A 57,671-nucleotide genomic window follows, 5' to 3' on the forward strand; every position below is an offset into this window, starting at 1 on the left:
CCGCCCCGACGACGACACCGCCTCATCGATCCACCACCGCGCGCCGGCCACCCCCGCCTCCTGCAGCGCTTTCTCCACCCATCCCAGCGCCCTCTCCGTCTCGTCCAGCACTGCGTAGCTCCCCCGCACCCCTGCCAGATCCCGCAGCGCTCCATCGGCGCCCAGCAACAGCGGTCCGCCGCGTTGCGCCACCTCCAGCGTGATCAACAGATTCAGCCCGTCGATCTCCACCCACGCTCCCCGCATCGCCTCCAGCTTCACGCACCGCGCCCGCCGCGCTGCGCGTTGCTCTTCCGAGCACCCAGCCCGCGTCAGCGCCATTCGCTGCCGCGCATCGAACTGGTGGTGATTCCCCACCATGGTCACCACCATCCCCAACGGATATCCCCGCCCCAGGAGCCAGTTCACCTCCTCCAGCCCGGCGCGAAGCCGCACCAGCGCCTCCCCGCCGAAACGCTCACCATCCCCGGCGTGCGCCCCGCGTCCACCCACCGCGCTCAAGGCTCCACCTCCCCCTTCGGAAGCGAGCCCGCAGTCACCCGGACGAACATCCACCAGGCCATCACGTTCCCCCGATCATGCAACCGAACCTGCCTCCCCGGGAGGGACCACGTATCCTCCCACCCCTCTCCGGCTCCTCTCCCCGCTGATATCCTTGCGTCCATGAAACGCCCCCTCTTGCTCTTATTCCTCGTGGCTCTCCCCCTCGTCGGCGCCTTGCTCCAGGCCTGCGGCGACTCTGGATCGGCAGGCGAAGCTGGCAACGGTGGCGCTGGCGCGGGCGACGGCTACCCGTGCAGCACCTTCGGACCGCATGATCTCGAACGCTGTTCCATCGAGGGGATCTCGTGCTCGTACGCGGACACCGCGTGCATGTACTCCTGGACCTGCGAATCCGGCGCGTGGAAGACCTCCGATCAGTGCCACACCTCGGGCGGCAACGGCGGTGACGGTGGCAGCGCTGGCGGAAGCGGCGGCGCTGCCGGGGCCAACGGCGCTGGAGGCAACGGCGGCACTGCGGGAAACGGTGGCTGAACCCCTACGACCAACCCGCGCGAACCCGAACTCCTGACGAGCTGCGCTCCACGATCCAGAGCGCCGCGAACCACCGCGACAGCCTTCCTTTTCACGCGCGCAGCCCTCTGCACGCCCGAACTCCTGCACGCGCCCGAACTCCTGCACGCGCTCGAATTTTTCGCGCGCTCACCCCTCATCACGCGCGCTCAAAGCCCGCCCCCAGCACCTCCTCCGCCCCCTTCCGATCCCCCTTCCGGCTCACCGCCGCCCTCCCCACATCACCCCAATCTCCCCCTCGCCCTGGCCTCCCACAATCCTGACATAGAGCTGTCATCCCCCCTCGCTACCCTCTCTCTCGAACGCACCGACAACCTCCCTCCACCTCCCGAGGATCCCCATGGAAACCACCCAGCCCGCTCACGCCGCGCCCCAGCCCCGGACCACACCCCGCACACACCGCGGGAGCTGTCACTGCGGCAACCTCACCTTCGAGGTCGACCTCGATCTCTCCGAGGGGGCCACCCGCTGCAACTGCTCCATCTGCACCAAGCTCGCGAGCTTGAGCGCCATCGTCAAACCCGACGCGTTTCGACTCGTCCTCGGCAAGGAACGCCTGTCCATCTATGAGTGGGGGGCCAAGGTTTCCCGTCGGTACTTCTGTAGCCGCTGTGGGATTCACGCTTTTGCGCGGGGCCACCTCGCGGAGCTCGGCGGGGACTACGTGGGGGTGAACCTCAACTGTCTCGATGATGCCGAGCTGAGCCGGCTCGAGACCACCTACTGGGATGGTCGACACAACAACTGGCAAGCCGGCGCGCGCTCCACTCCCTGGCCCATCCACCCCGCTGGCGTCTGAGCATCACCCACCACGACGGCCTGCCTCACGATTCCGCCACGCCGAGCTGGCCGCGAGCGGACGTCAACCGCTCGCTCTCTTCGACGAACGACCGCACGACCCGAGAAAGGACGATGGGCATCCCATGGACCACGACGACACGACACGCGACGCTGCCGCCACGAACGCCACCAGGACGCTGCACGGGAGCTGCCACTGCGGGCTCGTGAGATTCGAGGTCGACCATGACCCCACCGCTGAAGCGACCGGGTGCAACTGCGTCAACTGTACGAAGGTTGGCGTGGCGGGCCTCATCGTGAATCCCGCCGCCTTCCGGCTCGTGCAAGGCGAAGATGCGCTGGGCATGTACACCTGGGGCGCCAGCGGGATGCGGCGCTACTTCTGCAACCACTGCGGTGTGCATGGCTTCGTGCGTGGGAACGTCGCGGAGCTTGGTGGCGAGTATGTTTCGGTGAGTCTGCACAGCATCGACGGGGTCGAGATCACCGAGGTGAAGGTGGCTCACTGGGATGGCCGCCACGACAACTGGCAAGCCGGTCCGCGTGAGACTCCCTGGCCCATCCTCGATGCCGAGATCGCGGTACCCGTGGAAGTCTGAGCGGCTGAGTTCACCCTGCATGGCGCAGGCGAGGTGCTGCGCCAGCAAACGCGCGTCGTCGACCTCGGCAGCCGCGGACGTCTGAGCCGCTGAGCCGCCCCTGCGTGATGCAGGCGAGGTGCTGCGTCCGCAGACGCGCGCGTCGTCGCCCGAAGCTTTCCCCAAGGGCCGCAACAGCGGTCTCTCGCTCTGTACCAGTCGACTTGCGCGCTGCTGAGCGCAGCCCATCGGAAGCGGGCGCGAGGGCTCGTACAGCAGGCTCTCCGCGCTGCACTCGTGGAGCCGCGCGCCGCTGAGCGCTGCTGCATGGAAGCGGGCGCGAGAGCTCGTTCTGTTGGCGCGGGGGCGCTGCGTCGTGAGGGGCACTGCGTCGGAGGCGGGCACTGCGTCGGAGGTGGCAGCGTTTACGCTCTGCCGGCGACGTCAGGGGGGTCGTGCTTTGGGGCGGGTCCTCGTGCTGGGTGACGAGGGGGCGTCGGGGCGGTGCGGGCTTCAGGAGATCAGGGGTGATCTGAGGCTTCGTTCGGTGGGGATCTCCTGGAAGCGGGGGCGCTGGTGGAGGGTCTGCTGGACGAGGGGGAGCTGGTGGAGGGGGCGCTGGAAGCGGGGGCGGTGGGGGGCGGGGCTGCGGTGGTGTCGGGGGTGGGCTTCGGGGGGACGGGTTTTCTGGGGGGGTTGTCGAGGAGGCGGAGGGTGAAGGCGTCGGCGATGACGGGGGTGCCAAGGGCGCGGCCGGCGTGGCGGGCGGCTCGGCGGGCCTGGCGGGCAAGGGTGACGATGATGCCGTCGAGGAGGTTGAGGTGCTCGGTCTCTTCGAGGGAGCTGAGGTTCTCGGAGCGGTGTTCGAGGGAGGTGGTGAGGGTGGTGAGGGTGACCGCAAGGGCGGTGACGATGGCGGGGCCGCCTCGGTAGAGGGCTGCGGTGGTGATGTCAGGGGTCTGGAAGGTGGCGAGGAGGAGGGCGAGGTGGGCGTGGAGCTGGAGGGCGAGGCCTCGGGTGCGTGGGAGGCGGGAGGTCTGCTGGAGGGTGGTGGTGGCGAGGCGTTCGAGGTCCTCGGGGGCGCCGTCGGCGCGAAGGGCGGTGGTGACGGCGAGGAGGATGGTGCGGGCTGCGGCGCGGTGGTGCTTGGCCTGGTGGATGGCGTCGGCGTAGGCGCGGCGGTCTCGGCGGAGCTGGTTGGTCCGGGCGGTGCGGGTGACTTCACCGGCGATGAGGGCGTCGCGGGCCTGTTCGAGGAGGAGGGCGTCGGTCTGGCTGAAGCCGTAGTCGATGAGCTGAGGGGCGTGCTTGGCGAGGGCGAGCAAGGTGGCGCCAGCCTGGGCGACGGTGTCGTGGGAGCTGTAGTGGGTGCCGACGCGGATGTACTTGGCGCGGGCGTGGGGCGAGAGGGTGGCGGGGTCGAAGGTCATGGGTCGTCTCCTGAGGGGTGTTCACGGGGTGGGACGGCTGCCGCCGGAGATGTGAAGGGCTCCGGGGCGTTCCGGTAGACGCGCAGGTGCGTGGGGTTATTCGCAGGGGGAGACGATTTTTTTACGCACTGCGGGGAGAGGGAGAACGCTGCGGGAGAGCGGGGGGATGGAGGTGGGAGGGGGTGGCACCTCGGAGGTGTTCCGTGGAGGTGCAGGAGCGTGCTGGGAGGGAGGTGCGCGGGCGCGGGTTCAGGTGTCGCTGCGCGGGCGCGGGGTTCAGGTGTCGCCGTGCAGGAGCAAGCCCTGGCGCCGAAGTTCGGAGGCGATGAAGGGGGCGCGGTGCTCCAGGTAGACGAGATCGATGCCGCCCTCGCCCGGGCCGAGGTGGTAGCTGGTCACGTATTCTTCGCGCTGTTTTCGGCAGTCACGAAGGTTCAACAGGGACAGGGTGGCGTCGATCTTTGGGTGCTGCGCGTTCGGTGCGCCGTGGCGTCGCTGGACGTCGAGGGTCGCGAAGTCGAGTTCGAACCAGCCGTCCTGCACCTCGAATGGGTCCACGACATCCAGCACGCCCTTGGCGGTGTTCACGCACGCGGCGCTGAGGCGGTAGTTCGACCATTCGTAGGCGAGTTTCCGGTTCTTCGACTTCGCGACGAAGTGGTCGACCGTCGGGCTGCCCGTGGCTCGCTCGATGTACATGGCGAGGTAGGCGCAGCGCTGGCCGTAGAGGGCCATCATGTCGTCGAGCGCGCTCTTGCCGTCGGTCTTGCGAGGTTCGATCCAGAGGAGAGGGAGCTTCGTCGGAGGGATGTCCTCTTCGCGGGCATAGGTGGTTGACGGTTTGCGGCCTCCTTTGCCCTTCACCGGCTTGCCCAGGAGGCGCGTGATTGCTTCCTGGCCTCGCTGGCGGACGTGTTCCTCGAAGCTGGGTGGCTCAGGGGCCAGGGCAACTCGGATCACGTCGTCTTCCTTCGGCTCGACGTTGCCTTGCGGCTCGATGCTGCCTTGCGGCTTGGCATGGCCTTACGGCTCGATGCTGTCTTGGTGCTTGGCGATGCCTTGCGGCTCGATGCTGTCTTGGTGCTCGCCGGTGCCTTGCGGCTCGATGCTGTCTTGGTGCTTGCCGGTGCCGGTGCGGCTTGGCGGTCGCGGAAGTAGCCCCAGCGGACCCAGAACGGGTCGATGTCGGGCAGGCCGGCGTCGCGCAGGGCTTGGTCCGCAGCGGCGATGGCGGTGGCGGAAGCTGTGCCTTGGTGCATCAGCGTCCGAGCTTGTTTCACGGCTCGCTCACCTTCGATGGAGCGGGGCTCCTTCAGATCGAAGGCTTCGCTGGTGAGCCAGTTGCCGATCTCGCCGTGACGAACGTAGGTCCGCGAGGTGAGCTTGACGGACGGGGGCCGGGTCGCTTTGTCGAGATCGAGGTCGAACCAGGCGTCCTTCTCGGCGTGGAAGAGGGGCTCGACGGAGGCCAGGACGAGGGGGGAATGGGTCGCGGTGATGAGCTGGACGCGTGAGCCGTGCTGGCCGGTGAGGATGTCCATCACCGGCAAGAGCGCTGGGACGATGCTTCGCTGCCACCGGGCATGCAGGTGGGCTTCGATCTCGTCGATGAGGAAGATGATTTCTCTGGCGGGGGGCTCGCCGCGGACCTTGGCAGCGGCGAGGTGTTCGTCCCACGTCCAGATGAGCAGGTAGGCGAGTGCGACGATCCGGCGCATGCCGGCCGAGGCGTAGATGATGGGGACATCGTCGCCGTAAGGCATGCGCAGCGGCGTTCCCGGAGAGGGCAGCGGCGTTCCCGGAGAGGGCAGCGGCGTTCCTGGAGAGCGCAGAGACGCTCCCGGAAAGAGGCAGAGACGTTCCCGGAGAGGGCGGCGGCGTTCCTGGAGAGCGCAGAGACGCTCCCGGAAAGAGGCAGAGACGTTCCTGGAGAGCGCAGAGACGCTCCCGGAAAGAGGCAGAGACGTTCCCGGAGAGGGCAGCGGCGTTCCCGGAGAGGGCAGCGGCGTCCCCGGAGAGGGCAGCGGCGTTCCCGGAGAGAGGCAGAGACGTTCCCGGAGAGGGCAGCGGCGTTCCCGGAGAGGGCGGCGGCGTTCCTGGAGAGCGCAGAGACGCTCCCGGAGAGAGGCAGAAACGCTCCCGGAGAGGGCAGCGGCGTTCCCGGAGAGGACGGCTGCGTTCCAGGAGAGGACAGCGACGCGCCCGGAGAGGGCGGCGGCGTTCCGGGAGAGAGGTGGGGCGTTGCCGGAAAGCGCAAAGATGTTGCTGAGATGCGCGGGAGGAAGGGGGGGGAGGTCCGAAGGTGGGTGGGGGACTTCGAGGGGGTTACCTTTTCGGAGCGGCGCTGTGCGTTTGGTCCTCCTGCTCGGTACGGGGAGAGAGAAGGAGGATCGGGGGCCTGGAGGCGGGGTCAGGGGCTGTGCTGTGGTGATGCGTACGCTTCCGCGGGAGGGTCAGGTGGGGGGTAGGCACGACGGTATTGGATGGTCTGGAGGAGGGGGGCGTGGGTGAAAGGGATGGTCGGGGTGCGAACAGGTGGGCGTCCTGAGCGCATGCCCCCTTGACCCCTACCCCCGCCCGCACCGATGCTGCCGGCCTGACGTAAGTCCGCCCCCCACGCATTCCAGATCTCCGTGACACAAGCGGCAGGAGCGCCCGTGGCGACGACAGCGAATCCGATCGACATCTCGAACCTCACGCGCCTCGCCGAGAGCGGGTCGCCCCACCTCTCGGAGTCGCTGCAGCAGTTCCTGCAGCAGCCGGATCCTCAGCCGACCCGGGTACGCGAGGGCGCGCTCACGGTGGAGGCGTTCCTGCGGCTCCTCTCGATCGCGCAGGGACAGGGGACGCCAGCGCGTCGCCGTGAGCGCGCGATGGAGGCGTGGCAGCGCTTCTTGCCGCAGACGGAGCCCGAGCCGCCGCCGCGTTTCCAGCTCGCCGATCTCCTCCAGCGCCTCTACGAGGAAGGCGCCGAGCCGGTGCGCGCGGAGCTGATGGACGCTTTCCGCACCGCGCCGCTCGTTTACGGCGCGTGGGGCGGGATGAAGCGCATCTACAAGCTCGCGGAAGCCCGGCTCGATGCGCAGATGTTCGGCGTCCTCGCCTACCGCTTCGACGTCGAGCTGTCGCGCTACGGGCGCCGCGAGGTCTCGCGCGCGACGCTGATCTACCTGCGCCGGAGGGCGTGGCGGTTCTTGCGGGAGCTCGGGCGCCAGGTGCCGGAGCTGTACCCCCAGTTCGCCGTCGAGGTGCTGCGCCACTTCGACGCAGGCACCAAGGTGAGCAGCCTGTGGATCGCGAACCACATCTGGGGTCACGGGACGAAGAGGTACGACCGGAGGGGGTTCCACGGTCAGCTCCCCCCCGCCGACATCGTGAAGCATCGCGCCTACCCGGATGCGTGGGCGCGCTCCCCAGACGCGCTCATGCTCCTGCTCGAGGTCTGCAAGGCGGACTCCGCAGCGCGCTTCGCCATCGAATGCCTCCGCAAGGACCACCCCGATCACCTCCGGAATGTGACCCCGGAGTGGCTCGGGCGCCTGGCGCACCGCCCTCTCGCGAGCGCGCACGACTTCCTCGCCGAGACCCTGCTCGGATCGCCGGAGCTGCACCAGGGCAAGCTCCGCGGCCTGGGGCTGCACGACGCGGTGCTGGCGCTGCTCGACTCCCCCAGCCAGAAGGCGCGGACCTACGCGATCGAGTACGCGCGGGCGCACGCGCAGGATCTCGGGGCGGAGCGGCTGGTCACGCTCCTGGAGTCGATCTTCAAGGAGACGCGGGCGTTCGCGGCGGCGGTGATCACGGGGCGTGACGCGCGGCAGCTCGGCGTTGCGTTCGTGGGGCGGCTCCTGGCTTTCCCCGAGATGAAGGCGTGGGCGACGAAGGCGCTCAATGAGTCGTTCGATCGGTCGGAGCTGCCAGAGGCGTTCCTCATCGACATGCTCTTCGGTGAGGTGTCGCAGCAGGAGTGGGCGCGCGGGTACCTGAAGAACCGGTACGAGGCGGCGGAGCTGGGAACGGCGTTCTGGATCCGGGTGCTCGACGATCCGCGCGCGAAGGAGCATCGGGCGGCTCGAGACAATGCGCTGTCGCTGCTCGGGAAGTACCCGGCGTCGGCGATCGGGGCTGCGTGGTTGCTCGATGCGCTCGCGCGAAACGAGCTTCAGTCCACCGTCGCTTCCTGGCTCGCGCGCGCCGATGCCCTCCCCGGGCTCGATGTGGAGCGGGTGAAGGGGCTGGTGTTCAGCCGTAACACGCGCTCGGCTGCGCTGGAGGTGCTGGGGAATCCGAAGCTCGTCAAGCCCCGCGACATGGGGCTCCCCTGGCTCCTGGCGCTGGCGCGCCGCGCCGATCCGGCCTTGCACGAGTTCGCGCGCCGCTACCTGCTGGAGCACATGAAGCCCGGCGACTTCTCCGAGTCCGGAGACCGCGCGGCCGGCATCGAGCGCCTCTTCGGCCTGGCGCTCGGGGACAAGGAGCCGGAGCCGATGCGCACCTTCGGGCAGACGTACCTGCGGTGCCATCACCCGGTGCTCGGTCCGGAGCAGCCGGAGGCGAAGGCGATGTCGCTGAAGCCGGCGCTCTCGCGGGAGGCGTACACGGCCGAGCGGGTGTGGCCCGCGCTGTTCGATCACCGGGAAGACGTGCGGCGCTTCGCGGCGACGGTGACGCGGGTGGAGCTGCGGCGCTGGGGCTACCAGAAGCGGGTGTACGCGCTGGCCGAGAGCGACGCGCGCGAGGTGCGCTCCATCGCGTACGACGCGCTGCGGAAGATCGGGGAGCGGGACGCGGATGCGGCGCTGACGCTCCTGGCCGACGAGCTGGAAGCGGCGCCGATCTTCGCGCTTCTGGAGAGCTTGAAGCGGGGGGCACGCGAGCTGGGCATGGAACTCATCCTCCGGCACTACCAGCGGCTCGGTGGCGCGGAGCGGTTGGGGTGGTTGATGCAGAGTGCGGACCGCGATGTGCGGATGTTCGCGGTGCGGATCCTCTGGGAGAAGCATCGGCCGCGTCATCTGCCGTCGGGGTGGAAGCCGCGCGGGGCGCGTGAGGAAGCGGCGCTGCCGGCAGACTTCGATGGGGGGCGGTTCGCGGATCTGGAGGCGCTGCGGGCGTTCCTCCGGTACGTGATGTTCGGTCTGCCGGGGGGGCGTCAGGCGGAAGGGCGGGATGGGGCGCTGTCGAAGCGGAAGATCCCGGCCAGTGTGGCGAAGCGGAATGTGGTCGAGGTGGTGCGCGATCTGGCCGTGGAGGATGCTGCGTTCGCGGCGCTGGTGGTGCCGCTCCTGTCCGAGCTGACGGGGTCGATCGCGAAGGGTGAGTGGCAGGCGTGCCTCGCGGCGCTGATGCACCTGCGCAAGGCCCATCCTGGGCTTGTCATCGAGGGGATCCGCGGATGAGCCATAACATCGAGCATTTCGAGAAGGTCCGGGCCCTCGCGGCGACGTCGCGCATCCTGGCGGTGGGCGGTGTCCGCGCCGTGCCGCGGGGGGCGACGTCGAGCGGGAGCCAGATCACGCTGTACGACGACGTCTCGAACAAGCGGCTGCGCGCGATCGAGGTGCCGGCGCACGTGTTCGGGCTGGCGATCGTTCCTTCGGCGACGGAGGGGGGGGAGCTGCTGGCGGCGGCGCGCGGCGATGGGCGCGTGGGGCTCTATACGCTGGAGGGGGCGGAGAAGCAGGTGCTCCAGGCGCATACCGGCGCCGTGCGCGCGGTGGCGGCAGCGCCGAGCGGGGAGCGGGTGGCGAGCGTCGGTGACGATGGGGCGCTGCGGCTCTGGAAGGTCGGCGAGAAGAAGGCCGTCGGGGAGTGGTCGCTGTCGGCGGCGCCTCTGCGGGCGGTGGCGTTCGATCCTGGCGGGGAGCTGGTCGCCGCTGCGGGCGATGATGGTGTGGTGCGCGTGGTGACGCTCGCCTCGGGCGCGGTGCGCGAGATGTCCGGGCACAAGGGCGCCGTCTTCGCGCTCGCGTTCACGCCGCGGGATGGTCGGGTGGCGTCGGCGGGCGAGGATGGCGTCGTCCGCATCTGGTACCTCGTGGGCGAGGTCGAGAGCGAGACGCGCGGTGAGGGGGGGACGGGGCACACGGGCGCGGTGCACGCGCTGCTGTTCTTGCCGCCGATCGATGCGCTGGTGGACGGCAAGGAGATCAGCGATCGGTTCCTGTCCTCGGGCGAGGATGGGAAGGTGAAGGTGTGGCGGCTCGAAGATCGCCGCAAGCCGCGCACGATCGAGACGAGCGCGGCTCCGCTTCACGCGATCGCGTTCGCAGCGAGCGGCAAGCAAGGCACCGGGATGCTGTTCCACGGTGGGGATCGCCGGACGGTGTGGCGGCAAGCCGTGGACACCACGGGGATGCCCGTGGAGCGGACTTTCCAGCTCACGGACGGGTTCCACGCGCTGGAGGCGGAGCTCGCCGGGCAGAAGGCGGCGAAGCTCTCCGGTCTGAAGAAGGCCGCCGTGCTGGAGGAGCCGGAGGCGGTGGAGCTGGTGCTCCGGTCGGTCCGGAACGACAAGGACGCCGAGGTCCGGGCGTACGCGGCAGCGAAGGTCGCCGAGCACGGGCGGCGCGAGGGGCGCCCGGCGCTGCGGGAGGCGCTCGACGATCAGCACGCGCTGGTGCGGCAGGCGGCGTACGAGGCGCTGCTCTCGCTCGACAAGGAGAGCCCCTTGTCGGCGCTGCGGCTGGCGCTGGCGTCGAAGGCGGCGGATGTGCGGTCGAGGGCGCTGACCGCCCTGCCCGCGCTGAAGGAGTCGTCGCCGCTGGTCCCGGGGCTGATCGCGGACAAGCTCTCCGATCACGATGCGACGGTGCGGCTGACGGCGCTGTCGGAGCTGATGAAGCTGTGGCCAGGGCAGCCCGAGCCGCTGCGGACGGCGTTCGAGCGGGGGCCGGCGGATCTGCGGGCCGAGGTGCTGCTGCAAGCGATCACGCTGGGCTGGCTGTCGACGCCGGTGCTCTCGCCGATCGTGGCGCGGGCACTCGACGACGAGGACGCGGAGGTCCGGCGGCTGGCGTTCGCGGCGAAGGTGATCGAGCGGCGGGCGCTGTCGCATGTGCTCGAAGCGAGGGACGAGGACTTCGCGCGGAGCGTGAAGGACATCGCGCGGCGGCTGGCGCAGGTGCGGCTGGGGCTGGCGAAGGGGGCTGGCGACGCGGCGGCGAGCGGTGGTCCGAAGGGCGGAAAAGACGCCAAGGGGAAGGACGGCAAGGGGGCCGGGAATCAGGTGAGCGAGGCGGCGATCGCCGAGGCGCGGGCGGCGATCCCGGGCGTCGGTGAGGCGGGCGCGGAGCCGTCGGAGGCCGACTTGGAGCCGCTGCTCACCGCGATGGCGTGCCGCACGCCGGACACCGCGGTGCGTGGCGCGCGGGGGCTGGCGCAGCTCGGTGATACGCGGGCGCTGGGGGCACTGCTCCAGCTGTCGCGGGAGCAGGATGCGGGGCTGCGGCGTCAGGCGGCGACGGCGCTGTCGGCGCTGACCGATGGGCGGGCGGCGAAGCGGCTGGTCTGGATGCTCGACGATCCGGATGCGGCGGTGCGCGCGGCAGCGCTGGACGCGTATGGACGCATCGCGCCGGTGGGAGAGCGGCCGCTGGCCGTCGCCGAGGTGGCGCTGCGCTCTTCGCACCAGGACATCCGCGTGCGCGGGCTGGACTGGCTGGTGAAGCTGCCCGCCGAGGGGCAGCGACCTGCGGAAGCGGAGTCGTTGCTGGCCGACGCGATCGAAGATGAAGCGGCGAAGGTCCGTGGCGAGGCGTTCCGCACGCTGTGGGCCTGGCACACGAAGGCGCCCGAGGGCGCCCTCGATCGCGCGCTCGCGGCGCGGTTCCCCGACCTGCGGCTGCGCGCGGTGGAGGAGCTGAAGGCGGCAGGTGAGAAGGCGTGGGCGCTGCCGCGGCTGGAGAAGACGATCGCCGATCGGGATGCGACGGTGGCGACGGCGGCGTACGAGGCCGTCGTGAAGCTGCGCGGGGTGGAGACCCCCGAGCCGCACCTGGCAGCGATGGCGTCGGAGCACGCGACGCTGCGCACGAAGGGGGCGGAAGGGGCGCGCGTCGCCTCGGCCGGGGCGCTGCGGAGTGCGCTGATGAAGCAGCTCGAAGACGGCGAGCCGGCGCCGCGTCATGCGGCGATCGATGCGCTGAATCGGGTGTTCCCTTCGGAGAACGGTCCGATCGCGACGGGGCTCCAGTCGAGCTTCCTCGACCTGCGGGTGCGGGCGGCGGAGCTGTGCGCGGCGCGGGGGGAGGAGCGGCTCATCGATCCGATGCGCGCGCTGCTCGCAGACAAGGAGCTGCTGAAGGTCCCCAATCCGGCGTTGGTGGCTGCGTTCCAGGCGCTGCGAGGGCGGGCGGCGAGCTCGCTGGCGACGCTGGGGGCGCCGCGGCTGCTGCGGTACTTCGCGACGGAGCTGCTGAAGGACGACGACGCCGGGGTGCGCGAGCAGGCGGCGCGCGGTCTCGCCATGGCGGCGCGGCCGGGCGACGAGGGCTACCTGCTCGATGCGCTGGGGCACAAGGACATCGCGGTGCGCTCGTGGGCGGCCGATGGGCTGTCGCGCCTGGGGGATCCGCGCGCCCTGCCGGTGCTGATCGGGACGCTTCGGCACGATCACGCGCCGATCCGGGTGGCGACGATCATGTCGTTCGCTGCGCTGGGGCCCGAGGGCTACGGTGGGATGCTCCAGGGGCTGGAGGATCCTTCCCGCGAGGTGCAGGAGCTGGTCTTCGCGATCGTGATGGCGCGGGACCTGCGCGCCTTCCGCCGAGGGGAAGCGCCGGAGTTGCTGACGAGCGCGCTGTCGTCGCAGCGGAGCGATGTGCGGTTCGCGGCGGCGCGCGCCCTGGAGCTGCGGGTGGAGCCGGAAGGCTACCTGGGGCACCTGATCGAGCTGTTGACCCCGCCGAAGCCGACGGGGAAGGCCGACGCGAGCGAGAAGGCCAGCACCGAGGAGAAGAGCGAGGGCGGCGAGAAGGCCGGCAAGGGGCCGAAGGGCTGGCCGTCGGAGCAAGAGCGGGCGCGGATCCTGGTCGGCCTCGCCGAGGCGCTCGCCGGCGACAGCCCCGAGCAGCGCTACGCCGCGGCGCAGGTGCTGCGGTTGCGCTCGAAGGCCGCGGAGTTCTTCCGCGAGGCGAAGAAGGTCGGTCAGATCCGCGCGGCCGGTGCGGCGTTCGTCGCCGATACGACCCCGCGCGGCGCCGAGGAGACGGACGGTACGCCGCCGAAGGGCTGGCTGCGCCGCCTGTTCGCGCGTGACGAGGTGGCACGGCCTGCGGAGTCGCCGGCGCCCGAGGGCGTGCGCGCGAAGGTCGGCGGCATCGTGCGCAATCTGTTCGGTCGCGGTGAGGCGCCGAAGGCCGCCGTGGCGAGCGAGGCCGGCGTGGTGCCCGAGGCCGAGCAGAAGCGGCTCCGCTGGCTCGCGTTCGGCGCCTACCTGGGCCTCTTGCGCCAGGTGTCCCCGGGCGACGACGAGGGGCACCGCGTGCGGCGGGACGCGATCGACCGGATCGTGGACCTCTGCGCCAAGGGCTTCGTGAGCGAGACCGCGGCCATTCCGCCGCTCGTGCGCGCCCTCGAAGATCCCCACCACCTCGTGCGGCGCGCCGCGCTCGCCGGGCTGCGGGCGCTGTTCCCGGCGGGGTCGGACGAGCCGCTGTCGCTGGCCCTCGGCTCCACGTCGGCCGACGTGGCGCGCGCCGTGCTCGACGAGCTCGCGCAGCGCGGCGAGGTCGCGCGGCCCCGGATCGTGGCGGCGCTGAACGCCCCCGTGTCCGAGGTGCGTCGGTACGCCTTCGAGATCCTGGAGCGGATGAGCCCCAAGGGGAGCCTGGAGCCGCTGCTCGCGGCGCTGGGCAGCGAGCACGCAGACCTGCGGCTCGGTGTGCTGGATCGCCTGGCGAACGCGAGCGACGCGCGCATCGTGCCCGCCCTCTACAAGGCGATGGAGAGCGAGCACGACGATCTGCGCCTGAAGGCGGCCGAGCTGACGGCCCGCCGGCAGGACGACAAGGCCGTGGACGTGCTGGCCGCTTTCCTGCGCTCGGATCAAGCGAGCGCGGTGACGCGGGCGCGCGACGCGCTCTCGGCGCTCGGTACCGCGGCGGCGGTGCGCGCCGTCGCCGCCTGGCTGGAAGAGCAGTCGGAGCCGGCGACGCGCGCAGCGGGCATCCGTGCCCTCGGTGCGATGCGCAATCCGGCTTCGCTTCAGCCGCTCGTCGGTCGCTTCGAAGACGACGCGGCGGAGGTGCGGAACGCCGCGTTCCAGGCGCTGCTCGATCTCGTCGGAGAGCCCTGGGGCGTGGACCCGCGTCACACCCGCAAGGACGACCGCAAGCCCAAGGTCCCGACGGCCGAGGCGATCGCGAACGCCCTCACCTTCCTGCGCGCAGCGGCGCAAGCGAAGGACCCGGAGCTGCGGCTCGCGGCCGCGAAGAAGCTCGCCGTCGGTGACGCGCCGGAGGCGAACGAGCTGCTGGTGCCCCTGATCGCCGATCGGGACGCGGCGACCCGCATCGCCGCGGTGTCCTCGTACGCCTCTCGCGTGGAGGGCAAAGGCGCGCCGACGGGCCCGATGGAGGCCGTGCTGCGCGCCGGCACGCGGGATCTGATGCTGCCGGCCGCGGTGGCCGTGGCCTCGCGCGGGCTGGTCGCCGCGCTGCGGCCGCTGCTCTTGTTCGTGCGCGCGGGTGAAGGCGGCGAGCGGGAGCGCGCGCTGCTCGGGCTCGGTACGCTGGGTGATCCGCGCGCCATCGAGGAGCTGGAGACGGTCGCCGCGGGCGGCACCAAGGAAGCCCCGGTGGAGCTGTCGATGCAGGCGGCGGCCACCGAGGCGATCGGTCGGATGGCGGCCAAGCTGCCAGCGAACGAGGTGCGCGCTCGGCTCGTCACCCGGGTGGAGCAGGCGCTCGACGGCGACGTGCTCGAGCTTCGTCAGAACGCGGCGCGCGGGCTCCGATGGATCGGCGGCGAGAGGTCGCGGGTCTTGCTGGAGAAGACGGCGGAGAACCGCGACGCGCCGGAAGCGCTGAACGCCGTGGCCGTGATGCAGATCGGGTGGCTGGGGGACACGGCGTCCGAGCCGGTGCTCGCGCGGCTCCTCAGCTCGTACGGGCACGAGGTGCGGCACAAGGCCCGCTGGGCGCTGGACAAGCTCTTCCCGAACGAGCGCATGCGCGTCGAGCTGCTCGCGGTCGAGAGCGAGCGCGAAGACATCGCCGACGCCGCAGCGACCTACCTGGCCAAGGAGGCGGATCCGGCGGAGCTGGTACCGCGCCTCGGGAAGCTCAAGAACGAGGCGCTCCGCGCCAAGCTGACCCTGGGCCTCTTGCAGCGCCCGACGCTGCCGGTGGACGCGCTCGTGAAGCTGCTCGCCGAAGAGCACGCCTTCGCACGCAAGGCCGCCGCCTACATCCTGGGGGCGCGCGCGGACGCGCTCCCCGGCGGCGCGGAGCGGACTCCCCTGCTGCGTGCTGCCGCGGACGCGGAGCGACGGACGGCGGCGCGCTGGGCGAGCACGCACGGCCGCGAGCGCGAGAGTGAGCTCCAGGCATGGCTCGACCTCCTGTGGGCGCTCCGTGTCCTCCACGTGGTGGACGCCCTGCCCGTGATGCGCTCTCTCGCGAAGGGAGAGGGCGGCACGGTGCCGGCCTCGGTGCGACGAGAGGCCGTGCGCGCCGTGAAGGCCCTGGCCACCCGCGAGGTGAAGAAGGTGGCCGCCACGGACATCGACGCGCTGCGCGTGGCCCTCCGCGACATGGATCCGGACGTCCGGACCGCGGCCTCTGCGGGCCTCGCCGCCTTGTCTCCCGACGCCTCGGCGAAGGAGGTGGTCGCGCTGTCGCCCTTCGACCCGGTGGCCTTCGGCCCGATCGCGGCCGCAGCCTCGGCGGAGGTGCGCGGAGGGCTGGTGAAGAGCGAGCGTGGGAGGCGCCTGGCGCTGCCCACGGTCATCCCTCAGGGCGAGGTGGCTGCCCTGCTGACCCTGGCGAAATCGGGCAGCGATCCCGCCGAACGTCGGGACGCCATTGCTGCCCTGGGTCGTGCAGGCGGAAGTGACGCCTTGGCATTGCTGGAAACCCTGGCGTTTGATAAACGAGGGACGGACATCGCTTTGCGCAAAGCGGCCTACCGGGCCTACCGCTATGCGAAGCGTCGGGCCGAGCGAGAGAAGAAGGTGAACGCCTTGCTTGCCAGGAACGCGAACAAGACGGCCGGAGCGAGCGCATGACGACGGACACCGCACGGCCGGTCCAGCTCCGGTACAGCGCGCGCAGCGAGGTGAACGCCGACGCTCTGACGTCGAACGTGCGTCTTGCGCTCGACGGCGGGCGTGGCGTGGTGGGCGTGCGCGGTCGGGTCCGTGACGCCGCCCTGTTCCGCGACACGCTCATGGCCGCTGCGGCCATCCTGCAGAGCGACCTTCGCTACAAGGGCAAGGACCGGACGGCGTACCTCGCCTACCTGATGAAGCAGGGCAAGAAGGCGACGGCGGCGATCTGGGAGGCGCAGAAGGCGTTCCTCGACAAGTCCCTGGACGAGGACGAGAAGACCACGTCGGCGCTCGATCCGGTGCTCACGGTGCACCCCGACGAGATCTCGCTGGAGGTGTTCTCGCGCGACGAGAGCGCCTATGCGCGGGTGGCCTTCGCGAGCGATCTGTTCGAGGGGCGCGAGGCGGCCCACGGCACCACCTTCGCCGATCTCTCGCCCGATCTGATCGCGCAGATGGACCGGCTCCGTGCCTACGGCGCGGTGGATCTCGACGCTGGCGTGAACGTCGCCGGTCGTGGTCCCGCCGAAGACCGCTCGACCTCCGTCCCCTACTCGTGGTTGCGCGGCTTCCTCCAGGTGCAGTCGGCGGCGACGTTGCCCGCGGTGACCTGCGAGCTGTCGCCGGTGGACCTGTACAATGCGCTCTACACGCTCCGGACGCGCAAGGCGAAGACGTCGCCGCGCGGCCTCCGCTTCGAGCTGGTGCCCGGGCGCGCGCCGCGGATGATCGTGGAGCCGTGGGAGATCGTGCTCGAAGGCCACGGCGAGGTGTTCCGCGGAGCGCCGCGTGTGGTGCGCACGTTCGGGCGACAGCGCTTGCTCACCCTGGCGCGCGTCCTCCCCCACGCGAAGCGCGTCCGGGTGCAGCTCCGGGGTCCTGGGCTGCCGGTGTTCTGGATCATCGATCTCGGCAAGGCGACGCTGACCGCCGCGATGACCGGCTGGACCGAGAGCAGCTGGGCGAGCGTGGCGTCGTTCGACGCCCTGATGCCGCACAGCGCTTCGAGCGAAGCCGAACGCGATGCGCTCGCGTCCCGTCTCACGGGCGTGCTGCGCGAGCGGGGCCCGAGTGGGCTCGCCGAGCTGGCCGAGGCGGCCGGCGTGAAGGTCGACGCGGTGCGGGCGGCGATGCAGCTCGCTTGCCTGCGCGGTCGAGCCCTCTTCGACGTGGCGCGCGAGGTGTACAGACCGCGAGAGCTCTTCAGCGACGCCATCGACGAGCAGCGCATCCGCTATGGCTCGCCCCGTGAGGCGCGCGCCCACCGGCTGCTGGGGACGAAGGAAGCCCCGGGGGCTGGCGAGGTGACGCTGACGAAGGTGCACGACGTCGCTGGCGAGGGGGTGGAGATCCACGGCCAGGTGACCGACCTGGAGGCGCGGCGCGCGTTCACGCCGCACTTCACGATGGATGTCGAAGGCCGCGTCTCCGACGCCGCCTGCACCTGCCCGACGTTCCGCCGCAGCGGCCTCCGCGAGGGGCCTTGCGAGCACATGATCGCCCTGCGGCTCGCCTACGCGCGCAAGCGGGTGGAGGAAGACGCGCTCCGGCAGACGGAGGAAGGGCGTCAGCTCATCCGGGCCGAGACGCGCACCTACGTGCGGCGTGACGAGAGCGGTGCGGAGACCGTCTTCCGCGTGTCGCTCGACGACAAGGTGGTCTACGTGCAGTGGGGAGCGCGCAGCGCAGCCGGATGGTCTGGCGCGATGGGTGCAGCTCCAGTGGAGCCGCGTGCATCCGTCGTGCGGCACCAGCGCATTTGGTTTGACACGGACCGCGAAGCGCGCGAGGCATACTTCCGTCGTCTGGAAGATCTTGCGTCCGAGGGGTTCGTGGATGCCGACGTCGCGTCGGCCTGAGAGACCGACATCACGTCGGTCCGAGATGCCGGCATCGCGCCGGTGCGAGCAGGAACAGGAGGAGGACGAAGCGAGCGGGTCACCCGTGTCGCAGCACGAAGTGAGGAACTGAACGCACCAGCCTTCGCGCCTCGAGCGCAGGAGCGGCGTCGCGCCGCTCTGGAGGAACACCTGGTCATTGCATCGCAAGGTAGCCTGTTCTTGGTTCTCTTCGCCGGTACGCGCTCTACGCCGACGGGAGAGCTGAGACCACGCCGCGACCGACGGGTCTCCCGTCGGCGTAGAGCGCGTACCGGCGGAGAACCGGTGAGGCTACCGTGCCCCAAGAGATGATTGTGATGCGTTCAGTGCCTCTCTTCGTGATGCGACCGATGTCAAGGTAGACCCGCTCTCCTCGCCTCCCCCGGAACCCCGGGAACGAGCCGTGACCGCCAAGATCGACCCGATCGTCCAGGCAGCAGCGCCAGTCGTCCTCCCCGTCACCACCGCGCCCGCGGTGAAGCCCACGGAGACCGCCGAAGAGCGGCAGCGCGCCCTGGAAGAGCGCGTCGCCCGCTGGAAGGCGATCACCGAAGCGGGCGGCATCGACTCCTGGGTGCAGGCCGAGCTGTCGTCGCGGGGGTTGCTCGTCAGCGGGGACCCGGCGCGCATGTCCGACCGGGAGCGCTCGCAGTGGAAGGAGCGCAAGAAGGCCGAGGTCAAGGAGCGGCGGACGCTCCGGCGGCAAGCGTGGTCGGCCTACCTCTCAAGCCACATTGCGCACCTCGGCCAGGGCGTTCACTGGGAAGAGAAGACCGGCGTCGACAAGTTCGACGTCGCGCAGCGCGAGGAGCGCGCGCGTGCGCTGGGGTTGCCCGCGATCGCCAGCGCCGAAGAGCTGGCGGCGAAGCTGGAGATCCCGGTGGCGCGCTTGCGCTGGCTGGCGTTCCACCGGGAGGTGGACACGGGGAGCCACTACAAGCGCTGGTTCATCCCGAAGCGAGATGGAACGCAGCGGCTGATCACGTCGCCGAAGCGGGACCTGAAGCGCGCCCAGCGCTGGGCCCTCCGCCACGTGTTCGAGAAGCTGCCCGTCCACGGGACGGCGCACGGGTTTCTGTCGGCGCGGTCGATCGTGACGAACGCCGAGGCGCACGCCGGCGCCGACGTGGTGGTGAAGGTCGACATCAAGGACTTCTTCCCCACCGTGACCTGGCGGCGGGTGCGCGGCCTGCTGCGAAAGGCGGGGCTCGCGGAAGGGCCGGCGACGTTGCTGTCGCTGCTGTCGACCGAGGCGCCGCGGGACGTGGTGCAGTTCCGAGGGAAGACGCTGTACGTGGCGAACGGGCCGCGGGTGCTGCCGCAAGGCGCGCCGACGTCGCCCGCGATCACGAACGCGCTGTGCTTGCGGCTGGACCGGCGGATGTCGGGCCTCGCACGGAAGCTGGGGATGCGTTACACGCGCTACGCCGACGACCTGACCTTCTCGTGGCGTGCGCCGGCTGCAGCCGTGGCGAGCGAGACCGGCAAGAAGGGCAAGGGGAAGGCGGACGCGAAGGCGGCCGAGCCCAGGCCGCAGGCTCCCGTCGGCGCGCTCTTGCGGGCGGCGCGAGACATCCTGGGGGGCGAAGGGTTCCGGCTGCACCCGACGAAGACGACCGTGATGCGCCGGGGGGATCAGCAGAAGGTGACGGGCCTCGTGGTCAACGCGGCCGGGTCCTCGGTGCCGGCCGTGCGCGTGCCGCGCGAGCGGGTGCGCGAGCTGCGGGCGGCGATCCGGAACCGGGAGCTGGGGCGCGAAGGCAAAGGCGAGACGCTGGACCAGCTCAAGGGGCTGGCGGCGTTCGTTCACATGGCAGACCCGGTGCGCGGTCGTGCGTTCCTGGAGCGGATCGCGGCGCTGGAGTCGCGCTCGAGCGGCTGACGGGTCGGCGGGTCACTGCGCGATCGACCGACGGGCCTGGAGCACGGTTCCATTTGTTCACTCGACAGGGCTCCGTCGGCGGTGCAGGACCAGCGGGCATGGTCGTGAAGCGTGAGGATGCGTCTCCCCTGCCCCGCGTGGATGCGGAGGCGCTGGCGGGCTACGGGTGGGGCCTCTGGCAGCAAGAGGCGCTGGATGCGCTGGGGGGCGGGGGTGACGAGGTCGGGCGCGTCTCCGCCGAGCACCAGGGGGTGTTCCTGGTGCGCTTCGCGGACGGTGAGCGCGCGGCTGCGCTGCCGGGGAAGATGCGCCGCGCCGTGGTCCGTGGCGAAGCGATCTGGCCGGCCGTGGGCGATTGGGTGGTGGTGGATCGCCCTCCGGGAGGCTCGGTGGTGCTGCGCGCGGTGCTGCCACGGCAGACGCGGCTGGCGCGGAAGGCCGTGGGCGAGCAGCGCGGTGAGCAGGTGCTCGCGGCGAACGTCGACGTGGCGTTCCTGGTGAGTGCGCTGGGCGCCGACCTGAGTCCGCGGCGTCTGGAGCGCTATGTGGCGCTGGCGCTGGAAGGCGGCGCGCTGCCGGTGGTGCTGTTGACGAAGGCAGACCTGTACGAGGACGTGGCGTCCGCGGTCGAGGTGGTGCGCTCCGTGGCGGCCGAGGTGGCGATCCACGTGCTGAGCAGCCACACGGGGCTGGGCCTCGCCGCGCTGTCGCCGTACTTCGCGGGGGAGCGGACGGTGGTGCTGCTGGGATCCTCTGGCGTCGGCAAGTCGACGCTGCTGAACCGGCTGCTCGGCGCGGACGTGCAGGCGGTGGGTGAGGTGCGTGCCGACGGGAAAGGCCGGCACACGACGACCCATCGTCAGCTGTTCCGACGGCCGGATGGCGGGGTGGTGATCGACACGCCCGGCATGCGTGAGCTGGGTCTGTGGGACGCAGAGGCAGGCGTCAGCTCGGCCTTCCCGGACATCGAGGCGATCGCCGAGGACTGCCGGTTCAGCGACTGTCGACACGAGGGTGAACCAGGGTGCGCCGTGGTGGCAGCGGTCGCCGTCGGGACGCTGGAGCGCGGGCGGCTGGACAGCTTTCTCGGCCTCCAGGTGGAAGCTCGGCGCGCAGCAGCGAAGGCCGGACCTCGATCCAGCAACGAGCGCGTGCTCGGTCGCGCCGTGGCAGCGCGACTGGGGCGACGCCGTCGTTGATGCGAGAGGCTACGTCTCAGCACAGCCATCATTGACGCGCGACATCACGCTTCGGTGCAGCCGTCGCTGATGCGCGACGCCAGGCTTCCGCGCCACATGCCGGCATCGCATGCGCTCCAGCGTCTTCGTCTCAGCGAAGGAGCGGAGGAGGCGTCGGGCTGGGAGGCGGGACATCACGCGGCGTGGGCGTCGGCGGTTCGGAGGGCGCCGTGGGGCGCTGCTTCGTATCGGAAGCCGGTGGCCGCTCCGGCGTCTGTGGCGCGTTCTGATCAGGCGTCGAGGGTGCTTTCTGACCTGGCGCAGACGGTGTCGTGCCTGGCTCGGCCGGCGTCCCCTGCCCTGGTCCACCTGACTGCCCTGGTTCCCCTGGCGCCCCTTGACCTGGTGCTCCCGGTGCTCCCGGTGCCCCCGGACCTGGCGCGGCTGGACCTTGTCCCGGTGGGGTCTTCGGGGCTCCCTGGTCCTTCGCGGCGCCGTCCTTCCCGGCCGGTGTCGCCGGCTTCTTGCTGCCCGGCGCAGCGGGCGCTCCCTTCGCGGGCGCAGCCTGACCTTTGCGCGCGCGCTCGGCGTCTCGCTCCCGTGCGCGCTCGGCTTCTCGCTCCCGATCGACGGTCGTCTGACGATCGTTTTCGGTCGTCGAGCTGACGTCATTTCCGGTCGTCGACTGGGTGTCGTTCTCCAGCGTGGAGCGACTGTCGTTCTCGGTGGTGGTCTGCCGATCGACCTCCCGGCTGGAGCGGCTGCGCGGCCCGTCGGGCGCGATGAACTCGGGCGCCATCTGCCGCTCGACGCCCACCAGGCTGGTCTGCGCCGCCGCGCTGTCGAAGCGTGTCAGCGCGGCGCGTGCCGCGCTGCCCTCCATGCCCAGCCGTACCTCGCTCGCGGGCTCGGGTGGCACCATCTGGCGCCGATCCGTGGAGATCGTGCCCGCGATGCCGATGGTCCAGATGGTCCGCAGGCCGCTGTTCTGACCGTAGACGGTCGGGGGATCGAAGCTGGCGCGGAGGAACTCCAGATCGAACGCGCCATACATCTGCACGCCGAGCAAGAGCGGGTAGTCGATCCGGGCGCCCGCAGCGGCGGTGATCGTCATCAGCTTCCCCTCGATGTTCGGCGGCGGGCGCTCCGGATCCACGACCAGCGGCGGGTTGAGGGCGACGGGCAGGTTGCCAACGGCGAATCGCGCCACGCCCGTCATCACGACGTCGCGGTACTTGCCTCCTCGAAGCGGCAAGAAGCTGATCTGGGCGAGCGCGTTGTGCTGCTGCCCGAAGCCGATCCGCGAGCCCAGGGAGGTGTAGGTGTACGCGTAGTCCACCATGAAGTCGTAACGATCCCCGGCGAAGGTGATGCCCGCGCGCGCCGCGGGAGCGACGACGGTGTCGTCCGAGCCGACGATCGGCGGTGGGCTGGCGACGGTGACGCCGCCGCCGATCCGCCCCACGGATCGGCGCCCGAAGGCGTGCGTCCAGAGCATCAGCGCCGTCCCGGCGTGGACGTCGGCTTCGCCGCGGTTGAAGAAGATGTCCAGCAGCGCGTTGTAGTAGTGGATGTACCGGTACTCGAGCTCGGGTCCGATCGCGTCGTTGTCGCTGAGCTCGTAGCTGAAGCGGGTCCGGGCGAACGCCTCGTGCGTATCGACGCCGATCGCGCGAGGGTCGTCGGCGGTGATGGCGCCGGTCTGCTGGTAGCTGGCCGCCATGTCCAGGAACGACCGCCGGGACGTGGTCATGGAGAAGCCGGGGCCCGTGCCGAGCGTGTACTGGAGGCGCTGCCCGTACAGGAACGGGTCACGCTGGGCGAGTGCATCGTCCGCGCGGATGCCGAGGCGCGTGGCGAGGAAGCCGCTGGTGGTCCAGGACAGGCTGGTCAGCGGCGAGGTCTGCCATGCGGCGCGACCGTCCAGCGATGTGGAGGCGCTGTCCCTGGGCAACGCGCCGCCACCTTCGCCGATCGAGAAGTACGAGGCCCGAGCGTAGGCGCCCGTCAAGGCGAGGCCGTACTCCGACCGAGGGTTCCTCGCGACGGCGACGAGGGAGCCTTCCGCACCCGTCAGGAGCGAGCCAGTGCCGACGTCGACGACGCTGGCGGCGACGCCCTGCTCTGCGGCCGCGCGCGCGGTGACGTCGGCTTCCCATAGGGGCAGGAGAAAAGGAAACACGCATCAAGGCAGATGCTCCAGGTCGTGCCCCCGTCGCGATACGGACATGTCCTCGTGTCGAGAAGGGCCGTCCGCGTCGCTCCTCCCCCCCGAATGCAGTTCCCGGCGTACACGCGGATGGGTGCCTCCCTCATGGTAGGCGCCATACCTGCGTGTAACAAAAACAACACTTTGAACCCCCAAGCCCTACACCAAACGTCTCAGGCGCTCCGCGTGCTCTGGGTCACGCGGATCTTCCCCAACCGGATCGAGCCCCTCGCTTGCCCGTTCCAGCGGCAGCAGCTCGCGGCGCTGTCGCGCCAGTGCGAGGTCGAGGTGCTCGCAGCGATTCCTTATTACCCAGGAGCCGGGTTGCTCGGCGAGCGCACGCGCCCCGCGCGGCTGTGCGCCGTGCCCGACAGGGACGAGATCGACGGCATCCCCGTATCGCACCCCCGCGCGCCGTACCTGCCGGGGGCCGGCAAGCTGCTGGCTGCCGTGAACGCGCCGCTCTACCTCGGCGGTTTGCTGCCCGAGGTTCCCCGGCTGCGGGGGCGGTTCGACGTGGTCATGGGCGCCTTTCTTTACCCGGATGCGTGCGCTGCGGCCGCGCTGGCGCGGCTCCTCGGCCTGCCTTATGCGGTGAAGGGCCACGGCACCGACGTCAACGTGGTCGCGCAGTGGCCCTCGGTGAAGCCCCTCGTTCGTGCGGCCCTCCGGCGTGCGGCGGCGGCCTTCGGCGTGAGCCGGCCGATGGTCGACACGCTGGTCGAGATGGGTGCCCCCGCCGAGCGCACGGCGCTGGTGATGAACGGCGTGAACCGGAGCGTGTTCTTCCCGCAAGACAAGCTCGAAGCGCGCCGCGCGCTGGGACTGCCGGAGCGAGGTCGGGTGATCACCTTCGTGGGCACGCTGGCGGCGCACAAAGGGGTGCGCGAGCTCCTCGCGTCGCTCGATGACGTCGCCAGCGCTGCCGGTGAACCGACCTGCCTCGTCATGGTGGGCGATGGGCCTGAGCGCCACGCCCTCGAAGAGGAGGCAGCTCGGCGTACGGAAGCGGCCGGGAAGCTCGTGATCCCTGGCCCCCGTCCGCTGGAGGAGGTGGCCCGCTACATGGCCGCCGGCGACGTGGTGACGTTGCCCAGCCACGCCGAAGGGACACCGAACGTGATCCTGGAGGCGCTCGCTTCGGGCAGGCCCGTGGTGGCGACCCGGGTGGGCGGCATCCCCGACGTGATCGAGAACGGACGTACGGGCTTGCTCGTACCCCCGGAAGACGTGCCCGCGCTCTCCGCTGCCTTGATCGACGCGCTGACGCGGACCTGGGACGAGCAGGAGATCGCCGCCGCCGCGCCGCCCTCGTGGGACGAGAGCGCGGCCCGGCTGCGGGCGCACCTCGAGCGCGCCGTCTTCGGGGATTCGCTGGCGCTCGCGGCGTGAGCTTGGGCTAAGCTCGCGCGGCCTGGATGACGCAATCCGCCACCGGCCCCTCCCCCAGTCCGCAACCGGCGCGCGCCGTCTCCTCGGCGCCGTCGACGTTCCATCAGATCGGGGTGAACTTCCTCGAGACCGCGGCGATGGTGGGGGGCATGGGGGTGCTCGCCGCCGAGATCGTCAAGCGCCTCGTGCGGTTCCGCGTCGACTGGGACGAGCTGAAGCGGAACATGTACCGCATGGGGGTGAAGTCGATCGCCATCGTGATCTTCACCGCCCTGTTCACCGGCGCGATCATGGTCCTCCAGGCGGCGCCGCTCGTGGAGCGCTTCGGGGCCTACGGCTTGATCGGCTGGGGCGCTGGCTTCGGGACCCTGCGTGAGGTCGCGCCGCTCCTGACCGCGCTGATGATCAATGGCCGCGTGGGTGCGAACAATACGGCCGAACTCGGCACGATGGTGGTGACCGAGCAGATCGACGCCCTGCGGGTGCTCGCGATCGATCCGGTGAGCTTCCTCATCGCGCCGCGCTGCGTGGCGATGGTGTCCACGCTCTTCCTGGCGACCATCTTCGCCGACGCGCTGGCTCTCCTCGGCGCCGCGCTCACCAGCGACGTGCTGCTCGGCGTGGCCCCCGCCGTGTTCTTCAATGGCCTCACCAGCGGGCTTCTGGGCCTCGGTGACGTGATGAACGGTCTGGTCAAGAGCGTCGTGTTCGGGGTGGTGATGGCCCTGGCGAGCTGCCAGTACGGTCTGACCGTCACCGGCGGGGCTCCGGGTGTCGGCCGCGCCGTCAACGCCACCGTCGTCGCCTCGGCGGCGGGAATCTTCATCCTGGACTACTTCGTGTCCTTCACGCTCGAGTGAGCGCGCTCGATGGTTCGCTCCGCTCCTCCACCCCCGCCCCAGCACCCCTCTCCTCCCGAGCCGGAGGAAGACGAAGGGCGCCCGTCGATCGAGCTGCGGGACGTGCTCCCCGAGCCGCACGGCGTCGCCTTCCTGGGTGCGCAAGCCATGCACCTGGCGCGCCAGGGCGGTGACCTCGCCTCGGTCTTCGTGCGCACGCTCTACTACTGCGTGCAAGGGCGGCGCGAGCGCGGCGCGGTGCTGCAGCAGATGTACGAGATCGGTAACAAGTCGATCTTCTTCCTCTCGCTGGTGATGGCGTTCCTGGGGATGATCCTCGTCTACCAGGCGGGGACGCAGACGAAGCGGGTGGTGCCCGATCTGACCATGCTCGGCGCCAACTACCTCGAGCTGCTGGTCCGGGAGCTGGCGCCGACCATCGGTGCCCTGATGCTGGCGACGCGCGTGGGCGCCGGCATCGCCGCCGAGATCGGCTCGATGGTGGTGACGGAGCAGGTGGACGCGCTGCGGATGAGCGCCGCCGATCCCATCGACTACCTGATCAAGCCGCGCTTCATCGCGAGCGTGCTGATGACCACCTGCCTCATCGTCTGGAGTTCGGCGGTCGCATTCGTGGCGGGCATGCTCATGGCGTACACCACCTTCGACGTCATGCCGCGAACCTTCATGAACGCGAGCCTGGTGGACGCCGGCGATCTGACCGTGGGCCTGGTCAAGTGCCTGGCCTACGGCGCCGCCATCCCGGTGGTGGCCGGGCACTCGGGGTTGTCGACCTACGGCGGCAGCGAAGGGGTGGGATGGGCGACGACGCGTGCCGTGGTGAACTCGTCCCTGGCCGTGATCATTCTCGATGTGATCATCTCGACCGCGGGGTTCCTGGTCTTCCGCTGATCGTTCGCCGCCCGCCGGCGTCACACCGGGGCGGCGCCTCCCCCCAGCAGGTCACGCTCACTCGATCGGCCCCTCGGCCCGCCCGTGGATGAACTGCTGCACCACGGGATCGGCCGCACGGCGAAACTCCTCCTGCGTCCCGAGCATGCGGACCAGTCCCTGGTAGAGCATCACGATGCGGTCGGAGATGCCGAAGATGCTGACCAGATCGTGGCTCACGACCACGCTGGTCACCCCGAGCGTGTCGCTGAGCTCGCGGATCAGCTTGTCCACGCGGCGGGCGCTCACCGGATCGAGGCTGGTGGTGGGCTCGTCGAACAGGACGTAACGCGGGTCGAGCGTGAGCGCCCGGGCGATGGCCACCCGCTTTCGCATGCCATCACCCAGCTCGGGTGGATACCGCTCGGCGAACTCGCGCATGTGGACCTGGTCGAGCCGCCGGCAGGCCTCGTCGAGCGCCTCGCGGTGCCGGAGCCCTTTGTGCTTGCGGAGCGGCAGCGCGACGTTCTCGGCGCAGGTCATCGAGTCGAACAGCGTGGAGTGCTGGAAGACCATCGCGCACTTCATCCGCACCGGGTACATCTGCGCTTCGCCGAAGCGGCTGATCTCTTCCCCGTCGAGCCAGATCTCGCCACCATCCGGGTACAGCAGGCCGACGAGGTGTTTGATCAGGACGCTCTTGCCCACCCCCGACTGGCCGATGATGAAGAAGACCTCCCCCTCGGCGACGTCGAAGGAGACATCGGAGAGCACTTCCTTCGAGCCGAAGGACTTGCGAACGTTCCTGAAGGAGATCATGGGTGCCTCCCGCCCTGCCGCGCGATGTCGCCCTGACGCCGCCCGTCGGCGAGGTCGGGTGCGCCGAAGGCAGGATTTCTCTCACCTCCGACGGGGGAGATCGGCCATGATCCCGCCGGCATGGCAAGCCCGCGTTCGATAGAGGTCAAGGTAGGCATCCTCATCCTGACGGCGGCCGGGCTCCTGGCTGCGTTCATCCTGGTGATGGGCGGGTTGAACTTCCAGCCCACGTACTCGCTCTACATCGACTTCGACAACCCCGGCGGCTTGCAGTCTGGCGCCCCCGTGAAGATCGCTGGCGTCAAGGTCGGCAAGCTCGGGGGCATCCAGTTTCGTGGTGAGATCAACCCGGCCACGAAGGTGCGCGATCCCCTGGTGCGCATCGAGGCGCGCGTCGAGAAGCGATACCAGAAGAGCATCCGCGAGAACGCGGTGTTTTACGTGACCACCCAGGGCGTGCTCGGGGAGCAGTTCCTCGCGGTGGAGCCTGGCTCGGGAGACCGCGGCGAGCTGCCCGAGGACTCGGTGGTCCGGGGCCTGGACCCTCCCCGTCTCGACATGCTCCTGGCCGAGGGCTACGAGCTCTTGCACTCCACCGTCTCCGCCATGCGCGAGAACAAGTCGGAGATCGCCGACGCTTTCGACGGGCTGCGCAAGACCCTCAAAGGCACCGGTGAGTTCATGCACCGCAACCAGGATCGCCTGGACCGGATCGCCGAGAACGTCGAGCAGGTCAGCCTCGACGCGAGCGAGGCGGTGAAGCAAGCGCGACAGAAGTACGTCGAGAACCCGCAGATCGACCGCATTCTGGCGAACACCGAGCGGGTGACGAGCACGGCGGCGCAGGATCTCCCGCCGCTCACCGCCGATGCCAAGGCGACCCTCGCCAACGCGCGCCGGATCTCCCAGACCGTGGGTGGCGAGGCCGAGCAGGCGAAGATCCGCAAGGTGATCGACGATGTTGCCGAGATCGCGAGCCGCGCCAAGTCGGCGACCAGCGACGCGCAGGCCATCGTGGCGCACGTGCGTCGAGGCAAGGGCAGCGTCGGTGCGCTGGTGATGGACGAGCAGCTGTTCGACGACCTCCAGGAGATGGCCCGCGATCTCAAGCACAACCCCTGGAAGTTCTTCTGGCGCGAGTGATGGCGGGCCGCAGCGCTCGCTGCTCGCCCGATCGCCCTCGCGTCGCACGCTGCGCACCCGGTTCCCCTCGCCGGGCGCTCCCCCCTCGCTCGTCGAAGTGGCCTTCGAGGCGCGTTACTTCAGCGTGACGACGACCTCACCCTCCACCACGGACTGCCCCTCGCTGACGAGGACCTCGGCGACTTCGCCCTCCTCCTCGGCCTCGATGGGCATCTCCATCTTCATGGACTCGAGGATGACGACGACCGTGCCCTCCTCGACCTTGTCGCCCGGCTTCACTTCGATCTTCCAGACCGTACCCGTGATGTGAGCCTTGATTGCGTTCGCCATGGTGCGGCGACCCTAATCCATCGTGGCGAATCTGGGGAGAGTGGAGCCGAGGTCGGTTCCCCCCTTCACGGCCCCCGTCAATCGAGCTGCGCGTCCCGCCCCCCCACGGACGTGAGCGCCCGCAGGCACCTCGTGCGGCACTTCCCGCGATTCCCCGCCCAGGGCGGCGGATGTTTCTCGTGGTCATAGACGCGAGGGAGACGAAATTGGTTGGTTCGCCCCCGCTCCATCACGATAATCTGCGGCGCACGACGCGCGGGGGGCTTCACTGAACAATTGCGCGAGAGTCGCTCTGTGCGTCACAATCCCCCTGTCCTCCGTGAATGTCAGCCAGGGCGCCGCGCCCGCGGGCCCTTGAAGGAAGCCCCGCTCGGCCCCCCCGGATGGACTCACGCCACCCCCATCCGTAACTAAGCGCCGCTTCGAAGGAGCCACGAGGTCATGTCGGAACAGAAGGAAAGCTCGGTCCTGTTCTCGCTCAAGGAGCTGATGAACCTCGAAGAGGATCGCATCAAGACCGAGGAGCACGCGAAGGCCGCGGCGGCCACGGCGGCCGAGCAGGCGAGGCTCGATACGGAGCGTCGGGCGCGCGAGGCGGAGGAAGCCAGGATCCGCGCCGAGGAAGAGCGTCGCCGGATGGAGGAGCTGCGCTCTCGTGAAGAGGCCGCGAGGCTCGAAGCCATCCGCCAGGCGGAGATCGAGCGCGCGCGCGTGGAGGCCGAGCAGCAGGCCCGCATCGCGGCCCTCTCGGCCCAGCAGGAGCACGAGCAGAAGCTCGCAGCCCTGAAGCACGACGAGTCGAAGAAGAATCTGCGCAAGCTGCTCATCGGCGTGGTCGCGGGCGTGGTCGTGCTCGGCGCCGTCGCTGGTGTCCTCGTGAAGAAGGAGATCGATCAGCGCGAGCAGGTGCGCATCGCTCAGGAAGCGGCGATGGCGGAGGCCAACCAGAAGCTCGCGAAGCTCGAAGCCGACCGGAAGGCCTCCGAGGTGAAGGAAGCCGAGCTGAAGCGTCAGCTCGATAGCGCCAAGGACGAGGCGACCCGCCTCGCGCTGCAGAAGCAGCTCGAGGCCGAGCAGGAGAAGCAGAAGCAGATCCGGGGCGCCGCAGCGGGAGCAGGCAGGGGCTCTGGCGCCAGCCCTGGCGCCGGGGCCAAGCCGTGCAACTGCGCACCTGGCGATCCGCTCTGCAGCTGCCTCTAGATCCGTAGGAAAGAAATCGGCGACATGGCAACTCTCCCCCTTTCCTCGCGGGAGCAGCACCGCACGAGCCTGGGGGGGAGCATGCTCGACGAAGCTCGGCGCAGGCTGTTCTTTCCGCTCGACTACCCTACCCTGGAGCAGGCGCGGGAGGCCGCGACGGCGGTCGCCTCGTCGGTCGGCGGGCTGAAGATCGGCCTGGAGCTGTTCGTCCGCGAGGGGGCTCGCGCCGTGCAGATCGGGCACGATCTGGATCTCGATGTCTTCCTCGACCTCAAGCTGCACGACATCCCCGAGACGGTCGGGCGCGCCGTGGCTGCTGCTGCCGCGCTCAAGGTCCGGTACCTGACGGTGCATGCAGGGGGAGGCGCCGCGATGATGTCCCGTGCTGCGCGCGTCGCCGCGCAGTCCGATGGGCTCATCCTGCTGGCCGTGACGGTGCTCACGTCGCTCGACGCCGAGGATCTCCACGCCGTGGGCGTCTCCGGCGGGACCGAAGACCACGCCATGCGGCTCGCCGAGCTGGCCCGGAGTTCCGGGATCCAGGGCGTGGTGGCCTCGACCGCCGAGGTGTCTGCCCTCCGGACCCGGTTCGGACGGGATGTTCTGATTGTGACGCCCGGCATCCGGCCTGGCGTCGAGAAGGCGTCACGGGCAGGAGACGACCAGAAGCGCATCTCGACGCCAGCCCAGGCCATCGCGGCTGGCGCCGATCTGCTCGTCGTGGGGCGCCCCATCCGAGACGCCAAGGACCCTCTCGCCGCAGCCCGCGCCATCGTCAGCGAAATCGCGCGCACGCTGAGCTCGACGAGCATCACCCGATAACCAAATGAGACTCGTTTACGGACTCCAGCCCGTTCGCGAAGCGATCCGGGCCCACGGCAACCGTGTCGACTGGGTACTGGTCCAGCAGGACGGTGGACCGAAGCTCGACGCCCTCGCCCGCTACGCTGGCGATCAAGGCATCAAGGTGCAGCGGGGGCCCCGGGGCGATCTCGATCGCCGCGCGGCAGGTGGGAGGCATCAGGGGGCCCTGGCCGGCGTGCCGGACCTGCCCCTGGTCGGGGTGGAGACCCTGCCCCTCCACGATCCCCGCGCCCCCGGCGAGGCCTCGGTGCTCATGGCGCTCGACGGGGTGATGGACCCCCAGAACTTCGGGGCCGTGCTCAGGAGCGCGGTGGCCCTCGGCGCCGCGGCCGTCATCTGGCCCGAACACAGCTCGGCTCCGCTGTCTCCCGCCACGTTCCGCGCTTCGGCGGGGGCCGTGGAGCACGCCACGCTCTGTCGGGTCCCTTCGCTGCCCGACGCCCTGCGCGTGCTCGAGAGCCGCGGGGTGACGGCGATCGCCCTCGATGCCCAGGGCTCCGTGGAACTGGGGGAGCTTCCCCTCTCGGGCCCCGTGGTCATCGTCGTGGGGGCCGAAGACAAGGGAGTGCGCCGTCCAGTTCGTCAGGCCTGCCAGCACGTCGCCCGGCTGCCGATGTCCGGCACCATCGGCTCGCTCAATGCCTCGGTGGCTGGCGCGCTCGCCCTCTACGAGGTGCTCCGCCAGCGGCAGCAAGCGAAGCGCTCGTCGCAGCAGACTGACCCTGCGCAACCCGCGCCCTGAAGACCGACCCCGCTCGCCCCGCGCCCTGAAGGCCGACCCCGTTCGGCCCGCGTCCAGAGCACGGTGAGCGTCCATCCTCACCATCATCTCGCCGCTACAGCGCCGCTCCCTCGGCCAGACCGCCTCGTGGTCTCTCGTGTCGAGGCCTGTCGCGCTCTCCCACCGGACATCGCCAGGCGCCGGTGTTCCAGCACGCTCCGTGATCCGGGTCGGCCTCCGACCCTCGGTGGAGAACCGCTCCACCGGATGCTCGCAAGCTGAGCAGAGCCCCTTCACCCCTCTGGGAACGGGCACATCGTCTCGCGCCGAAGGCCGGAGCCTGGGATGCCTCCAACTCCGCCAGGGCGGTTGTTTTTCCAGGACCGCTCACTCTGTAGCCGTCCACCCATTCGAGCGACCGCTCCCCTGGGGTCGTTCGTGTTGAACCCACCTGGTGCTTCCTCAGCGTCCTCACGCTTCAGAACACGACCCCATGATTGCGACATGCCTTCCAGGACAGCGACCCCGCCTCCGGGGATCGGATGCTGGATGGCTGGATCCGGTCGAGTGATGTCGAATCGAAGAGAAACGTGTCTTACATTGGCAGTATTATCTCATCAAATCATGATGTTAGTGACTTACTTTAGATGAATTTTCGAGGTGGTCTCGGAGGGCTCGATCTACTGAACACAATGCTAGGTCCACAGGCGCTTCAATCCATTGAATGGATTGTGACTCTGCGTCGGCGACATCGCCGGAAAGCGGAGCCGATACATGGATTTGTACTTGTGGATTCGCCCTCGGGAGACTGGTTGCGAGAAAGGCCTCGCGCAGTGGTTGAAGGAGGGGCGGGAGGGGACGAACTGACCGTTATTACGGCCTTTTCAACTCGACTCAGCGGAGGGGGCGGGCGCGGACCACCACGCGGGACCAGCAGCGGAGCGCTTCGTCGATCTGGTCGAGCGTGGTCTCCTCTCCCAGCGAGATGCGTACAGCCGAGGTGGCGCGTTCCGGTCCGACCATGGCCGTCAAGACGGGGGAAGGCTCGGCAGTCCCCGCGCTGCACGCCGACCCGCTGGAGACGGCGACCCCTTCGAGATCGAGGGCAGCGCACAGCTCGTCACCACGCCACCCTGGCCACGAGAAGTTGGTGACGTGAGGCGCCCGTGGATCGGTCCCATTCTGCTGGAGAGCGATCCCTGCTTCATGTCCGAGGCGGATGAGCTGCCCTTCGAGGTGCTCTCGCAACGAGGCCAGCTCGGCGTACCGTGCAGGGGCACCCTCTGCTCGCTCCGCAGCGACGGCGAATCCTGCCGCCGCCATTGGATCCTGGGTGCCCGGTCGCAGACCCCGCTCCTGTGCACCTCCCCGCAGGATCGGGCGGACCTGGATCCCGGGCCGGGTGACCAGGGCTCCGATCCCCTTCGGTCCCCTGATCTTGTGCGCGGCCACCGTCACCAGATCGGCGCCCTCCCAGGTGCTCCGCGACAGGCGTCCCACCGCCTGGATGGCGTCGACGAGGAGACGCGCGCCACGGGCATGGGCGAGCTGAGCCACCTCGGTGACGGGTTGAATGACGCCGGTCTCGTGGTTGACGGCCTGCAACGCGACCAGACGCACCGGCGCGGTGGTGGTGGCCAGATCGAGGGCTTCAGCAAACCTCGCTGGCGCCACCCGCCCCGAAGGCTCCGGTGTGACCCACGCCACGTGGACCCCCCGCGCTGCCAAGGCTTCGGCCGCTCGCACGACGGAGGGGTGTTCGATGCGTGACACGACCAGCGCGCCCGGCGTGCCCGGAGGGAATGCATGCTCGAGGGCGAGGTTGTTGGCCTCGGTCCCCCCCGAGGTCAGGGTGACGTCACGAGGGTCGAACCCGACGAGCGCCGCGACGGCTTCACGCGCCCGCTCGATCCACGCTCGGGCGCGGCGGCCTGGACCGTGGACGCTGGCCGGGTTGGCCCAGGCTTGTGCGGCGGCCTGGTGCATGGCGGCGAGCACGTCGGGATGCGGTGGTGTCGTCGCGTTCCAGTCGAGGTAGATGCTGCTCCGGTCGGGCATACCGGCGCAGTATCCTTCGATCCCGCCATGTCGACGGCATCATTGCGGCCGCAGTGGGCGGTTCGTGGCAGGCGTACAGGGCCAGCGCCTCCCTCGGGTGCCCGTCAGTCCATCTGCCGGATGATTGGCCCGTCGTGGAGCGGCGCGCGCTTCGCCACCGCCAGATGGAATGAGGCGCCCGTCATCTGGATGCCCTCGATGACCTCGTTGGACGGCGACATCACCCGGATGTCCCCACCGAGACCCTGCGCCGTGCGCCGCGCGATCGCCAGCCCCACCCCGACACCCCCGTAGGCGCGGGTTGCCGATCCATCGACCTGGTAGAACGGCTCGAAGATGCGCGCGATGCGCTCCGGGCTCACGCCGGACCCGGTGTCGGCCACGCACAGCTCGTAGTGCCCGGCGAGGACACTGACGCGCACCCCGGCCGAGCCCCCCGCGGGCGTGAACTTCACCGCGTTGTCGAGGAGCTGGATCATCGCCCGTTGAAGGCGCCCGGCGTCTCCCCAGGCGGGCAATGGCCCCCGAGGCAGATCCTCGACGAGCTGCACCTTCGCCTCTGCGAAGCGATCGGCCACCTGCGCCATCGCGCGACGGGTCGTATCGAGGAAGTCGTACTCGCTGTGGTTGAACCGCATGCGGCCGGTCTCGATCCCGGTCACATCCAGCAGGTTGTCGATGAGGCTGCGCAGGCGCCGGACGCATTCATCCATCGCCCGCAGCGCCTTCTTTTGCGACTTGTTCAGCGGACCGAGCTCCTCGTCCGCGAGCAGCTTCACATACCCCACGATCGGCGTCATCGGCGTGGCCAGCTCGTGAGAGATGTTGCGGTAGAACTCCGTTCGCGCTGCGTCCAGCTCGCGCAGCCTGGCGTTGGCGCGGCTCAGCTCCGCCACCTTCTCCTCGAGGTGCGCGACGATCCGCTGGCTCTGCTCGCGCAGGCGCTGCGAGCGCAGCGATCCGGGCGCGACTTCCCGCACCCCTTGCAGGAATCCGGCGATGACCGCGGAGAACGAGCGGGCATCGATGGGCTTCTGCAAGAAACCGTCGCAGCCGACGGCGAGGCTCGTCTCTCGATCTCCTTCGGCCGTGATGGCCACGATCGGGACGCCGGCCAGCGACGGCTCGCCTCGCAACCGGAGCGTCACCTCGAAGCCGTCCAGGCCGGGGATGTTGAGGTCGACCAGGACGAGATCCGGCCGACCCGTGACGGCGAGCCGGACCCCCTCGAGGCCATCCGCGGCCTCGACGACATCGTGGCCCGCGTTTTGAAGCAGCTTGCGGACGAGGAGACGATTCGCAGGATCGTCCTCGATATGGAGGATCTTGGCCATCCGGTAGGGATCTTATCCCCACCTGGGGGTCGACTCGCCACCTTCCAGCAGCGCAATTTGCTGGCGCACGTGCGGGGCGGGGAGGCGGCGACGACAGTTGACGGGGACACGGCGTCCCTTCATACGAGGACCACCATGCGGCCCTCGCACCCTTTGGCGCTCGGATCCGTGACCCCTTCCGCGAAGCTCGTCCGGCTCGCTCCCTTCCTGGCCCTGCTCGCGCTCCCTCTCGGTTGCAACACCGGCAGCAACGCCGACCCTGCACCGGGGGACCCTGGCGCGACCGCGCCAGCCACTTCGGTGACCGACCCCACCTCGGGCGCGTTGGCGTCACCGGCGCCGTCGGATACCGCGACCATCTCCTTCGCGGGTGAGGAAGCTCCCCGCGTCATCGGCGCTTCCCAGATCCTCATTGCCTACAAGGGCGCCCAGCTCGCCCCTCCCACCGTGACCCGGAGCCGGGAGGAAGCGCGTCGCCGCGCCGAGGAGATCCTGGCCCAGCTCAAAGAGGGCAAAGCCACCCTCGAAGAGCTGGCGCGGAGCTCGTCCGACGACAGCTCCAGGGCTGCCGATGGCGCGATGGGCAACTTCGAGCGAGGTGCCGTGCCTCCTGCCCTCGCCGACGCAGCGTTCGCCCTGAAGGTCGGCGAGACCTCGGGGATCGTCGAGTCTGCGCGCGGCTTCCACGTGGTGCGACGATCCAGATGAACTCCAAGACATCCCCCCTCGGAACCCGCGCGTCCTACGGCCTCGCGGCGCTGACTGGCTTTCTCTACTTCCTGGGCTTCCCCGGCGTCGACCTCTGGCCCATCTCTTTCTTTGGCCTCGTGCCCCTGGTGATCGCCCTGCGCGGGCAGACACCGCGCCGTGCAGCAGGACTCGGCTGGATGTCCGGCTTCGTCATGACGATGACCGGCTTCTACTGGCTGCTGAACATGCTGAAGGTCTTCAGCGGCTTCCCCACGGCGCTGTGCCTGATCTTCATGGTCATCCTCTGCGCCTACCAGGGCGGTCGCATCGCGCTGTGCGGCTACCTGTACGGACGCGCCGAAGCCCGAGGCTGGCCCGCCACGCCCGTCTTCGCGCTCGCCTTCGTGGCCAGTGAGCTCATCTACCCCCTCCTCTTCCCCTGGTACTACGGCGCCTCGGTCCACAACGCCCCCCTCTTCCTTCAGGTGGCCGATCTCGGCGGCCCCTACCTGGTCGGGCTGGTCCTGGTCGCGGCGAACCTCGCCATCGCCGAGGTGATCAAGGTGTGGCTCGACCTCCGGGCGCAAGCAGCCGCTGCGCCTGCCGAAGGAGCGAACCGCCCCGCAACCCCCACCCTTCTCGACGCACTCCGCCCGCATCGCGCCGTCCTCATCACCTGCATCGCCATCCCGGTGCTCGCGGCGATCTATGGCTTCATCCGCCTCCGCGCCGTCGACGCCACGGCCGCCACGGCCGAGCCGATCAAGGTCGGCATCGTCCAGCCCAACCTCGCACTCTTCGACCGCAAGGATGCCTTGCGCATCCACCAGCGCCGCACCCAGGAGCTGAAGGAGCAAGGCGCCGAGCTGGTGGTGTGGAGCGAGGCCGCCATCCCGCGGATGCACCGGGAGAAGGGGTACGAGATCGCCGTCCAGCGCGAGATCACCGGCAAGCTCGGCGTCCCCTCCATCGTCGGCACCCTGCTGCACAGTCCTGGCGCGAGCCGCGCCGAGCCTGGCCGCACCTACAACACCGCGATCATCGCCGACGAAAAGGGCAAAGTCCTCGGCCGCTTCGACAAGCACTACCTGCTCGCCTTCGGCGAGTACCTGCCCTTCGGCGAGACCTTTCCCAAGCTCTACGAGTGGTCACCGAACTCCGGGCGCATGAACCGGGGCACCTCGCTCGATCCTCTCCGCTGGAACGGGCACCAGATCTCCGCGATGATCTGTTACGAGGACATCCTCCCCGACTTCGTGAACCAGCTCGTCGGCCACGGCGATCCGGATCTGCTCGTCAACCTGACCAACGATGCCTGGTTCGGTGACTCCACGGAGCCCTGGATTCACCTCGCGCTCGCCAAGCTCCGCTCCGTCGAGCACCACCGCTACATGGTGCGCGCGACCAACAGCGGCGTCAGCGCCATCATCGATCCCGTCGGCCGCGTGATCGCCCACGGTGGCACCTTCCGCGAGGAGACGGTCTTCGGCGAAGCGCGCTTCATGCGGTCGACGACCGTCTACAACGTGGTCCGGGACGTCCCCTGGTACCTGGCCACCCTGGCGATCGTCCTCATGGCCGTCGTCTCCCGCCGGCGGAAAGCCTCTGCTCCTGCCGCGTCGACGCCGCCCACCACCGCCTGACAGCAACCGGGGTGGGGACCTGCCTCCAGGTCCCTTTCCCCGCGCGGCTCCCTTCAGAGCTTCAGCGCCTTCTTGAAGCGCTTCGCGTCCGCGAACATGTCCACGTTCGTGAACACGTACGTCGCGTCGGTGTGCTTTGCACCCCGCGCGATCTCCGCGAGCCGCTCGATCGCTGGATCCTCGTAGCGTGACTTGTGGCCAGCCGGCCCGTGCAGGCGGTAGTAGGCCACCTTCAGCTTGGACAGGCCGCTCGTCAGCGGATCTCGGGCGGCCAGCGCGCCGACCTCATGGACCAGCTCGTCGCACTCGTCGGGATCCCAGCCGACGGGCGGCTCGAAGACCACCCGCTCGAAGCGCTTTTTCACGCCTCCCAGGAACTCGCGCAGGATCCCCTTGTTGGTCTTCGTGGCGGCGAACTCCGGTGGCCCGACGAACACTGCACACTTCGCCAGCAGCTCCTCGGCGACCGCCTCGATGCTCTTCAGTGCTGTCTCGATGACCTTTCCGTCTCTGAAACCCTCCTGACCGATCTCGCGCGGACCGAGCAGCGCGAATTGAAAGCCCTCGGGTGCTTCGCGGCGCCATCGCCGCACCGTCCCAGGCCCCGGAAGGGACACATGGGTCTCCTGCACCTCCACAAACATGAACTCGCGGAAATACCGCGTCGCCGGCACGGGAAACCCGGCGCAGCCGACGGTAACATTGGCCGCCATCGCCGCACACCCTAGCCCACCGCCGGCCGGGCGAGAAGCGGCGCCAGCGCATTTTCCTCGGGTTGTGCTGGATATGGCGCGATTGCTTACCCTTCCTGGCTCAGCCGCCCATTTCTACAGCGTCCGGTGCGGCTCTCGGTGAGCTGGGGAGCGCAGCGACAGCACCCTCCACCGCGCCTGAAGTGCGCTGGAAGCGACCTCGACCGTGCGCCTACGGGGCTTGCCGCCGCCGACCCTTCCGGGGGCTCGCCACCTCCGCCGGCTCTCCCGCTGCCCGCTCCATCTTCCGCTGCAGCCGCGCCCGGCGACGCGCTCGTGCGGGCTCGGCCTCCGCCGTCCCACGCTCCACCAGCTCCAGCGCCTGGGCGAACGAGCGCACATGGTGCTCGTAGAGCTTGGCCAGGGCCAGCCGCACCCCGGCATCATCGACCTCTGCGGACAGCGCCTCGTAGTCCTGCAGCGCCCGCGCCCGATCCCCCCGCGCCCGGGCGATGTCCCCCCGCGCCTTCAGCGCTGCCGCCCCTCCCCCTTGCGCCACGGCCGCCTCGGCCAGCTCTGCCGCCCGCTCGATCGCGCCTGCCCGCTGCAACGTCGCCGCGACCCCGGCGAGATCCTCCCCGATGAGGCTCCCCAGCGGCTCCCCGTACAGACCCACCAGCGCCACCATGGCGAGCACGTCCGCCGAGTTGTGCTCCACCACCCCGAGCAGCGCGTCCTCGTCCCCCGTCCGGAGGAAATGCGCATACGCCGCCACGATCTCGCCGCCGGGTGTATCCCCGATCCGCACCCGCCCCAGCACCTCGTGCTCCAGTGCGATCAGCGTCCGGCTGCGGAGCCGACCCTTGTGGATTCGCCGCGCCACGTGCACCAGATCGAGGTGGGGCGGCTCCGGGGGCGGGGGCAGCCGGTTCATCACGAACCGCGTTCGCAGGAGTGGCATGTCGAACGCCTTCCCGTTGTAGGTCACGATCATCGACGCCGCGGCGAGGCGCTCGCTCAGCCGCCGCAGCATCGGCCCCTCCTCCCCCAGGCGTCGCAGGAGGAGCTGCTCCACCACGAACCCGCTCCCCCCTTCCTCGGCCGACGACCCATCGTGCCAGGCCAGCCCGATCAGGAAGGGCACCGTCCCCGTGCCCCCTGCCAGCCCCGTCGTCTCCGTGTCGAGGTAGAGCGCTCTCTGCACGTCGCAGCCCGCGAGTCCAGGGTCCAGCGCGAGCAGCGCGAGCATGGCCGGATCCGCCGTCCGCGCGGCCACCAGGGGCGCACGACCGACGCGCGCGGCAGGGAGCGCGCGCACCCGGTTCGTGTAGAGCGGCCCCTCCTCGGTCCGCTCCACGAAGAACGGCAGCTCTCCGCGTGCCGGATCGGCCCGTGGGGGGAGCTGAGCGCCGCGACCCACGATCCGGGCGATCCGCTCGCGCAGCTCCTCCAGACTCGGTCGATGGCTTCCAGACGCAACCCGCTGCGACCCGAGCCGCTCCTCCACCCGACGGTTTGCCTCAGGTGAACGCTCGGCTTCAGGTGAACGCTCCGCCTCCGGCGGAACGTCCACCATGAGCTCACGCACGGACTCGAGCTCATGCACGGAGCGGGTTTCGGGTGATCCCGCCTCGGGTGCCTTCGTCTCTGGTGACCCCGCCTCGGGCGTCAGCGCCGACGCTTCGATCGGGTCCGTGTCCACCGTGACGAGCCGCTGCTGGGCGGCCGCTCCGGGCTCACCTCCAGCGGGCCTGGGCGACGCTCCTCGACTCCCGCTCCCCATCGACGGAAGGCGAGACAGCTTGGCCTGAAATGACGACATCGCCCTGCCGCGACCCTCCCATGGTCGCCACTGGACATCAAGTCAGTGCCCGGCGTCGCCTTCCGCCGCCCGCTGGAGCTGCAGCGCCTTCCACCGTGTCTCTTCCAGCTCCCGCGCTGGGTCCGAGTCGGCCACGATGCCCCCGCCCGTGAAGTACTCGCCTTCCTGTCCCCTCAGCACCGCCGCACGGATCCCCATCGCCAGCGTCCAGCGCCCACCGTGCGCCACGCACCCGTACGCCCCCGTGTAGAGACCTCGCCTCCGGGACTCCAGCGACGCGATGACCTCCATCGCCCGCACCTTCGGCGCACCCGTCACGCTCCCGCTCGGAAGCATCGCCTCCAGCACTTCTTCCCGACGCACGCCGTCCCGCGCGCGCGCCCGCAGCCACGCCACCCGGTGGTGCAGCGTCCGGTGGGTCACCACCTGCGGCTCCCCCAGCGGACGCACCGACCCGAAGGCCGCCACGCGCCCCAGATCGTTGCGCTCCACGTCGACGATCATCGACAGCTCCGCCCGCTCCTTCGGGTCTGCATCGAGCGCCGCCACGAGCGCCTCGTCCTCGAGCGCGTCCCCACCGCGCGGGCGCGTCCCCTTGATGGGCGCCGTGTAGAGCAGCCCGAACCCATCGTGGTCGCGCGGCGCTCCCGCCGCAGGCTCCGCCAGCAGGAACAGCTCGGGCGACGTCGACGCCACCCACAGCGCGTCGTCCACCTCCAGCAAGGCCCCGAACGGGCTCGGCGCCGCCCGCGAGAGCCGCTCGTAGAGCGACAGCGGATCCCCCGCTCGCAGCGTGAGCCGCAACCGCCGCGCCAGGTTCACCTGATACAGATCGCCGCGTCGGATCAGCTCCAGCGCCTCCCGCACCCGTGCGACGTGCAGCTCCGGGGCCTCGTCGTCCGCCACCTCCAGCTGCACCGCGGGTGCGCTCGGTGGTTCACGATGCCCTTCACGAAGTGCATGCCGAAGCGGCGCCACGAGCGCCTCCAGCGCCTCGCGCGAGCGGCCCACCCCCAGCACCCGCCCCTCCAGGTGATCCACCCCGATCACCGCGGGATAACGCCGCCAGCACACCCGCTCCATCAGCGCGGGGGGGCGCGTGTCCACCGGGCGCCATGCGGGCCGTTCCAGCACCCGCCGTGCCTCGTAGGGCAGCACCCCGATCCACCGAGGGAACCCGCGCGCCACCTCGGGCACCTCGTCCACCGCGAAGTCCTCGTCGTCCGCCAGCGGATCCAGCCGTTCGCTCCACCGATCCGGCCCTGCGGCCACGAACGACCAGCGACCCAGCCCGGCGCCGAGCGGTGCCGTCACGTCTCCCCGCCCGGGTCCCTCGGCTGCGTGCAGGAGCGTCAGGTGACGGGCCCCGGCCTCCGTCAGCCAGCGGGCCAGCGCGCAAGGATCAGGCGGGAGACGGAGCTGCCGGACGACGAGCACCCGGAGCCTCTACCACGTCCCGCGGCCGCACCTGCAGCACGCCCCCCGCGAGTCGCCCTCGGCCTCCGAAGTACCACGGCAGGTTGTGCGGCCCGTGCCCCACCCCGACCCCGCACACCACGGGCACCCCCAGCGGCTCCACCAGCTCGACCAGCAGCTCCTCCAGCGTCCAGCCCGCCTCGCGGGGCACGGTACACCGCGTGAATTCGCCCAGCAGCACCGCCCGTACCCTGGCGAGGGCGCCGCTCTCCAGGAACTGGGTCACCATCCGATCGAGCCGGTAGGGCGCCTCGTCCACGTCTTCCAGCACGAGCAGCGCCCCGTCGGCCTGCACCTGCCAGGGCGTCCCGATCAAGCTCGCCAGGACGCACAGGTTCCCGCCCACGACGGGCCCTTCCACGGCGTCGGCCTGCCCGCTCACCAGGCGCCCCGGTAGCGTCACCTCACCCCCCTCGGCCAGCAACCGCTGCACGGCCGCCTGCGTCTCGGCGTCCGTCTTCGTCGCCAGCTTGTCGAGCGTCGGCGCGTGGACCCCGGTGACCCCCGTGCGCTGCCCCAGTGCCACCAGCAGCGCCGTCACGTCCGAGAACCCGAGCAACAGCCGCCCCGGCACCACCTCCGCCCACGGGATTGCCGGCAAGCAGTGCACGCACCCGTAGCCCCCGCGCGCCACGTACACCGCGTCCACGTCCCGCGACGTCAACGCCCACACGAGGTCTGCCGCGCGCTGCTTCACCGTCCCCGCCAGGTAACGGTGCTGCGACCGCAGGTTGGGCCCGACCACGGGCACGTAGCCCCACGCCTTCAGCAGCTCGAGCCCCGCTTCCAGATCGGGCATGCTGGGCATCCCAGCCGGGGCGACGACCGCGATTCTGGCACCTTGGTGGAGCATCGTTGGACCGCCGGCACCGTACGATCCCCCTCACCAGCCCGTCAATGCGGCCCACCCGACGCGGCCATGCAGGTCGTGCTGATCGGTCGCAAACGGGTCGGTCGCATCCCGGTCGGTGGTGTGTCGATCGGTCGCAAGCGGGCCGGTCGCATCCCGGTCGGTGGTGTGCCGATCGGTCGAAGGCGTGCGAACGCTGGCCTCGCGTGGTCCTGCGGGGGTAGAACCCTCCGGTGACGACCCGGATCTCCCTTGCGGTCCTGTGCCTCCTCGCTGCGGCCTGTGGTGACGACGACCCGCGCACCCTTCGCCTCGAAGTCATCCCTGGCCACGAGACCACGGCGTTCCAGGACGATCCCCCCGTCACCCGCATCGAGGTCGTCGCCAGAGACACCACCGGCGTCGAGGTCGCCAGCGCCAGCGCTGCCCCTGGAGGGGAACTCGACTTCGGCGAGCTGCCTGCCGATCTCGCCCTCACCTTCAACATCACCGGGGTCGACACCACCGGGACGCCCGTGGTTCGCGGCCGCTCGCTCTCCGGCATTCTCCTCGGCCAGGTGCAGGGCGACGTCCTCCCCCTCTTCGCTCAGCGCCTCGGCGGCTGGGCCCGGCCCCCGGGGACGTTGCCCTTCACCCGCTCGGGCGGCATCGCGGTGCCCATCGGCGAGCGGTACCTCGCGCTCACCGGGGGCGCTGGCGCAGGAGACGATCCCGCCGCCACCGTGGGCTACGATCTGCTCGGCTGGTACGGCGCCAACGCCGTCTCCTTGCCGCGCCCTGCCCGTTCGGCCATCAGCCGTGGCAACGCGCTCCTGATCATCGATGGCAACGGCGCCACCGTCGCCGACTTCGTCGCCGGTACGGCCACCGAGATCAGCGTCCCCGAAGGCCTCGCCTCGTTCGCCGACGTCGCCGGTGGGTACGCCATCGAGGCCTCCGAGGGCCGCACCTTCCTCGTGGGCGCCACCCGCGCCGAGACCCCCACCACCGGAATCCTCGTCGTCGAAGCCGACGGCAGCTTGCGCGCCGCCCAGCTCTCCGCCCCGCGCGCGGGTGCCGCCGCCGCGTGGCTCGACGGCGTGGGCCTCGTCGTCGCGGCCGGCAGCGCCACCGCCCCTGGGATCGAGGTCCTCGCGGCCACCGCCACCACCGCCGTGCCGCACCCCTTCCCTCCGGATCCCACGCTCGGCGCCGGAGCCGTCATCGGGGGCATCGGCGACATCGTCCTCATCGGTGGCACCCGCGAAGACGGCAGCCCTGCGGCCACCCGCCGTCTCGCGCCGGTGTGCATCACCGACTGCGACACCGTCGCCATCGACGGCGCCACCCTGCCCGTCGCGCTCACCGGCATGCGCGCCTTCGCCCTCTCCGGAGCGCGCGCCATCGTCGTCGGCCACGAAGCGGTCCAGGATCGGCCCTGGGATCGCTCTTACTTGCTCGACCTCGCCGTCGGCACGGCCACCGAGCTTCCCTTGCGTGAGCCGCGCATGGGTGCGGCCGTCGTCCCTGCGCCGAACGGCACGCTCGTCCTCCTCGGCGGCGTCCACGAAGACGGCTCTCCCGCCCTCACGCTGGAGATGTTCTTCCCCGAGTGACGCGCGTCGCGCTCAGCGCGGTGCCACCCAGTCGTCGGCGGCCGAGATGTTCCCCTCGTTCCACGTCCAGGTGATCTTCTCGTAGGTGAACGACACCTCTTCGCGCGCAGGGAGCCCGGACGTCCGAGGGTTCTTCGTGTTCGGCATCCTGAGATCGATGCCGCAGATGTTGGCGTTCGTGAGACAGACCGTGAAGTGCTGCCGCTCCATGCCCGTCTTGTCCGGCGCGTAGAACAGGATCTCGACGCGCGACACGTTCTCGTTGTTGCAGAGGATGGAATAGAGAATCGGGCTGGAGCGATCGATTTCCTTCGTGATCACGAAGGGCATGTGGATCCGCTTGCCCATCGGCCGCCCGCTCGCCGGATCCCTGGGGCCAACGACGAGGTGCTGCGCGGCGCGCACCATCACCGTGCCCTCGCGCCCCTTCTGGGTCACGGAGCCGAGCACCAAGCCCTGCTGCGTCGCGGTGAGCTTGAGGTGCGCGTTCAGGGCCATGGTGGAGCCCCACTGTACCGCATGCGTGTCCTGTCAGCCGCAAGTCACCGCGCAGCTGCGACTGTACCGTGGGAAGATGGAAACGAAACGGGCGGCCCGAGAGCCGCCCGCTGACGCTTTCATGACCTGCCGCTCGAAGCGGCAGCGTCACGAAATCAGACCGGCTGACGCCAGTCGTCGGCAGCCATGATGCCGCCGTCCTTCCAGGTCCACTCGATCTTCTCGTACGTGAAGGCAACCTCCTCGTACTCGGCGAACTTCATGAGCTCCGGGTGCTTGTTGTTGGGCATCCGGAAGTTGATCGAGGCGATGTTCGCGTTGGTAAGGCGGATGCTGTAGTGCTGGACCTCGGAGCCGGCGCCGCGGGCGGCCGTGATCTGGGGCGTCCAGAAGTCGATCGTGAGATCGATGATGTTCTCGTTGTTGGTGAGCACGTTCAGGAGGAGCGGCGACGACTTGTCGAGCTCCTTGGTGATCACCAGCGGCTTGTGCATGCGCTTCCCGCTGGGGAGGCCGCTGGCCGCGTCACGGGGGCTCACGATCTCGTGGCTGACCGCGATCACCATGATCGAGTCCTCACGCCCCTTCTGGATGACGGAGCCCTTGATCTCGCCCTGGGTCTGGCCCTTCAGTCGGAGGTACGCATTAAGTGCCATGGTCGTGTGCCCCTTCCCTACTTCGACTCTTCGCCTGGACTCAGTCTACGCACCATGCGCGCTGGCAGACGCTTCGCCCTTTCGGGAACTGCGACAGTTTTCTCACTGCCGCCCTTCGAGTGGCCCCGAAGGTGGAACAGTCAATCTCGCACTTTTCGTTTGCCGTCAAGCCTTTCTTTCACCTCCCTTCCTTGTCGGATATGTCGGTTTTCCGGAGTCGAAGCTAATACTTTGAAATTACTTAACTTTGCCTGGCTGGTGGTGGTCGCGAGGCGGGCAAGATTTCGTCCGGTGACGCGTTCCCGGTCTTGCTGCTGAGCGCTCGCCGGGAGGCAGAGCCCTTCGGGAGGAGCTTCGAGACTTCCCTGGAGGAACCCCTGGACCTTCCTGGAGGAACCTCCAGACCTTCCTGGAGGAGGTTCGAGACCCTCCTGCAGGAACCTCCAGACCTTCCTGGAGGAGGTTCGAGACCCTCCTGCAGGAACCTCCAGACCTTCCTGGAGGAGGTTCGAGACCCTCCTGCAGGAACCTCCAGACCCTCTTCGAGGAACCCCCGGACCCTCCTGGAGGAACCCCGAGACCCTCTTGGAGGAACCCCGAGACCTTCCTGGAGGAGGTTCGAGACCCTCTCCGAGGAACCTCCAGACCCTCCTGGAGGAACCTCCAGACCTTCCTGAAGGAGGTTCGAGACCCTCTCCGAGGAACCTCCAGAGCCTCCTGGAGGAACCTCCAGACCTTCCTGAAGGAGGTTCGAGACCCTGCTGCAGGAACCCCCGGACCCTCTTGGAGGAACCCCGAGACCCTCTTGGAGGAACCCCGATACCTTCCTGCAGGAACCTCCAGACCCTCCACGGACTGGGGACCGAACCTCCTCCGAGACCCTCCCCGCCCTGTCCCGCAGCCGGTGATCAGGCCTTCTGCGGACCGTTCTGGGCAACCACCAGCATCCTGACGGGAAGCGCGGGTCCAACGTCCTTCTTGGACGCAGACGGGAGCGCCTTCTTCGATATCCTCCTCAGAAGAGACGCCAGGGCTCCGCGCGACGTGTACCAGGCCAAGCGCCCTCGATCTCGTCGACCTCCAGCCGTCGCAGCCCGAGCGCGTACCAGAACGCGCCCGCGAGTTCGCCCCCACGCTGGTGGCGCCCGTCGGGCGTGAGGGCCACCCAGCCACCAGGGAGAGGAAGGAGGCGCGTCGGGGATCGTCGCTGCGCCAGGTCCCAGACGCAGAGGGAGCCGTCCTCCGATGCCGAGGCGACGAGCGCGTGCTCGGGATGAAAGGCCAGGGCGAGCACGCCGCCGGTGTGGCCCACCAGGTCGCCGAGAGGTTTCCCCGTGTGCGCGTCCCAGAGGCGGACCGTGGTGTCGTCCCCGCTCGAAGCGAGCCGTGTGCCGTCCGCGCTCCAGGCCACGCATCGGACCGCACCACCGTGGCCTCCGAGGAGGCCGAGGGGCGCGCCGGTTCGGGAGGACCACAGCCGCACCGTCCCGTCCACCCCGCCCGAGGCGAGCCGCGCGCCATCCGCGCTGAAGGCCACACACACGCTCGGTCCCTCGTGCCCGCGGAGGACCTGGAGGGCCCGAGGAGGTCCTCGGCGCGCGCCGTCGTCGCTCGCTGCCCACACGCGCACCGTGGCGTCCCGCCCGACCGAGGCGACCAGCGCACCCTCGGGGTGGAGAGCGACGCCCAGCACCGCATCCTCGTGTACTCCCACCACGACCCCCTCGTGCATGCCCACCACGACCCCCAGCGGCTTCGCGGGTTGCGCTGGCCACACGCGCACGGTCCTGTCGGCAGCGCCCGAAGCGAGCCGTGTCCCGTCGGGGCTCCAGGTCACGCTGGCGACGAGCGCCTCGTGTCCCTCCAGCGTACCCGAGGGCTCCCCGGTGCGGGCGTCCCACAGGCGCACGGTGCAGTCGAAGGCCCCCGTTGCGACCCGTGCCCCGTCGGCGGTCCAGCCGATCGCCGTCACGCCGCCGAGCTCCCCCACGATCTGCGCCGAGACGGAGGCGGTCCGGGCGGACCAGCGGGTCACGATCTCGTCGCTCGTGCCTGCGGACAAGGACGCACCGTCGGTGCTCCAGGCCACGCCGATCGACCAGCCCACATCGCCCGTGAGGTCCGCGAGCCGTGCGCCGGTCGCGGCGCTCCACAGCAGGGTCCGGGTGTCCTCCGACGCCGAAGCGAGCAGCTCGCCATCTGGGCTCCACGTGACGCCTCGGATCGAGGCCTCGTGTCCGTCGAGCTGCTGCAAGAAGGTGCCAGTCACGGCGTCCCAGAGGTCCAGGCGCGCGTCCTCCCTCCCGGCCGCGATCCTGTCTTCGCGTGGGTGCCAGGCGAGGGCGGTCACGACGCCCGGTCCATCCTCCCCGCCCACATCGAGCCGCTGTTGCGGGAGGTTCGCCACCGCGTCCCAGAGCTGCACCGGCTCCCCACGCGCAGCGGAAGCGAACCGCGCCCCTCGAGGACACCAGGCGACGCTCGTCACCTCGGCTTCGTGGCCTTCATGGATGTGGAGGAGCGCTCCCGTTCGACCCTCCCACCGCCTCAGCGTGCGGTCGCTCGAACCAGAGAGGAGCTGTCGATCGCCCTCCCCGCCCCACGAGAGGCACGTCACCGCGGCCGTGTGTCCTTCGAGCACGCGCAGCGAGAGGCGCGCGTCCTCCGCGCCAGTGCGACCTCCAGGTGCATCCCAGATCCGCACCTGCCCATCCCGAGCCCCCCAGGCGAGGTGGTCGCCCGCACCGCTCCAGGCAAGGCAGGTCACGCCAGCGGACGTCCCCTTCCCCTCCTCTTTTTCTGCCCCTTCTGCGCTCAGCGCCATCAGCGGGCGCCCCGTGTTCCCGTCCCAGAGGCGCACCCAGCCGTCGTCGGAGCCCGAGGCGAGCAGGTCTCCCGTGCGATCGAAGGCCACGCTGGTCACCCTGGCGTGATGCCCGCGCAGCACCCGCAGACCCACCCCGGAGGTGGCGTCCCAGAGGCGCACGGTCCGGTCCTCGTGGGCGGTGGCGAGCAGCTCGCGACGCGGGTGAAACGCCACGGAGAGGGCCTCGGAGCGCACCATCCACATGGGCACGGGGGTCATCGCGTCCAGCGCGCCCCGTTCGTGCGTGCCGGGCGCCGAAAGGCCGAGGCTCTCCCGCTTCTCCGCGTCGCTCATGGCGATCCTGCTGTTAGGCGATTCCTTCTTCTCCGGATAGCGCAACCAGGTTCCGTCGTCGGGAGCTCGGGGGCCTCGTGGCCGTGGTGCGCGCTCGATGGCGATCGGGCTGCTACGCTGCGCAGCGATGACGCGGGTCGATCGAATGATGGCGGTGATGGGCGCGAGCTTGTGGCTGTTCGTGGCGGCAGGTTCCAGCGTGGCGGGTTGCAGCCAGAAGGAGAGCCGTCCCAAGGGGCGTGAGGCCGACCCGACCCGCGACAAGGAATGCCGCGATCCATCCCGTCCCAGGGCTTACTTCTATCCAGCCGAGGACCGCACCCACTACGCGCCCGACGATCCCCGAAAAGATGGGTGCGAGCTGCTCGTGGCCGATCACCTCTTCTGCTGCCCCGCCGGTACGCCGGAAACGCAGACGCCATAACCACACAAATTCCGCGGACCGTGGAATGCACGCCCGCGTGGAAATTCGTCGTGCGTCCACGGAATGACGCCGTTTACAGGGTGCACACCGCCGCCTCCGTGGGTCGGCTGACGGTCGATCGAGGGCATACCGAGAAGTGGACTTGCCCCCGCCGCGCGGCTTATCGATTGCGCACGATGGCGGTGTTTCTCGGAGCAACCGAACGCCGCTGTGCCCTCGGGTGGCGCTCTTCGAACGTGAAATGAGATGGGCGGGACACGCCCGGACGCGCTGGACACGCTGGCTACAGGGGGTCCGGTAAACCATTCAGTGCCGGGCATCGTGCCGCTCGGTGGCCGCGGACATAGCATTGAATGCGTCGTGCGAATCATGCGCGCGCTCGCATCCGAGCCTTGTTTTCACCGTTGCCCCCGGCCATGCTCCTAGGAAGAGACGACCCGAGACAAGGCAAGGGAGACCTATGTCCAAACATGATGTCCTCGACGAGCATCTCGCCCAGCAATTCCTGTGGAGGATCTCGATCCCGGACCTGATTGCGCTGAAAGAATCTCGTCCGAAGCAGTTCGTGGCGAAGGTGCAAGTGAGGGAGGCGCCCGCGGGGGAAGTCCGGGCGCGCTGGGAGCGGGTGGGGCGCGATTGCGCGGAGCTTTCGCAGCAGGTGGCGCGGACCTGGGACATGGCCCCTGGCGCACGCCAGGCGACGGCGACGGCGACGATGCTCGGGCGGGTCCGGAGGATGGGGTTCGACGTCATCGGGATGAGCGCGCACCCGGTGGAGATTCTACGGCTATGGCGGCTGGTCGCGCGGCATCACGGGGCCTTGCCCCGCAAGGGGCGCAAGGACGGGATCCACGCCCTCAGCTTCGTACCCATTCCGACCGAGTCACCCGAATTGCCGGATCTCCTGGTCGAGGCAGCGATCGCGGGGGACGAATGGCTGGCGTTCTTGCTGGAGCAGTCGCTCCAGGACGAGAGCCCCGACCGCCGCTATCCCGAGGCGAGCGAGCGGCTGGCCCAGGTGCTCGACGAGGGGCCTTCCTGGGGAGCCCAGGTCATCGCCGGGCGATTGCTGTTCGTTTTCGCCGATATCGAGGTGGCCATCCCTGCGCTGCGCCGGGCGTTGCGACGGCCGCATGCGGGGGTGCGGACGGTGGCCATTGAAGCGCTGCTGGATCGCGCGCCCCACGCCCTGACGGACGCCGATGTGCAATGGTTGCTCGAGGACGCCGTGAAGCACCCGCCGACGCCGGCCTGTGGCACGCGGGGGCTGGAGATGATCGACGAATACGGTCGAGCGCTCATCACGGCCGTGGGACAGGTGCGGCCCGTCGAGGGCCATCGCCCGCTCGCGGTGCTCGCGGATGGCGGTGGCGTGGATGTTCGTGGGCAGCGGATAGGACTCGATGCGGGCTGGGCCATCCGGGCGCTCGCGGTGGGCTACCCCGAGCGGGCGGTGATGTGGATCGATCGGGCGCTCTACGGGGCGCGTTCGTGGCGTCGTTATGATGCGGTGGAGGCCGCAGGGTTGCTCCCCGAAGCGATGGCGCGACCTCGGCTGCTGGAGGCGGCGGCAGGTCCAGGGCGTTATCCCGTGGAGCGTGCGCAGGCGCTGTGGGTGGAGCGGTTCGAGGAGCCGTGCCCCGTGGTGCCGCTGGCAGGGCTGGACGTGGGGCTCCTCACGGGGGAGCCGAGCGAGAGCTTGCTGTCACGGCTCTCGCTGCTCCGGAGCGGCCCGGACGACGCGCGGGCGCGGATGCTGGAGGCGCTCGTGGCGGAAGCGCGGGAGACGTCCCTGGTGAGCGGCGCCGAGGTGCTCTCGCCGCTCGCGCGGGAGACGCTTTCGCTGCTCCTGTTCAACCTGCGCGATCCGGCGGTGTCCCCGAGGGGGCCGGAGCTGCCGGGCTCGGAGGAGGCGTGGGCCGAGCTCTTGCTCCGTCACTTCGGTGAGGCAGCGTTCGAGGGGCTGGCGGCGCTGGCCGCGCGCGGGGCGCGGGTCGGGGCGGATCACGAGTGGCTGGAGGTGCTCGCCGGGCTGGAGCGCAAGGGGCTGCTCACGGAGTCCTGGCGCGAGCGGCTGCGCGCGATCGCGCGGGAAGCGCTGCTCTCGCCGCTCTATCATGGCGGGACGGGGCCGCTGTACACGCTGAGCTGCCTGGGGGCGCCGGCCGATCTGGTGGAGCCACTGTGGCGCGCGGCGGTGGAGCGGCCGCAGGAAGACGAGCCCGGGGCGCCACGCTCCGCGCTCCCTTACGGGGCGTACTGGGCCGCCGAGGCGCTGGCCAAGGTGAAGGACGCGCCGGCGCTGGAGGCGCGGCTCGGCCGTGAGGCCGAGGCGGCGATGCTGGCGAAGGACTACCGGAAGCTCGAGCGGATCGTACGGATCGGGTCGCATCGCGGGACGGAGGCGGCGCTCGCGCTGGGGCTCCGTTGCCTCGACGGGGTGGACGAGGATCCGGCGTCCGAGGACGCGGCGCTCCAGTGCGGGTACGCCCTGCAAGCGGTGGGGCGCATCGATGGAGCGTGGGTGCTCGCGGCCCTGCGTCGGCCGGAGTCGCTCCGTTTTGCGCTCGCCACGCGGCTCTGCAGGCCCGAGGCCTCTCCCGAGGTGCTGGAGGCGCTGAAGGCCGCGCTGTCGTCCGACGCGCGAAGCGGAGCGGCGGCGGCCGAGGCGGCGACCGCGCTGGTCGCGCTCCAGCTCGTGACCGTGGACGACGCACGGCTCGACGGGATCCTGGAGCGGGCCGCTCCCGGGGCGCGATCGCTCCTGGCGGGGCTGCTCCTGCGGATGGGGGCACCCCTCTCGCGACTGAGGGGGCACTTCCGGGAGCTGCTCCTGGGCAAGGACGGCGCGGCGGCGATCGGCGCCTACGGGATCCTGTCGACGCAGGAGCCCGACGGGCTGCGGTCGCTGCTCGACGAGGTGTGGGCGGAGGGGCCGAACGCGGCGCTGCGAGACTGGCTCGGCTACGATCTCGGCGAACTGAACGAGATCGAGCACTACTGGTGCCACGAGGACGAGGAGCCCTCGGGCGACGCGGACGAGGGGCTCTCGGCCGACGACGAAGACGAGCTGGATCTGGAATAGGACGGCGTACCGAGACAGCGGCCTCTCGGCCCCTGCGCTCCCAGCACAGGGTGGCGTCTCTCCGCCCTCGCGCTCCCGAGGGCCGCTACCCCTGCTCTTTCGTGGAGCCGTCTTCGGTCGCTGCCTTGGCCGCCATGCCGCTGGCAGAGACATCGGGCTCCCAGAGGACCTCGGGGGCCCCGAGGAGCAGCGACGCCCAGCGGCTCCAGACGAAGAGGGCGTCGCTCAGCCGGTTCAGGTAGCCCACCGGGAGCGGGTCGGCGCCGCCCTCACGGCCGAGCTGCACGCACAGCCGCTCGGCGCGTCGGCAGACGGTGCGGGCGACGTGGAGGTCGGTGTTCAGCCGCGCGCCGCCAGGGAGCACGAAGGAGCGCAGGGTCTCGAGATCTTCCTGGGCCTCGTCGATCTCGGCTTCGAGTCGCTCGATCTCGGCCTCGGTGATGCGAGGCTGCCTGGGGTGGACGTCCTCGGGGAGGGTCGCGAGGATCGAGCCGAGGTTGAACAGCTCGTGCTGGACCCGGTAGAGCGATCGGCCCAGGGTCTCGAGCCGCTCGCGCCGGTCGGGCGCGGTGCCGGGGAGCGCTTCGAGCAAGGTCTGGCGCGCAGCGCCGATGAAGGCGTTCAGCTCGTCGACGGTGCCGTAGCTCTCGATGCGCAGGTCGTCCTTCGGGAGCTGCTGGCCGCCTACGAGGCGGGTGAGTCCCCCGTCGCCGTGGCGTGTGTAGACGCGGTTGATGGTGATGCGCGGGGCGCGGAAGGTGCGTTCCTGGGTCACGTGAACGCGGTAGAGCCGGCCCGGCGCGAGGTCAACCGCGCGCTCGGTCGAATCGGTCCCGCGATGTTGACGATGCTCGGGGGGCGGTGGGAGATTGCCCGCCCATGTCCTCTCTGGAATCGCGTTCACTTGGCATTGTTCGCTCGGCGCTCGCCGCCGTCATGGCGCTCACGGCGCTCACCGGCCCGCTGGGCTGCGCCGAGGAGGGGGCGGCGCGTCCCGGACCTGCGGCTGGCACCGACGCCGCCGAGCAGGCGCGCATCGAGACGAGCCGGAAGAAGATCGACGAGGCGGCCCTCGCGATCGACGAGAAGCGCTACGCAGATGCGCGCAAGCTCCTCGGCGAGGCAGAGAAGCTGGCCATCGAGTCGCACCGCTTCGAGATCGGCGAGCAGCGGGAGAAGCTCGACAAGCGCGAGGCCAAGCTGTGGGCGAACGACGTCTCGGAGCAGCTCGACAACAAGCAGTGCGCCGAGGCGTTCACCGCGCTGTCGAAGCAGATCGAGGAGCGCAACAGCGAGGTCTTCAAGGCCGAGGTGCGCAAGCTCGTGCAAGCGCAGGCGGCGGCGTGCGCGAGCGGCAAGCTCGACGAGCTGGCGGTGGCCGGCAAGTTCAGCGAGGCGCGGAGCTTCCTGGGCGCGGAGGGCACGCGGAAGGTGCTCGGCGACGCGGTGTGGAAGAAGCTCTCGGCGGAGACGGAGGGGACCATCGTCGAGGCCCTGGCGGGTCAGCTCGCGGACGATCTGAGGGCGAAGCGCTGGTCCGCGGCCGCCGACCAGGTGGACGAGGCGCTGAAGCGTGGCGACGCGACCGAGGCCGTCGCGCGTGCGCTGATGGTGCGGGTGCGGGCCGCGGCGGCGCCCGAGCTGATCGCGCAGGCCGCGCGCGGGGTGGGGTCGCGCAACGCCGCGGCGGACCTGAAGGAGGTCGACGCGCAGATCGCGCGCCTGGGCTGGGAGGTCCAGGCGGCCGATCTCGCGGGCGTGGCGAAGGACAAGGCGATGCCTCAGGAACTCGCCAGGAAGCGCACGGCGCTGGCGACGTACCTGGAGACGCAGCGGCTCAAGGTGAAGCCCCCGAAGAAGTCCGAGAAGCGCTGGGCCCACGGTACGGTGGCGGTGGCGCCCGCGGAGAGCGCGGAGGGGGCGTCGCGCCGGGACCTGAAGACGGGCACGCCGGTGTGGGTGATCGGGCAGACCAAGGATCTGGCGCTGATCACCGAGCAGGATCCTGGGGCCGCGGGGTTCAATGCAGCGCTGGAGCTGGCGCTGGGCTGGGTGCCGGTGGGCCGGCTCGCCGCGGAGGACACGGCGGAGTGGCTCCCGCCGAACGACCAGCTCAAGGGCGCGCAGGTGTGGGGGCCGCTGCGCGAGAAGGAGCCGCTGCTGGAGCTGGGCACCGTGACCGAGGTGAAGGGCAACGAGGTCACCGTGACCCGGCTCGCCGACGACGTGGAGGTGAAGACCACCCGCGACAAGCTGCGGAAGGGGCAGCTGGTCAAGGGGATGAAGGTGCTCACCCTCTGTGATCAGGAGAACCAGGCGGCCACCATCTTCGAGCACGTTCAGGGGATGCGGGTGGCGCGCGTCCAGTGCGACGGCGGGCTGCAGAAGGAGCAGCCGCTGTCGTCCCTCCGCAGCCGCGCGGACCTCCTGCCGGTCAGCAAGTGATCTTCGCGCCTCGCGCGGATTGACGCGCCGCGCGAGGCGCCTACAACGCCAGCAACCAGGAACGACCCGGAGCTCGTTTCCCGCCAAGGAGCCCTGATGCCCACGACCTACAGCGACCTGATGGCCAACGTCCGTTCGTCGATCCGCGAGGTGACGCTCGGCGATCTCAAGCGTCGCCTGGACGAGAAGGAGCCGATCACGCTCATCGACGTGCGCGAGAAGGAGGAGCACCGCGCCGGGTACATCCCCGGGGCGATCTCGATCCCGCGTGGCTTCCTGGAGATTCAGGTCGAGCAGAAGGTGCCCGATCGCGCGGCGAAGATCGTGGCCTACTGCGCAGGCGGGACGCGCTCGGCGCTCGCGGCGAAGACGCTGCAGGACCTCGGCTACACCAACGTGGAGAGCGCGAACCCGGGGTTCACGCGGTGGAAGGATCTCGGCTACCCGGTGGAGGCGCCGCCGCAGCTCACCGACGCGCAGCGGGACCGGTACTCGCGGCACCTGCTCTTGCCGGAGGTCGGCGAGGTCGGCCAGGCGAAGCTGCTCTCGGCGCGGGTGCTCTTGCTCGGCGCGGGAGGCCTGGGGAGCCCGGCGGCGCTGTACCTGGCGGCCGCTGGCGTGGGCACGATCGGGCTGTGCGACGCCGACGTGGTGGATGCGTCGAACCTGCAGCGCCAGATCCTGCACGCGACCTCGCGCGTGGGCGAGCCCAAGGTGGACAGCGCCGAGAAGGCCCTGCGGGACCTGAACCCGGACGTGAAGGTGGTGAAATTCCAGGAGCGGCTCGACAGCTCGAACGTCGACCGGATCTTCGAGGGCTTCGACGTGATCGTCGACGGCTGCGACAACTTCCCCACCCGCTACCTCGTGAACGACGCGTCGGTGTGGAAGAAGAAGCCCGTCGTCCACGGGTCCATCTTCCGCTTCGAGGGCCAGGTGACGACGTTCCTGGCCGGGGAAGGTCCCTGCTACCGCTGCCTGTACCCCGAGCCGCCGCCGCCCCACCTGGCCCCGAGCTGCCAGGAGGCGGGGGTGCTCGGGATCCTGCCCGGCGTGGTGGGCGTGATCCAGGCGACGGAGGCCATCAAGCTGATCCTCGGGCGCGGGACGCCGCTCATCGGCCGGCTGCTGACCTACGACTCCTTGCGGATGAAGTTCGGCGAGCTTCGGCTGCGGCGGGACAAGACCTGCCCGGTGTGCGGCGAGAACCCGACCATCAAGGAGTACATCGACTACGAGGGGTTCTGCACCATCCCCACCTGACGCACGTCGCCGGGCAGCGCGCCCGGCCCGTCCCCTTCCCCGCCTTCGTGTCCCCCTCCCCTTCGTGACGTGAGCGACCGACCTGCGTGACGCGCGCTATCCCGCGCCGCCTCTGCCGGCAGGGAGCGCGGTGCGCGCAGTGTGGGCGGTGATCCGCGCCAGCGACTCGGCGAAGGGGCGGTCCAGCGGCCCATGCTGGATGAGCCGCCGGTACCACATCGCCCCCAGCACCATGTCGATGAGCGTCTCCAGGTCGACCCCCTCGGCGACCTCGCCCCGGTCACGGGCGCGCTCGAACACCGCCCGGAGATGCCCGCGGCGCCGCTCGATGTACCCCTTGAAGAGCGCGTGGAACGCCGGGTCGAGCTGCGCCTCGGCCATGAGCGCGCGCAGCAGGTGGGACGCGGGCTGCTCGTGGGAGCTGAGCGAGAAGATCAGTGCCAGACGCTCCCGCAGATCGCTCTCCAGCGCGCCCGTCTCGACGGGGACGACCTGCTCGTCCGTCGCCTCGCTCAGCGCCTGGAGCAGCACCTCCGCCTTCGAGCGCCACCACCGGTAGATGGTGTGCTTGCCGACCCGTGCCTCGGCGGCGATGGCGTCGATGCTGACCGCCGCGTAGCCATGGGCGCGTACCAGATCCAGGGCCGCGGTCAGGATGGCCGTCCGCGAGGCCTCGCTTCGCTTCCGGCCGGCGCGTGGACGCTCCGAGGCCGTCATGCGCAGTGGTCTCCGACCGCCAGATTCTCTTGACGGTACGGGTCGTGCCGATATGTTTCGACACGGTTCGTGTCGAAATGCAGCACACCCTTCCGCCGACCTCCGTGGGCGCTGCCGTCCCTGCTCTGGATGGGTCGGCGTCCCCACCGCCGTTGTTCGCTCACTGCCATCGTCTCTGCTGATCCTGGCGCATCTTCGGGTCACGGCCCGCGGCGCAGACGTTCCATTTCTCCGTCTATCCACGAGGAGCACCGCCATGCGAGTTCTTTCGTCGTTCGCACCGTTTCTCGCCGTGATTCCCATCCTCGTCGTCGCGTGCAGCGGCGGTGACGACGGGAAGTCAGGAACGGAGGGCACGGGTGCAGGTGACACAGGCAGCGGGCTCCCGTGCGAGGTCGAGGCCGTCCTGCAGAAGGACTGCCGCTCGTGTCACGGCAGCTCGCCACAGTTCGGCGCGCCGAACCCGCTGGTCACGCACGCCGACCTGCACGCGGCGGGGCGGAGTGATCCATCGAAGAAGGTGTACGAGCTGGTCTCGGACCGCGTCCACGACACCGCCCGGCCCATGCCCCCTCCGCCCGCCTCGCCGCTCGGCGAAGAGAGCCTCCGCCTCCTGGACGACTGGATCGCCCGAGGGGCTCCCGCAGGCAGCACCTCGTGCGAACCCTCGGGCGAAGGCGGCTCGGGAAACCTCCCCACGCTGAACTGCACGCCCGACATCACCATCCAGGCGGAGGCGCCGTACGTGATGCCGAAGGAAGTGGAGGACGTCTACATGTGTTACGGCGTCGACGTGGAGATCGGCGAAAAGCGGCAGATCATCGCCCACGCGCCGCGGGTCGACAACACGACCATCGTCCACCACATGCTGCTCTTCGCCGCCGACGCGGCCTACCCGAAGACCCCGCAGGTCTGCAACGGCGGGAACATGGGGCGCTTGATGGGCGTGTGGGCACCGGGTGGCCAGGCGCTGGAGCTGCCTCCCGAGGCCGGCTTCGCGATCGAGGGGACCGCGCATTTCGTGGTCCAGGTGCACTACAGCAACCTGATGGGCCTCGACGGCGAGCAGGATCGCTCCGGCTATTCGCTCTGCACCACCGACCAGCTCCGGCCGAACGACGCCGACGTGATGGCCTTCGGTACGAACAAGATCGCCGTCCCGCCGAACGGCTCCCAGGACGTCACCTGCGACCTGACGATCCCGGCGCTGTTCCCCCAGATCACGACCATCTCGGGGATGCCGCACATGCACAAGATCGGCACGCACATCTCCACGACGCTCCTCCCTGCGGACGGCCGGAGCCCGGTGGATCTGGGCACGTCCGATCCCTGGGACTTCGATCTGCAGGAGTGGACCGACGTGCGCACCACACTCGGGCCAGGAGACCTGGTGCGGGCCCGGTGCGCCTGGAACAACCCCACCCCCTACCAGGTGAACTTCGGCGAAGGGACGAGCGACGAGATGTGCTTCGGGTTCGTCATGTACTACCCGAGGATCACCGCGCCGCAGTGGGTCTGGGGCGCGCCCGCCTTCCTGTCGACCTGCTCCCCCACCCCTTGAGGTGACCATCGCCCTGGAGACGCTTCCTCGATGGAAGCGTCTCCCAGCGTGGCTGGCGGCGGACTCAGCGCGATGGGTACGAGCGTCGGGCTCAGCGCGATGGGTACGAGAGGACGATCCGCTTCTCGGGGCGATCGATCTGCTCGACCCGGCTGGTCACGACGTGCTGCTCGTGGCCGTCGCCATCGGGGCGGGTGAAGTAG

At 70.0% G+C, this 57,671-nt stretch carries 42 protein-coding genes (2 of these 42 cut by a window edge); 23 read left to right on the top strand and 19 right to left on the bottom strand.

Annotated elements, in window-relative coordinates:
- Positions 1 to 555, bottom strand: the 5' portion of a protein-coding gene (locus CMC5_RS48625; RefSeq protein WP_156338810.1) for a DUF434 domain-containing protein. The gene continues 270 nt to the left of window position 1, outside the view; the window shows 555 of its 825 coding nt (coding positions 1-555); it begins with the start codon at positions 553 to 555; its stop codon lies beyond the left edge, outside the window.
- Between the two features lie 108 nt (positions 556 to 663).
- Here CMC5_RS48625 and CMC5_RS46610 point away from each other — a divergent pair, with 108 nt between their 5' ends.
- The 3 genes from CMC5_RS46610 to CMC5_RS22775 all read left to right on the top strand — a co-directional run bounded on the left by CMC5_RS46610 (position 664) and on the right by CMC5_RS22775 (position 2,471).
- Positions 664 to 1,035: a hypothetical protein gene (locus CMC5_RS46610; RefSeq protein ID WP_179955477.1), complete on the top strand. Its 372-nt coding sequence runs from the start codon at positions 664 to 666 to the stop codon at positions 1,033 to 1,035.
- Positions 1,036 to 1,414: 379 nt separating this feature from the next.
- A complete protein-coding gene (locus tag CMC5_RS22770; protein WP_050432391.1) occupies positions 1,415 to 1,873 on the top strand; it encodes a GFA family protein in 459 nt (152 codons plus the stop codon).
- 124 nt (positions 1,874 to 1,997) lie between these two features.
- A complete protein-coding gene (locus CMC5_RS22775) occupies positions 1,998 to 2,471 on the top strand; it encodes a GFA family protein (protein WP_050432392.1) in 474 nt (157 codons plus the stop codon).
- A gap of 500 nt (positions 2,472 to 2,971) precedes the next feature.
- On the opposite strand, the gene CMC5_RS22780 is transcribed toward CMC5_RS22775, so the two are convergent.
- The 3 genes from CMC5_RS22780 to CMC5_RS22790 all read right to left on the bottom strand — a co-directional run bounded on the left by CMC5_RS22780 (position 2,972) and on the right by CMC5_RS22790 (position 5,643).
- Positions 2,972 to 3,880 carry a hypothetical protein gene (locus CMC5_RS22780; protein WP_050432393.1) on the bottom strand — a complete coding sequence of 303 codons (909 nt, stop codon included), beginning with the start codon at positions 3,878 to 3,880 and terminating at the stop codon, positions 2,972 to 2,974.
- Positions 3,881 to 4,156: 276 nt separating this feature from the next.
- Positions 4,157 to 4,840 (bottom strand): HNH endonuclease family protein, encoded by a 684-nt coding sequence (locus CMC5_RS22785; protein ID WP_050432394.1) that lies wholly within the window; start codon positions 4,838 to 4,840, stop codon positions 4,157 to 4,159.
- Entirely contained in the window at positions 4,837 to 5,643 is an 807-nt protein-coding gene (locus CMC5_RS22790; RefSeq protein WP_050432395.1) for an AAA family ATPase, read from the bottom strand. Before CMC5_RS22790 ends, CMC5_RS22785 begins: the two co-directional genes overlap by 4 nt.
- Positions 5,644 to 6,537: 894 nt before the next feature.
- Here CMC5_RS22790 and CMC5_RS22795 point away from each other — a divergent pair.
- From CMC5_RS22795 to rsgA, 5 genes are all read left to right on the top strand, one after another.
- Positions 6,538 to 9,279 carry a hypothetical protein gene (locus tag CMC5_RS22795; protein ID WP_050432396.1) on the top strand — a complete coding sequence of 914 codons (2,742 nt, stop codon included), beginning with the start codon at positions 6,538 to 6,540 and terminating at the stop codon, positions 9,277 to 9,279.
- The gene (locus tag CMC5_RS22800) at positions 9,276 to 16,109 is read left to right on the top strand and encodes a HEAT repeat domain-containing protein (protein ID WP_050432397.1); all 6,834 of its coding nucleotides are present in this window, start codon (positions 9,276 to 9,278) and stop codon (positions 16,107 to 16,109) included. The genes CMC5_RS22795 and CMC5_RS22800 overlap by 4 nt, the downstream gene beginning before the upstream one ends.
- A complete protein-coding gene (locus tag CMC5_RS22805) occupies positions 16,106 to 18,010 on the top strand; it encodes an SWIM zinc finger family protein (protein WP_050432398.1) in 1,905 nt (634 codons plus the stop codon). Before CMC5_RS22800 ends, CMC5_RS22805 begins: the two co-directional genes overlap by 4 nt.
- A gap of 424 nt (positions 18,011 to 18,434) precedes the next feature.
- Complete coding sequence (locus tag CMC5_RS22810) at positions 18,435 to 19,913, top strand: reverse transcriptase family protein (RefSeq protein ID WP_050432399.1); 1,479 nt, start codon at positions 18,435 to 18,437, stop codon at positions 19,911 to 19,913.
- A gap of 98 nt (positions 19,914 to 20,011) precedes the next feature.
- Positions 20,012 to 21,112: a ribosome small subunit-dependent GTPase A gene (rsgA, locus tag CMC5_RS22815; RefSeq protein WP_050432400.1), complete on the top strand. Its 1,101-nt coding sequence runs from the start codon at positions 20,012 to 20,014 to the stop codon at positions 21,110 to 21,112.
- Positions 21,113 to 21,242: 130 nt separating this feature from the next.
- Here the strand turns inward: rsgA and CMC5_RS22820 are convergent, their stop codons facing one another.
- Positions 21,243 to 23,273, bottom strand: a complete 2,031-nt coding sequence (locus tag CMC5_RS22820) for a hypothetical protein (protein ID WP_050432401.1) — start codon at positions 23,271 to 23,273, stop codon at positions 21,243 to 21,245.
- Between the two features lie 213 nt (positions 23,274 to 23,486).
- On the opposite strand from CMC5_RS22820, the gene CMC5_RS22825 reads away from it, so the two are divergent.
- From CMC5_RS22825 to CMC5_RS22835, 3 genes are read left to right on the top strand one after another with little or no spacing between them, the layout of a single operon-like run.
- Positions 23,487 to 24,692 (top strand): glycosyltransferase family 4 protein, encoded by a 1,206-nt coding sequence (locus tag CMC5_RS22825; protein WP_245677703.1) that lies wholly within the window; start codon positions 23,487 to 23,489, stop codon positions 24,690 to 24,692.
- A gap of 26 nt (positions 24,693 to 24,718) precedes the next feature.
- Positions 24,719 to 25,552, top strand: a complete 834-nt coding sequence (locus CMC5_RS22830; protein WP_050432402.1) for an MlaE family ABC transporter permease — start codon at positions 24,719 to 24,721, stop codon at positions 25,550 to 25,552.
- Between the two features lie 9 nt (positions 25,553 to 25,561).
- Positions 25,562 to 26,443 (top strand): MlaE family ABC transporter permease, encoded by an 882-nt coding sequence (locus CMC5_RS22835; RefSeq protein WP_050432403.1) that lies wholly within the window; start codon positions 25,562 to 25,564, stop codon positions 26,441 to 26,443.
- 57 nt (positions 26,444 to 26,500) lie between these two features.
- Here the strand turns inward: CMC5_RS22835 and CMC5_RS22840 are convergent, their stop codons facing one another.
- Positions 26,501 to 27,241 carry an ABC transporter ATP-binding protein gene (locus CMC5_RS22840; protein WP_050432404.1) on the bottom strand — a complete coding sequence of 247 codons (741 nt, stop codon included), beginning with the start codon at positions 27,239 to 27,241 and terminating at the stop codon, positions 26,501 to 26,503.
- A 120-nt stretch (positions 27,242 to 27,361) separates the two neighbouring features.
- On the opposite strand from CMC5_RS22840, the gene CMC5_RS22845 reads away from it, so the two are divergent.
- Positions 27,362 to 28,384 carry an MlaD family protein gene (locus CMC5_RS22845; RefSeq protein WP_050432405.1) on the top strand — a complete coding sequence of 341 codons (1,023 nt, stop codon included), beginning with the start codon at positions 27,362 to 27,364 and terminating at the stop codon, positions 28,382 to 28,384.
- A 114-nt stretch (positions 28,385 to 28,498) separates the two neighbouring features.
- Here CMC5_RS22845 and CMC5_RS22850 read toward each other — a convergent pair whose 3' ends face one another.
- Positions 28,499 to 28,714, bottom strand: coding sequence for an acyl-CoA carboxylase biotin carboxyl carrier protein subunit (locus CMC5_RS22850; protein ID WP_050432406.1), 216 nt, complete (start codon positions 28,712 to 28,714; stop codon positions 28,499 to 28,501).
- Between the two features lie 441 nt (positions 28,715 to 29,155).
- Between CMC5_RS22850 and CMC5_RS22855 the strand changes: the two genes are divergently transcribed.
- The 3 genes from CMC5_RS22855 (at position 29,156) to rlmB (ending at position 31,520) form a co-directional block, all read left to right on the top strand.
- Positions 29,156 to 29,914, top strand: a complete 759-nt coding sequence (locus CMC5_RS22855; RefSeq protein WP_050432407.1) for a hypothetical protein — start codon at positions 29,156 to 29,158, stop codon at positions 29,912 to 29,914.
- Between the two features lie 81 nt (positions 29,915 to 29,995).
- Entirely contained in the window at positions 29,996 to 30,736 is a 741-nt protein-coding gene (gene pyrF, locus CMC5_RS22860; RefSeq protein ID WP_050432408.1) for an orotidine-5'-phosphate decarboxylase, read from the top strand.
- A 4-nt stretch (positions 30,737 to 30,740) separates the two neighbouring features.
- The gene (gene rlmB / locus CMC5_RS22865) at positions 30,741 to 31,520 is read left to right on the top strand and encodes a 23S rRNA (guanosine(2251)-2'-O)-methyltransferase RlmB (RefSeq protein WP_050432409.1); all 780 of its coding nucleotides are present in this window, start codon (positions 30,741 to 30,743) and stop codon (positions 31,518 to 31,520) included.
- Between the two features lie 873 nt (positions 31,521 to 32,393).
- Here the strand turns inward: rlmB and CMC5_RS22870 are convergent.
- Together CMC5_RS22870 and CMC5_RS22875 are read right to left on the bottom strand one after the other, a co-directional pair.
- Positions 32,394 to 33,557, bottom strand: coding sequence for a cysteine desulfurase family protein (locus CMC5_RS22870; protein WP_050432410.1), 1,164 nt, complete (start codon positions 33,555 to 33,557; stop codon positions 32,394 to 32,396).
- 104 nt (positions 33,558 to 33,661) lie between these two features.
- Positions 33,662 to 34,891, bottom strand: a complete 1,230-nt coding sequence (locus CMC5_RS22875) for a hybrid sensor histidine kinase/response regulator (protein WP_050432411.1) — start codon at positions 34,889 to 34,891, stop codon at positions 33,662 to 33,664.
- Positions 34,892 to 35,059: 168 nt separating this feature from the next.
- On the opposite strand from CMC5_RS22875, the gene CMC5_RS22880 reads away from it, so the two are divergent.
- Together CMC5_RS22880 and lnt are read left to right on the top strand one after the other, a co-directional pair.
- Positions 35,060 to 35,599, top strand: a complete 540-nt coding sequence (locus CMC5_RS22880; protein WP_169796621.1) for a peptidylprolyl isomerase — start codon at positions 35,060 to 35,062, stop codon at positions 35,597 to 35,599.
- Entirely contained in the window at positions 35,596 to 37,224 is a 1,629-nt protein-coding gene (gene lnt / locus CMC5_RS22885; RefSeq protein WP_050432413.1) for an apolipoprotein N-acyltransferase, read from the top strand. The genes CMC5_RS22880 and lnt overlap by 4 nt, the downstream gene beginning before the upstream one ends.
- A 53-nt stretch (positions 37,225 to 37,277) precedes the next feature.
- Here the strand turns inward: lnt and CMC5_RS22890 are convergent, their stop codons facing one another.
- From CMC5_RS22890 to CMC5_RS22905, 4 genes are all read right to left on the bottom strand, one after another.
- Positions 37,278 to 37,937 (bottom strand): DUF72 domain-containing protein, encoded by a 660-nt coding sequence (locus CMC5_RS22890; protein WP_050432414.1) that lies wholly within the window; start codon positions 37,935 to 37,937, stop codon positions 37,278 to 37,280.
- Between the two features lie 211 nt (positions 37,938 to 38,148).
- Complete coding sequence (locus CMC5_RS22895; protein ID WP_169796622.1) at positions 38,149 to 39,738, bottom strand: ribonuclease H-like domain-containing protein; 1,590 nt, start codon at positions 39,736 to 39,738, stop codon at positions 38,149 to 38,151.
- A 42-nt stretch (positions 39,739 to 39,780) separates the two neighbouring features.
- Entirely contained in the window at positions 39,781 to 41,175 is a 1,395-nt protein-coding gene (locus CMC5_RS22900) for a chorismate-binding protein (RefSeq protein ID WP_050432416.1), read from the bottom strand.
- The gene (locus CMC5_RS22905; RefSeq protein ID WP_050432417.1) at positions 41,141 to 42,067 is read right to left on the bottom strand and encodes a S66 peptidase family protein; all 927 of its coding nucleotides are present in this window, start codon (positions 42,065 to 42,067) and stop codon (positions 41,141 to 41,143) included. The genes CMC5_RS22900 and CMC5_RS22905 overlap by 35 nt, the downstream gene beginning before the upstream one ends.
- A 230-nt stretch (positions 42,068 to 42,297) precedes the next feature.
- Between CMC5_RS22905 and CMC5_RS22910 the strand changes: the two genes are divergently transcribed.
- Positions 42,298 to 43,659, top strand: a complete 1,362-nt coding sequence (locus CMC5_RS22910) for a Kelch repeat-containing protein (RefSeq protein ID WP_050432418.1) — start codon at positions 42,298 to 42,300, stop codon at positions 43,657 to 43,659.
- Positions 43,660 to 43,671: 12 nt separating this feature from the next.
- On the opposite strand, the gene tssD is transcribed toward CMC5_RS22910, so the two are convergent.
- The 3 genes from tssD to CMC5_RS22925 all read right to left on the bottom strand — a co-directional run bounded on the left by tssD (position 43,672) and on the right by CMC5_RS22925 (position 47,973).
- Positions 43,672 to 44,157 carry a type VI secretion system tube protein TssD gene (gene tssD, locus CMC5_RS22915; RefSeq protein WP_050432419.1) on the bottom strand — a complete coding sequence of 162 codons (486 nt, stop codon included), beginning with the start codon at positions 44,155 to 44,157 and terminating at the stop codon, positions 43,672 to 43,674.
- 155 nt (positions 44,158 to 44,312) lie between these two features.
- Entirely contained in the window at positions 44,313 to 44,813 is a 501-nt protein-coding gene (locus tag CMC5_RS22920) for an Hcp family type VI secretion system effector (protein ID WP_050432420.1), read from the bottom strand.
- Positions 44,814 to 45,828: 1,015 nt separating this feature from the next.
- A complete protein-coding gene (locus tag CMC5_RS22925; RefSeq protein WP_050432421.1) occupies positions 45,829 to 47,973 on the bottom strand; it encodes a WD40 repeat domain-containing protein in 2,145 nt (714 codons plus the stop codon).
- A gap of 127 nt (positions 47,974 to 48,100) precedes the next feature.
- Here CMC5_RS22925 and CMC5_RS22930 point away from each other — a divergent pair, with 127 nt between their 5' ends.
- A complete protein-coding gene (locus CMC5_RS22930; protein ID WP_050432422.1) occupies positions 48,101 to 48,397 on the top strand; it encodes a hypothetical protein in 297 nt (98 codons plus the stop codon).
- 460 nt (positions 48,398 to 48,857) lie between these two features.
- On the top strand, positions 48,858 to 51,482 hold the full coding sequence (locus CMC5_RS22935; RefSeq protein WP_050432423.1) for a hypothetical protein: 2,625 nt from the start codon (positions 48,858 to 48,860) through the stop codon (positions 51,480 to 51,482).
- Positions 51,483 to 51,567: 85 nt separating this feature from the next.
- Here CMC5_RS22935 and CMC5_RS22940 read toward each other — a convergent pair whose 3' ends face one another.
- On the bottom strand, positions 51,568 to 52,257 hold the full coding sequence (locus CMC5_RS22940; protein ID WP_050432424.1) for a cob(I)yrinic acid a,c-diamide adenosyltransferase: 690 nt from the start codon (positions 52,255 to 52,257) through the stop codon (positions 51,568 to 51,570).
- Between the two features lie 104 nt (positions 52,258 to 52,361).
- Between CMC5_RS22940 and CMC5_RS22945 the strand changes: the two genes are divergently transcribed.
- A complete protein-coding gene (locus CMC5_RS22945) occupies positions 52,362 to 53,927 on the top strand; it encodes a hypothetical protein (RefSeq protein WP_050432425.1) in 1,566 nt (521 codons plus the stop codon).
- 96 nt (positions 53,928 to 54,023) lie between these two features.
- Positions 54,024 to 55,190: a molybdopterin-synthase adenylyltransferase MoeB gene (moeB, locus tag CMC5_RS22950; RefSeq protein ID WP_050432426.1), complete on the top strand. Its 1,167-nt coding sequence runs from the start codon at positions 54,024 to 54,026 to the stop codon at positions 55,188 to 55,190.
- Positions 55,191 to 55,286: 96 nt separating this feature from the next.
- Here the strand turns inward: moeB and CMC5_RS22955 are convergent, their stop codons facing one another.
- Positions 55,287 to 55,907 (bottom strand): TetR/AcrR family transcriptional regulator, encoded by a 621-nt coding sequence (locus tag CMC5_RS22955; RefSeq protein WP_050432427.1) that lies wholly within the window; start codon positions 55,905 to 55,907, stop codon positions 55,287 to 55,289.
- Between the two features lie 256 nt (positions 55,908 to 56,163).
- Between CMC5_RS22955 and CMC5_RS22960 the strand changes: the two genes are divergently transcribed.
- A complete protein-coding gene (locus tag CMC5_RS22960) occupies positions 56,164 to 57,468 on the top strand; it encodes a monooxygenase (RefSeq protein WP_063796332.1) in 1,305 nt (434 codons plus the stop codon).
- A 91-nt stretch (positions 57,469 to 57,559) separates the two neighbouring features.
- Here CMC5_RS22960 and CMC5_RS22965 read toward each other — a convergent pair whose 3' ends face one another.
- Positions 57,560 to 57,671, bottom strand: partial view of a hypothetical protein gene (locus CMC5_RS22965; RefSeq protein ID WP_245677705.1) — the end only. 233 nt of this gene lie beyond the right edge of the window; the window shows 112 of its 345 coding nt (coding positions 234-345); the start codon falls outside the window, past its right edge; it ends in the stop codon at positions 57,560 to 57,562.

The sequence above is a fragment of the Chondromyces crocatus genome, assembly GCF_001189295.1.
Lineage (GTDB): Bacteria > Myxococcota_A > Polyangia > Polyangiales > Polyangiaceae > Chondromyces > Chondromyces crocatus.

Coding starts and splice junctions, on each gene's coding strand:
- CMC5_RS22960 (WP_063796332.1), top strand. CDS start 56,164: ATGCGAGTTCTTTCGTCGTTCGCACCGTTTCTCGCCGTGATTCCCATC.
- moeB (WP_050432426.1), top strand. CDS start 54,024: ATGCCCACGACCTACAGCGACCTGATGGCCAACGTCCGTTCGTCGATC.
- CMC5_RS22805 (WP_050432398.1), top strand. CDS start 16,106: ATGACGACGGACACCGCACGGCCGGTCCAGCTCCGGTACAGCGCGCGC.
- CMC5_RS22945 (WP_050432425.1), top strand. CDS start 52,362: ATGTCCTCTCTGGAATCGCGTTCACTTGGCATTGTTCGCTCGGCGCTC.
- CMC5_RS22840 (WP_050432404.1), bottom strand. CDS start 27,241: ATGATCTCCTTCAGGAACGTTCGCAAGTCCTTCGGCTCGAAGGAAGTG.
- tssD (WP_050432419.1), bottom strand. CDS start 44,157: ATGGCCCTGAACGCGCACCTCAAGCTCACCGCGACGCAGCAGGGCTTG.
- CMC5_RS22835 (WP_050432403.1), top strand. CDS start 25,562: ATGGTTCGCTCCGCTCCTCCACCCCCGCCCCAGCACCCCTCTCCTCCC.
- CMC5_RS22905 (WP_050432417.1), bottom strand. CDS start 42,067: ATGCTCCACCAAGGTGCCAGAATCGCGGTCGTCGCCCCGGCTGGGATG.
- rlmB (WP_050432409.1), top strand. CDS start 30,741: ATGAGACTCGTTTACGGACTCCAGCCCGTTCGCGAAGCGATCCGGGCC.
- pyrF (WP_050432408.1), top strand. CDS start 29,996: ATGCTCGACGAAGCTCGGCGCAGGCTGTTCTTTCCGCTCGACTACCCT.
- CMC5_RS22925 (WP_050432421.1), bottom strand. CDS start 47,973: ATGAGCGACGCGGAGAAGCGGGAGAGCCTCGGCCTTTCGGCGCCCGGC.
- CMC5_RS22855 (WP_050432407.1), top strand. CDS start 29,156: ATGTCGGAACAGAAGGAAAGCTCGGTCCTGTTCTCGCTCAAGGAGCTG.
- CMC5_RS22890 (WP_050432414.1), bottom strand. CDS start 37,937: ATGGCGGCCAATGTTACCGTCGGCTGCGCCGGGTTTCCCGTGCCGGCG.
- CMC5_RS22830 (WP_050432402.1), top strand. CDS start 24,719: ATGACGCAATCCGCCACCGGCCCCTCCCCCAGTCCGCAACCGGCGCGC.
- CMC5_RS22775 (WP_050432392.1), top strand. CDS start 1,998: ATGGACCACGACGACACGACACGCGACGCTGCCGCCACGAACGCCACC.
- CMC5_RS22790 (WP_050432395.1), bottom strand. CDS start 5,643: ATGCCTTACGGCGACGATGTCCCCATCATCTACGCCTCGGCCGGCATG.
- CMC5_RS22800 (WP_050432397.1), top strand. CDS start 9,276: ATGAGCCATAACATCGAGCATTTCGAGAAGGTCCGGGCCCTCGCGGCG.
- CMC5_RS22895 (WP_169796622.1), bottom strand. CDS start 39,738: ATGTCGTCATTTCAGGCCAAGCTGTCTCGCCTTCCGTCGATGGGGAGC.
- CMC5_RS46610 (WP_179955477.1), top strand. CDS start 664: ATGAAACGCCCCCTCTTGCTCTTATTCCTCGTGGCTCTCCCCCTCGTC.
- CMC5_RS22845 (WP_050432405.1), top strand. CDS start 27,362: ATGGCAAGCCCGCGTTCGATAGAGGTCAAGGTAGGCATCCTCATCCTG.
- CMC5_RS22935 (WP_050432423.1), top strand. CDS start 48,858: ATGTCCAAACATGATGTCCTCGACGAGCATCTCGCCCAGCAATTCCTG.
- CMC5_RS22850 (WP_050432406.1), bottom strand. CDS start 28,714: ATGGCGAACGCAATCAAGGCTCACATCACGGGTACGGTCTGGAAGATC.
- CMC5_RS22930 (WP_050432422.1), top strand. CDS start 48,101: ATGACGCGGGTCGATCGAATGATGGCGGTGATGGGCGCGAGCTTGTGG.
- CMC5_RS22780 (WP_050432393.1), bottom strand. CDS start 3,880: ATGACCTTCGACCCCGCCACCCTCTCGCCCCACGCCCGCGCCAAGTAC.
- lnt (WP_050432413.1), top strand. CDS start 35,596: ATGAACTCCAAGACATCCCCCCTCGGAACCCGCGCGTCCTACGGCCTC.
- CMC5_RS22955 (WP_050432427.1), bottom strand. CDS start 55,907: ATGACGGCCTCGGAGCGTCCACGCGCCGGCCGGAAGCGAAGCGAGGCC.
- rsgA (WP_050432400.1), top strand. CDS start 20,012: ATGGTCGTGAAGCGTGAGGATGCGTCTCCCCTGCCCCGCGTGGATGCG.
- CMC5_RS22870 (WP_050432410.1), bottom strand. CDS start 33,557: ATGCCCGACCGGAGCAGCATCTACCTCGACTGGAACGCGACGACACCA.
- CMC5_RS22875 (WP_050432411.1), bottom strand. CDS start 34,891: ATGGCCAAGATCCTCCATATCGAGGACGATCCTGCGAATCGTCTCCTC.
- CMC5_RS22920 (WP_050432420.1), bottom strand. CDS start 44,813: ATGGCACTTAATGCGTACCTCCGACTGAAGGGCCAGACCCAGGGCGAG.
- CMC5_RS22770 (WP_050432391.1), top strand. CDS start 1,415: ATGGAAACCACCCAGCCCGCTCACGCCGCGCCCCAGCCCCGGACCACA.